Origin of the sequence: Burkholderia sp. AU16741 (assembly GCF_002223345.1) — a bacterium.
Classification (GTDB): Bacteria; Pseudomonadota; Gammaproteobacteria; order Burkholderiales; family Burkholderiaceae; genus Burkholderia; species Burkholderia sola.
The window spans coordinates 398912-455333 of record NZ_NKEZ01000011.1 but is presented as its reverse complement, the minus strand read 5'-3'; the positions used below and the strand labels follow the sequence as shown (position 1 = coordinate 455333).

Below are 56422 nucleotides of genomic sequence, written 5' to 3'. Positions count from 1 at the left end.
CGCGTATGAGGAAGGCATGCCGCTGCTGCTCGGCAGCCTGCCGCCCGTGGTCGTCGTGAGCGGCGACTCCGAACCGGCGGCGGTGCTGCGCTGGTCGCTGCAGCAGCTCGCACGGGAATTCGGCGCGGCGTCGCCGGGCGGATCGCTGATGGTCCGGCATCTCGGCCACATGATGCTGGTGCAGATCCTGCGGCGCTATGTGGACGCCGGCGCGAACGGCGATGTCGGGTGGCTGGCCGGGTTCGCGGATGCGCGGGTCAGCGCGGCGCTGGCCGCGATTCACGCCGCGCCCGAGCGACGGTGGACCGTCGACGCGCTGGCGGCCTGCTGCCACGTGTCGCGCTCGACGTTCGCGCTGCATTTCAAGCGGCGGCTCGGGTTCGGGCCGCTCGAATACGTGCTGCGCTGGCGGATACAGTTGGCGATGCGCGAACTGCGTCGCTCGAACGCGTCGATCTCGGCGATCGCGCAGCGGCTCGGCTACGACTCGGATAGCGCGTTCGGCCATGCGTTCAAACGCATCGTGGGTTGCTCGCCGCGCGCCTATCGTCATGACGTGACGAAAGAACCGGGCAACTAGCGTCGTGACCGCCCTCGTCAGGCACGTGGTGGTGCGAATCCGTCAACGTCACGCATTCGCATGACGATCATCAGGATAAGAAAAGTATTCTTATCACAATACGTCGATTTCATTTCAAAACTCGGCCCTGCGGCAATGCGTTCGCGCATCACGCGCAGGCATGCCGCAATTCGCCGTCGATGTGCTGCGGCAGCCTCGGCAGGTCGAAGATCGGGCACACCGCTTCGACCGCCTGATGCAATGCACGGATGGCCTCTGGTGACACGATGTCCAGCGCATGGCGGAGGTTGTGCGGGCGCGCCCTCGTCGAACCGCTGCGTTGGGCTGATCGACCGTCGGTTCTCGCCGTCAGGTCCGCCGCGGTGCGATCACGCGAGGCGGTATCGCGCGGAATCGAACCGCCCTGCGCCCGTGCGGGAACCGCGCGTCATCGCCCGATCGGCAAACCGGTCGGTTCGATCCAGCCGAGTTTGTACGCGATCAGCAGCGACAGAAACAGCGTGACCGACAACCCGACGCGCGCGGCGAGCGACCACGCCATCCGCTTCGATTTGCCGCGATCGTGATTCATGAAGTACAGCGCGAAGATCAGGCTCGCGATGATCATCGCGAATGCCACAGAAACCAGCAGGGTTTTCATTGCCGTTGCCTTTGAAGATCCGAATCGGCCTGAATCAGTTCGGCCAGTTTTTGCCGCTCGTCGGCGACGCCGCCGACGCCCGATGCCGGCCAGTCCAGCGCGACGCCGTTGCCGAGCGAATCACGCACGAGTGCCTGGTAGCGCCGGTCGTTGATCGTGCCGTCCTCCATCGTGTCCGAGATCTCGCGCCGGAACGGCAGCGGGAAACTCGTGTACGCGCGCGACAGCGCCGCATATTGTCTCGCATCGATCTCTTTCGACGAGGGTATGACGGTCCAGATCACCACGGCGACGATGGCCGTGAACGGGATCGCCGTGTAGCGAAGGATGAACTTGATCGGGGTCATGAAGCGGTGAGCAGAAGGGAATCGCGAGCGAGCGCCGCGGCGAAACAGCCAGCCGGCGGCACGTCGCATTATTGTACTGAAAGCACCATCCCGCCAACAGAGTATGATAATGATATTATCATGTCCATCACATGATTCGACAGCTCCGGAATCCGGCGCAAGCAGCGTGCCCGTCACGCCGTTCGCACCGGTTTTCGGCCTGTACCCGCGAATCCGCGACGATCGAGCGAAGCCCTTATGCCAGCGCAGTACTTTCGAAACCTGACGGGAAAACACCGCAGCGCGACCGCGAACCGCCAGCTCGGGTTTTCGCTCGCGTTCGTGGCCGGCGCAACCAATGCCGGCGGCTTTTTGGCGGTCAAGCAATACACGTCGCACATGAGCGGCATCGTGTCGGCGATCGCCGACCAGACGGCGCTCGGCGACGTGCAGCTCGCGCTCGCCGGCATCAGTTCGCTGGGGTCGTTCCTGATCGGCGCCGGTTGCTCGGCGATCCTCGTCAACTGGGGGCGTCGCCGCGGGCTGCACAGCCAGTTCATGCTGCCGCTGCTGGTCGAAGCCGCGTTGCTGTTGCTGTTCGGGCTGCTCGGCAGCCACCTCGCGCTGTGGGAAACGTTCTTCGTGCCGGTGACCGTGACACTGCTGTGCTTCATCATGGGGCTGCAGAACGCGACGATCACGAAGTTGTCCGGCGCGGAAATCCGCACGACGCACGTCACGGGCATCGTGACCGATCTCGGCATCGAACTCGGCAAGCTGTTCTACTGGAACCGGTCGGCCATCGACGTCGACGCGCACGCGGTGATCGCCAACCGTTCGAAACTGAGGATCCACGCGACGATGCTCGCGTCGTTCTTCGTCGGCGGCCTGGCCGGCGCCATCGGGTTCAAGCACGTGGGCTACGTGTCGACCGTGCCGCTCGCCGCGGTGCTCGTCACGCTCGCCATCGTGCCGGTGCTCGACGACCTGTTCGCGCTACTGCGCAGCAAGCGCTGATCATGCGCCACGGGCGGCGCTTGCGGCGCTTCCGGTGATCGGGCCGAAAGCGCATCGATTATAATTTGATTAACATACCGACCACTCTCGCCCCGTCATGGAAACGAAAACCGCCCGCCTGACCGTCCTGATCGATCCCGCGAAGAAGGAAGCCTTCGAGTTGCTCTGCGCGGAGCAGGATCTTACGCCGTCGCAAGTCGTGCGGCAGTTGATCCGCGAATATCTCGACCGGCACGGCGTCACCTACAAGACCCGCAGCGCGATCGGCAAGCGCGCGAAGTAAGCGCGACCGCCAAGGCGCGCGGCGCCTCCCGGCCACAGTTACGCGCCGATCTCCCAGCGTTCGTGCGACTGCGCACGCCACACCAAGCGCCGCGGATCGATACCCTCGCCGTGCTTCATGCGCCTCGCGGTGGCGGCCAGCTTCAGTTCGCCGGCCTGCGGGCACGCAAGCGCCCGCTCCAGCAGGATACGCAACGACGGCAGCCGGCTGCCGTCCTTCCATGCGAATGCAATGAAGTTGTTGTCGTCGCCGCACGGCACCAGCGCATACGACGAACCGAATATCGATCGCAACTGTTCGAGGTGCCGCGGCAATGCCGGATCGTCGTCCATGAAGTTGATCGCGAGCACGCCGGCTTCGCTCAGGCGCGCGTGGCACGCATCGAGAAATGGGCCGCCCGTGCAGCGGCCGCGCATACCGTCGGCGACGAATGCATCGTGCAGGATCACGTCCGTGCGCACGTCCGCTCGCTCCAGATGATCGGCGCCATCGGCGCATACCACCCGAAAGCGCGCGTCGTCGGCAGGAATCCTGAACACGTCGCGCAGCGCGATCACGTCCGGATTGATCTCGATCGCGTCGATCGACGTGCCGGGCAGGTGGCGGTAGCAGTACTTCGCGAGCGACCCGCCGCCCAGCCCGAGCATGCAGATGTGTGCGGGCTCGGCCTGCAACAGCAGAAAGCCCATCATCACGCGCGTATAGCCGAGCGCGAGCCGCACCGGATCGCGCAGCGACATGAAGCTCTGGGTGCCGAGATGATCGAAGTGCAGCGAGACCGCGTGCTGCGTCTCCAGCACGAACGGCCGGCCGTCGTTCAGCGGCGTCGCCAGGAACCTGACGAACGCGTCGTAGGAAGTTCGATCCTCGGCCATGTGCGGATAGTCGGCTGAAACGGCAGCGGATGAAAACGCGGATGCAACGGTCGCCTGAACCGTGCGCTCAAACCTTCTTCAGGTAGCACGCCTTCAGCATGAAACCACCCATGTCGGTCTTGCAGTCGACTTCGTGATCGCCGCCGACGAGCCGGATGCTCTTCACCTTGGTGCCCATCTTCAGCGTGATCGACGAACCCTTCACCCGCAAGTCCTTGATCAACACGACCGAATCGCCGTCCGACAGCACGTTGCCGTTCGCGTCCTTGACGACGTCGCCTGCCGGTTCGTCGCCAGCCTCGGCGCCCGCGTCGGCCGACCATTCATGGCCGCAGTCCGCGCACACGGTCAGCGCTCCGTCGGGGTAAGTGTTTTCCATCGCGCATTGCGGGCAGGCAGGGGCGTTCATTGCAGCTTCCATTCGGGAGGGGTTCGGGTCGATCGACGATGCCGGGCGAGCATATTGTGCGCCCGGAGGCGCGGCGGCTCGCCTCGCCGGCAGTGCCGCAGGCCGGCGTCGGCGCACACGGCATTATAATGCAATTCACATCTTCTGACCGATGCATTATAATCGTCCACTTCCGACAATCCGTGAATTTGCATGCGCCTTCGCAGCGGATGTCGGCACGTTCGCGCCGAATGGCGCGCGTGATCCGCCCGGCCGGCGCCCCGCGATCCTGCGGGAAATCGTGATAGGCCGGCCGCCCGATGTCCGCAACGCGTGCGCAACCGCGCACGTGCATGTCGCGCACCGCCCCGCCCCGCCCACTTGTCCGGAGGCTTTCCAGCATCGTGGCAACCGTTGTGTACGTTGAAATCGGCCCCGCATGGAACCGCAATCGCGGCCGCGCCGCGCGCGACGCGGCGGTCGACGCGGCACGCCGTTTCGACAGCGACATCCAGCTGATCGCGAACGGGCACCGCAGCAACGCAAAAGACAGCGGCGCGATCGCGTCGCTGCAGGTTCACGGCGGCACGTCGGCGCAGGTGCTCGCCACCGGCCCCGACGAGGAAGCGGCGCTGCACGCGCTGCTGCCGTTGCTGCAAGCAAGCTGACGCTCGCGCCGCCGATCCCGCGGCCACGCGCCGTCCATCCCGAAACGCCATTTCCCGAGGAAGCGATGAACGACACTCTCATGCCCAACACCCCCAACCTGTCGGCTTCCGCGATCTGGGCGCTCGAACGCCTCGCCGATGTTCGCTACGGCCGCGACGCGCCGGCGCTCGGCTGGTCGGTCGAGCAGGAACTCGTCGGCGCGGGCTTCGTCAGCCAGGCGGCGAACGGACGCTCCGGTGCGTCGATCACCGCGCACGGTCGCAATTTCCTGAAGAGCCGCAAGTAACCTCTGCCGGCACGGGCCGATCCCGCGTGATACGTCACGCGCGGGTGCGCCGATGGCCGCCGTCGGAGAGAGGGCCGACTGCTCGCCGCAGCCGGTGTTCGCGAAGGCGTTCACTACAGGCGTTCGCCACACGGCGCCGAACGGCCCGCATTCGTCGAGCGCCTCGCGTGACGCGGCCGACCGCGACGTCGTCACGCGAGCCGGTCCGTGAGGGCACCGCCGGCCGCCGGGCCAACCGTGCGACGCGGTCGCGGGCCCATGCGGACGCCTATCCCGATGCGAAAGGGGAATTGCGTCCGCATCGCCGTTTACGCGGTATCGTACGGAACCCCAAGCGCGGCGCCCTGCGTCGCGATCCCTTCCTCATGGAACGCCCGATGACAGTCAGCGCCGTGCCACCCGTCTCGTCCCCGCCCGTTCTCGACACGCCACGCCTGATCCTCGAAGGCCATCCGCTCGGCGACTTCGACGCACTCGCCGCGATGTGGGCGGAACCCGGCGTCGTCGCGCACATCTTCAACGGCACGCCCTCCACGCCGCGCGACTCGTGGATGCGCATGCTCGCGTATCGCGGGCTGTGGCCGCTGCTCGGCTATGGGTACTGGGCGATTCGGGAAAAGGCGTCGGGCCGGTATGTCGGCGATCTCGGCTTCGCGGATTTCCACCGGAACATCGAGCCGCCGATTCGCGGCGTGCCGGAAGCCGGCTGGGCGCTGGCGACGTGGGCGCAAGGCAACGGCTATGCGACCGAGGCGCTCGCGGCCGCGCTCGCATGGCTCGACGCGCAACAGCGGTTCGAGCGCAGCGTGTGCCTGATCGCGCCGACCAACGTCGCGTCGATCCGGGTCGCGGAGAAAGCCGGTTACGGCGAGCCGCGGCGCATCCGCTTCAACGACGCGGAGTCGCTGATGTTTTCGCGCAAGCGCCGATAGGCGTGGCGAACCGTCCGGCGAGTCAGTCGGCGACCGGTTCGTAGCAATGCATGAAGAGGCCGTCGTCCATCGGCCAGCAGTTGCCGCATTCGTCGCGCAGAATCCAGTCGCCCGGTTTCACCGGACGCCAGCCTTCCGGCGTCGCGACCGCCCACCCGCCGTGACGGTGCTCTACCCGTTCATGGTCGCCGTCGGCGAACCACCGTGTTGCATCGACGAGACCGGCGCGTTTCTTGAATTTCATGCCATCACCGAAGGAAACGAATCTTAGTGTCGCGTGGCCGCGGCGCCCGCATCGGGCAACCGCTGCTGCGCCCTCAGGGCGTTCGTTGCCATGCGGGTTTCGTGCAATGCTTGCCAGCCCTGCGCGACGAGCGCCTCCAGCGTGTCGCGCGCGACCGTGGAGATCCTCACGTCGAACTCCTGCACTTTCATCAGCGCCGCCGCGACCGCGGCCGGTTGATCGGGTGCAAGCGCAACGATGAACGCCGAACGCGTCTCGGCGGCCCGGACAGCTTCGTTCCAGTCGGCACGCGCCACCGCGGCTTCGATGGCGTGCGTGAGTGCTTCGAGACGCTGGACGACTTGCAACGGCGTCATGTCGCTTCTCCGTGAATGATTCGTACTGTCCGCTTGCAGGCCCGTCGGGAGCCGGCGCGGTGTCGATTGGACCCACGCACATCCGGTTTCGCACGCGAGCAGCATGACGCGACGTGCCGTCGAAACCGGCCGTCGACGCGATCGGGAAACGGAGGCGATCGCACTATACGAGGCGCGTGAATCAGGTTCGGGAATTGTACGGAGCAGGATGCCGGAACGTCGGTAATATTTTGTAGTGATATGTCGACTAACCTTGCCTGGCCTGGGTTCGGCCGGGGGCGAGCGACGCGCGCGACAGCGCATCGGCGCAAACGTTTTCGTCCGAAGGATGCCCCGGTCGCGCATCGTCGCAAGCCGCCCCGACCTCGTGCTGCTCGACGTCAACCTGCCGGGCAAGGACGGCTTCGAGATCTGCCGCGAGGCGCGCATGCGCTACGACGGCATCGTGATCATGGTGACGGGCCGCGACGAACCGTTCGACGAATTGCTCGGCCTGGAACTCGGCGCGGACGACTTTCTCCGCAAGCCGGTCGAACCGCGCCTGCTGCTCGCGCGGATCAAGGCGCAGTTGCGGCGCACGCGCGTGCCGACGGGCGACCCCGTGCCGGATTCGCCGCAGCGATACGTATTCGGCAAGTTCTCGATCGACCGGACCGACCGCCGTGTGCATCTTCCGGACGGCAGCATGCCGCGCCTGACGTCGACCGAATTCGACCTGCTGTGGGCCCTTGCGTGTCGCGCCGGCGAGGTGGTGAGCCGCGAGGACCTGACGTTGCTGTTGCGCGGCATCGCGTTCGACGGCCTCGATCGTTCGATCGACGGCCGCATTTCGAAGCTGCGCCGCAAGCTGCGCGACGACGCGAACGAACCGAAACGGATCAAGACCATCCGCTCGAAGGGCTATCAGTTCAGCAAGCACGCATAGGATTGAGGCCGCGCGCGGGCCGGCGAATGCGGCCCGCGACTCCCGGGCCACGTTTGCGACTATCGCACGCGTGCCGCATCCGGACTCATACCCGCGTCCGTGTTCGTGTTCGTGTTGGTGCCCGCCTGCCATCCGCCACCAAGTGCCTTGTACAGCGCGACGAGATCGGTAGTCGTCTGCAATGCGCCCTGCTCGGCCTGCTGCCGGCCCTCGGACCATTGCCGCTCGGCGTCCAGTACGTCGAGGAACGGCGACAACCCCTTCCGGTAGCGATCGCGCGCGAGGTCCAGCGCGCCCTGTTCGGCCCGCACCGCATCGTCGAGCGCGGCCGCGCGCGCCTGGTCGGTGCGGTACACGGCCAGCGCATTGTCGACGTCGCGCAGCGCGACGAGCACGGTTTGCCGATAGGCCAGCGCCGCTTCGGCCTGGCGCGCCTGCGACAGCCGCAAGTTCGACACGAGCGCGCCACCGGAAAAAATCGGCAGCGACACGGCAGGCCCGAACGCATAGAACAGGTGCGACCAGTGCGCGAGCTCGCGCACGTGCGACGCGCGCAGGCCGACCTGCCCCGTCAGGGAGATGTCCGGATAGAACTGCGCGACCGCGACGCCGACGTCGGCGGTGGCCGCATGCAGTTCGGCCTCCGCGCGGCGGATGTCCGGGCGCCGGCGCGCGAGCGTCGACGGCAGGCCGACCGGCACGGTCGGCGGCACGTCCGGCAACGCGCGCGGGGCGGCAAGCCAGTCGTCGAGCGCGCCCGGCGCGCCGCCGACCAGATACGCGAGACCGTTGCGCAGCAGCACGATCTGCTGGTCGAACTGCGGCAGTTGCGCGCGGATCTGCGCGAGCCGCGCGTCGGCGCTGCGCACGTCGAGATCGCTCGCGAGACCGTGCGCGGCCTGCTCGCGCGTCAGGTCGCGCAGTTCGCGCTGCGCGTGTTGCAGATCGTCGGCCAGCGCGCGCTGCGCTTGCGCGCCACGCAGTTGCAGATAGGTCTGCGCGACTTCGGCCTCGAGCGACAGCAGCGCATCGTCGCGGCTCGCGACCGCCGCGCGCGTCTGCGCACCGGCCGCTTCGACCGAGCGGCGCACGCGGCCGAACAGATCCAACTCCCACGATGCGTCGAACCCGGCCTGCCACAGGTTGACCGGCGATTCGAGCGCATCGAGCGCGCCGCGCGCGCCTTGCTGCACGCTCGCGCCGGTGCCCGGCCCGAACCGGTCGAGCGGCGAGCCCGGCGCGCCGAGACGATCGACGCGCTGGTCGATGCCCTGCTCCTCGACGATGCCTTTCAGGCCGAGCTGCTCGCGCTGGTAGCTCGCATTCGCGCGCACGTCCGGCAAACCCTGTGCGGCAGCGGCCCGAACCTGCGCGCGCGCCTGCGCGATGCGCAGCACGGCGGCCTGCACGTCGAGGTTGTCGTGCGCCGCGCGCTCGACGAGCTGATCGAGCAGCGGATCGCCGAACGCGCGCCACCAGCGCGGATCGGGATCTGCATCGACCGTCGGCGACGATCGTGCGGCCGCGCCGGACGCGGGGGCCGCCGCTTGCCCGTCCGCCCGCATCGCATGCCAGGTGTCCGGAACGTCCGCTTGCGGCGGCTTGTAGTCGGGGCCGACGGTGCAGCCCGCGACAATGGCGCATCCCGCGAATAGCGTCACCGCGCGGCACACGATGGAGTGGTTCAGGCGACGGCTACGGTTGTTTCGATACAGGCGCATGTCAGTGCCCTCCCGCGCCGCCCGCGGCCTTCGCCGGCGAGAACAGGAACGTCAGCGGAATGCTGAATGCGCAGAACACCGCGAGGATCGCGAACACGTCGATATACGCGAGGATCGTCGCCTGCGCGATGAATGTCTCGTACAGCCGCCCGGTGGCCGTCTGCAGCGCGGACGAAGGCGGCGCCCCCGTCAGCGCGCTCACCGCGCGCGCGTTCTCCTGCAGCGTATCCCGGAAGTTCTGCGACAGCGTCGACATGTGCGTGGACAGATGCGCCATGCGCGCCTGCGTGCGCTCGCGGATCAACGCGGTCGACACCGAGATGCCGATCGAGCCCGCGACGTTGCGGAACATCGTGAACAGCGCGGACGCGTCGTCGTTGAGCCGCTGCGGCACGGTCAGGTACGCGAGCGTCGTGATCGGCACGAACATGAAGCCGATCGCGAGCGACTGCGCGCACCGGATCATCATCAGGTGCGTGTAGTCGATGTCCGGCACCAGCGTGCGCGAATAGATCAGCGAACCGCACAGCAGCACGAAGCCGAACCCGACCAGATAGCGCGTCTGCACGTGCGGCATCAGCCGGCTCACGATCGGAATCTCGAGCGTGATCAGCAGCGCGCCGGGCGACAGCACGAGGCCCGCGAGCGTCGCCGTGTAGCCGAGACGCTGCTGCGCGAGCTGCGGCACGATCACCGCGCTGCCGTACAGCACGGCCGCGAACGTCGCGATCGTCACGCAGCCGAGCGCGAAATTGCGGTCGCGCAGGCACGACAGGTCGACCACCGGCTTCTTCGTGCGCAGCAGCCACAGCGTCGCGCCGACCAGCCCGAGCACGGACAGCACGGCGAAGACGCGGATGAAGTTCGAGCCGAACCAGTCCTCGTCCTCGCCGCGATCGAGCATCACCTGCAGGCAGCCGAGCCCGATCGCGATCAGCCCGATGCCGATGTAGTCGATGGAAATTCCGCGTTCGGCGCCGCGCCGCCACGGCGGATCCTCGACGAGCTGCATCACCGCGAGCACGGTCAGCGCGCCGATCGGCACGTTGAGCAGGAACACCCAGCGCCACGAGAAATGGTCGGTGATCCAGCCGCCGAGCGTCGGGCCGAGCACCGGCGCGACGACGATCGCGATCGCCGAGATCGAGAACGCGCGGTTGCGCTGGGCGGGCGGGAACGTATCGAGGATGATCGACTGCTGGTTCGGCTGCAGCCCGCCGCCGAACAGCCCCTGCAGCACGCGGAACACGATCAGTTCGCCGAGGTTGGTCGCGACGCCGCACAGGAACGAGCACACTGTGAACGCGGCGATGCACAGCAGGAAGTAGCGCTTGCGGCCGAGCAGGCGCCCGAGGAACCCCGAGATCGGCAGCACGATGCCGTTCGCGACCAGATACGACGTGAGCGTCCAGGTCGCCTCGTCGTAGCTCGCCGACATCGTGCCGGCGATGTGCGGCAGCGCGACGTTGACGATCGTCGTGTCGAGCACTTCCATGAACGCGGCGAGCGTGACGACGATCGCGATGAGCCACGGGTTCGCGGCCGGGCGCCATGCGCCGTCGGATGCGCCGCTGCGGTCGGGCGGCCGGTTCATCGGCGGGCCTCGACAAGTGGAAACGGCATGCGGGTATCGGGCATCGGATCGCTCCGGTCGACACCGGCCGCGGCACGGCGACCGGTCATTTCAGGTGGACGGTCGGCACGGCCGACAGGCCGAGACCGAGCGGCGGACGGTTCGGCAGCGGGCCGTCGAGCACGATCTTCACCGGCACGCGCTGCACGATCTTCACGAAATTGCCGGTCGCGTTCTCGGTCGGGAACGCGGAGAAGCGCGAGCCGCTGCCAAGCTGGATGCTGTCGACGTGGCCGTGCAGATCGAGATCGGGATATGCGTCGACCGACACGTCGACGCGGTCGCCGACGCGCATCCGCTCGAGCTGCGACTCCTTGAAATTCGCGGTGATCCACACGCGCGGCGTGACGAGCGAGAAGATCGACGTGCCCGCTTGCAGGAACGAGCCCAGTTGCACGTTGCGCCGCGTGACCCAGCCGTCGGACGGCGCGCGCATCTCGCAGTACGACAGGTTCAGGTTGGCCGTTTCGAGCTGCGCGCGCGCCTGCAGCACCTGTTGGCGGCGTTCCTCGACGGCCGTCTCGGCTTGCCGGATCTGCTGCGGCACGAGGCTCGCGGTGCGCGCCTGGGCCTGGGCCATCGCGACGTTCGCATCGGCGGTCGCGCGCTGCGCGTCGGCCGCGTCGATCGCCTGCTGGGAGGTTGCGCGCGCATCGACCGTGCGCTGCCGCTCCTGCGCGGCGAGCGCCTGCCGGTATGCGGCTTCCGCGGATTCGATCTGCGCGCGCGCCTGCCGGTACTGGGCCGGATACTGCACGCGCGCGATATCGAGCTGCACGCGCGCCGCGTCGAGCTGCGCCTGCGCGAGACCGAGTTGCGCTTGCGCGGCGTCGACCTGCGCGCGGTAGTCGCGCGGATCGATCTTGACGAGCACGTCGCCGCGCCGCACGAACGTGTTGTCGTCGACCGCCAGCCGCGTCACGTAGCCGGACACGTGCGGCGCGACCGCGACCGCGTTGCCGTCGGTGTACGCATCGTCGGTGCTTTCCTGGTTGCGCGTGGCGAACCACCAAATGAGCCCGCCGACGAGCAGCACCAACACCACCGCGCCGAGGATGATCAACGGCTTCTTGCCGGGCCGTTTGCGTTCGCCTTCGCCGTTGTTGCCGTTGCCGTCGCCGTCGCCGCCGGTGCGGCCGCCGCGATCGTCGTGCGGATGGTGATCGCCGCCCCCGCCGCCCGGCGCGTCGGTCGGCCGCTCGCCGTTGCCGCCCGGCGCGGCGCCCGAGCCGCCGCCGGACTGACCGTCACCCGCCCGCGCGACGGCGGCAGGCCGGCGCTCGAACGCCGGCCACGGCACGCGCAGCGGCGTCGACGGTACGACGCCGGCCATTGCCGACGCAAGCGCGTCCGGCTGGCCGGCGCCGTACCGTCCCGGCGTCATCGCGCGCCGGAGCACGACGCCGGATCGCTTACGAACGGATAACGGGAACAAGATCGCATCGGGCATGAAACGGGGCTCCTGGCGGCGGGCGCGAGCGTCATTGCCCGCGCCGACCTCAAGCGCGCGATCAAGCAAGCAGCGGGCCCGCCGACGTGCTTCGTTCGACCGCGGCACGTCCGATGCGCGATCCGTACGCTTCAACGGCTCCGACAGGACTCGCGAACCATGACACGCTCGACCTCACTCGACACCGACACACGCGATGAAGATCGCGGCGACAGCACGCCCGGCCCCGAGGGCAAGCGCCGCGGCACGAGCACGCCACCGCCGCGCAGTGCGCGCGACCCCGCCGAAGGCAAACCGGACGGAACGGAAAACGGGACGCCGCCCCATCGTCCGCCATCCGGCGAACACGGCGAACAGGGCGACGCGTGATCGCCGCGCGTCGCCCCCCGTCCACGCTCCCGAATCGGCTGCAAGAAACGGCGGCAGAAATGACAAGCCGTTGAAAAATCGCGGGCGACGATCGACAGGTTCGGCCGAAACGTTCACACGCGGCTCCGCGCGAGCGCGACGCAGGCACGCACCTTGCGGCACAAGCGCATGGATCTTTCAATCACCGGCCGCCTGCCCTGCATGACGCTACCCGACCCGTCCGATTTCCCTGTTCGCGCGGTGCCGCTCGCGCCGCTGGCGAAGGAACGCGCCACTATCGTCTGCCTTCGCAACCGGCGCGTGCTGCTGGTCGCGCGCGGGCGGTCGTCGCGGTGGACGCTGCCGGGCGGCGTGATCCGGCGCGGCGAATCGGCGCTCGACGCCGCGCATCGCGAACTTCGGGAGGAAACGGGGCTTGCCGATCTCGAACTCGCGTATTTCTTCTACGTGGACGGCAGCGTGAAACGCCATCACGTCTTCGTCGCGAGCCTGCCGCGCGGCGCGCACGCGTGCCCGGGACGTGAAATAGCGCTGTGCCGCTGGGTCGGCATCGACGCGGTGGCGCACTGGCCGGCAAGCGCGCCGACACAGCGCATCATCCGTCAGTTCGCGGGCCTGTGTGTCGCCAGCGGCCCGCAACCGGACCCGGACGCGCTCACGCGTCTTTCGTCGTCTCGTTGAGACCGGCGGCCGGCGGCTGCGGATCGCGCGTGAGCCCTTGCGCGAACACCTTCAACCCTTCGAGCAGCGGCGTCAGCGCATCCCACAGCGCCTCGTCGTGCAGCAGCCGATAAATGCCGCGCACGCCGGGCGCGACATGCGCGTGCTGTCCCGGCTGCCACGCGCCGACGTGATGCAGCGCGTCGGCCGCCGCGAACGCGGCGCGACCGAACTGTTCCGGCGGAATACGCGACAGCGCCGTCACCAGCATCGCCAGATTTTGCATGCCACTCTGCATGCCGGGCTTGTCGAGCGCGTCGACGAACGTGTCGGCGAGCCGCGCGTTCGCGCTGACGACCTCGTTCGCGAAGCGCAGGAAGCCGTGCCGATGCAGGCTGCCGAGCAGGTGTTCGAGCGCGTCGTGCGCGCCGGGCTCGGGCGGCGGGGATGTCGTATCGGAGGGCTGGCGGTCGATCATGGGCTTGCTCCGGTTGAGGCGCCAGGCTGCCGTCGTACCGGCGGCCGTGCGTGCGCCGAATGCGTGTCGTACTCGTTCGCCGGCCCCCGCCGAGGCGGGCAGCCGCGGCCGCGTCAGTGCGAATGACCGTCGGGCGGCACCTTGTATTCGCTGCGCGCGCCCATCGCGTCCTCGACGTGATGCACGCCCTGCAGCGCGGCGACGCCGTCGATCAGCGCCTGCCGTTCGGCCTCCTCGACCTGTCCGGTCAGGCACACGTTGCCGTGCTCGACACTCACGTCGATGTCGCGCGGGCGACCGACGAGCCGGCCGAACGCCGCACGCACGCGCTCGGCGACCTGCACGTCGTTCGCATCGCCCGCGAGCCAGTCGGCCCGCAGGCCGGCGATCGCACCGCGCGCATGGTCGGCCGCCCGCTTCACCTGCGCATTCGTGTAGTCGGCCACGCCGTGCCGGCCGGCCACCGCCTTGTCGCGCAGATACGCACGGCGACGCCGGCCGGACGACGGATCGAGGAAGTACATCGCGGCCGCCCCGCAGGCGACGGCCACCGCCAGATTCAACAGCGGATTCGAAGGAGTTCTGGAGTTCATGGAAGCACCGTAGGCAATACCCGGAACGACCGGGCTTCGTTTCGGTATGCAGCACATGTCGTTCCCCGCTGCGCGCATCGCGTGCACGCGCTCGCGCCGCGAGGCGGCGCCAGAAACGACAAGCGTTTGAAAAATCATCGGGCCGCGCATCGCTCGATCGGAAAATCAGACGATCCGACGATCACGATTCGGGCGGCGCGTCGGCCGTTTCCGCACGCTTCTCGCCCGGCTCGTCCTCGCCGCGCTCGGCCGCGCGCTGCGCCATTTCGACGTAGGTCTGCGCCAACGCGCGCAATTCTTCCTCGGACGCATCCTCGATCCCGATCAGCCGGTCGCTCGCCGCGCGCGTGACCGCGAGCAGTTCGTCGAGCTTCAGGTGCAACGCCACGCTGTCGCGATTCTGGTTGCGCTGCAGCAGGAACACCATCAGGAACGTGATGATCGTGGTGCCGGTATTGATGACGAGCTGCCACGCGTCGGAGTAGTGAAACACCGGCCCGCTCGCGAGCCACAGCACGGTGATGGCGACCGCGCTCCCGAACGCCACCGGTGAGCCCGCCCACGTAGTCACGCCCGACGCAAAACGTTCGAACGCGCGGGTGACGGTGTTCCCGGCCGGCCGGGAACGGGCTCCGGGCCCGCACGCCGTGTCGCGACGGTCGCTCGGTGGTTCGTTGGGTTCGCGCATGAAAGCCTCCGGATTCGATGATTTGTTGGAATGTGCGCAGGAGCCGCCGCATCGCCCGCCGCGAACCGATCGCAAGCTGGAGACTTGGGGGTCGGTCCGTGTGTACGCGCCGTCGAGCCCAGCATTACGCGTGCCCGCCCCCCACGCCGGTGCACGCTTTACCGCGGCGCATGCGTGTCCTCGTCGCCCGGGAAATAGCGCGTGTCGGTCAGTTGCGCGATGCCGTCGAGATCCGGAAAGATCGTCGCGATACTCACGCCGACACCCGCAAGCTCCTGCCGGATCGTCGCGAACCGGGCGCCCGGCACGACGATCCGCATGAGGCGGCCGGCGAGATCCGCGTCCTCGTCGAGCGGCACGAAGCGCTCGTCACGCGCGTCATAACGGTGAATCGTGAACCAGCCATCCTGCGCGGTGATCCTCGGCATCACGTGGCGAGGCCGAAACACCTTGGTGCGCGTGACCTCCAGCGGCGCACGCCGTTCGGCGGCCGTCGCGATGTCGTCGGCATCGTGCGACAGGCACCATACCACGCCGTCTCCACCCGATTCGCTCGCGCGCCTCACCGCGAACCACAGCGCGGCCAGCGCGTTGCCGGACCAGTCGAGCAGGCGCGTGCGCATCCCGTGCTGCTGCGCGAGCGCAAGCCAGTCGCACGCATCGAGGTTCTGTCCGGGTTCGAGATGCGGCAGCGCGCGCCGCATGAATTCGTCGAGCATCAGCGCTTCGACGTCGGGCGACGCGCGCTGCCGCGCGATACCCGGCACGAGCGGCCAGCCGGCGTTGCACTGGCCACGAAACAGGCGCAGCGCCATCGTCTGCCGCTGCGCGCCGATCACGGTCATGTAGTCGGCCACGCTGTCGATCGAGCGATCTTCTGCCACACGCTTGTCGTCCATGCATCATGCCTCCTGCCGCGACTACCGTGCTGGCGGCCATTGCGTCGGCGCGGGGCCGGTTTCGCCGCTTGCCGAATGCTGAACCGCCGGTACAGCCGGCCGCGTATCGACGTCTCGCATCGCGGTTCACGGCGTCTTGCCGTGCTCCTTCTGCCAGCGCTCCATCAACGCGATCTCGTCGCGCTGCGCGGCGACGATCCGGCTCGCGAGCTGCCTCAGCGTCGGGTCCTTGCCGTATTTGAGCTCGACCTGCGCCATGTCGATCGCGCCCTGGTGATGCGGCGCCATGTGCGCGACGAAATCGCGGTCGGCGTCGCCCGTGTATGGCGCGCCCTCCATCGCTTCCATCATCTTTCGGTCGGCGCGCTTGAACGCCTGCGTGGACGTGTCGGGCACGCTGGCGGGATCGGGCGGGCGCAACTGGGCCGCCGCCGGCAGCGCCGATGCGCACGCCGCCAGCAGCGCGCAGGCTGCACCGCGGCGTATGAATGAACGGTTGAATGCAGGCATGAGACGAATCCTCGACAAGAAAGTGAATGGAGCGGGTGCGGCATCGTGGCTCGCACGCGCACGTCGTATCGGCCGCCAGCGGAGCTGCGCCGCGCAATTCATCGCCATCGCGCACGCGCATGGGCCTCGCCGCGCGCGACCAGCGCTCGGATGCGGTCGGCGGTACGGCACGCGATCGCCTGGATCGTCAGCGACGGATTCACGCCGCCGACCGTCGGAAACACCGAGCCGTCGCACACCCACAGGTTCGGGATGTCCCAGCTACGGCAGTCGGCATCGACGACGCTCGTCGCCGGGTCGCCGCCCATCCGCACGGTGCCGGCGAGATGGCACGTGTCGTCCTCCTCGTGCCAGATGCCCCGTGCGCCGGCCGCTTCCAGCGAACGCCCCATCTGCGCGAGCGCATGGCGGATCATCCGGCGGTCGTTGTCGTCGTACGAATAGGTGACGCGCGCGACCGGCAGCCCGAACGCGTCGCGCTCGTCGGCGAGCGTCACGCGGTTGTCCGCGCGCGGCAGCGTCTCGCCGACGATCTTCAGGCCGGCCTGGAAGTTGTAGCGCGCCATCTCGCGCTTGAGCGCATCGCCCCACAGCCCGCGCGCGGCGACCTTGCGCGCCCATTCGATCGGCAGCGGCCCCTGGCTCATCCAGCAATAGCCGCCGAAGAAATCCTTGCCTTCGTCCGCGTAGTTCCAGTGCTCGGTGATCGACAGCGACGGCGGCCCCTTGTACCAGCGCACTTCGTCGTCCATCGTCCCCCACGACGCCTGGTTGAGCTGCGCCATCAGGTAGCGGCCGACGAGGCCCGAGCTGTTCGCGAGCCCCTGCGGATGGCGCCCGTTCGCGGACAGCAGCAACAGGCGCGGCGTCTCGATCGCATAACCGGCGACGACGACGTTGCGCGCGCGCTGGAACCGCGTACGTCCGTCGCGCCGGTAGTGCACCCCGGTCACGCGATCGCCTTCGGCGTCGATCCGCAGCGCCATCGCGAGATCGCGCACTTCGGCGCCGGCCGCGACCGCGCGCGGTATCCACGTGACGAGCGCGCTCTGTTTCGCGTTGGTCGCGCAGCCGGCGATGCAGAAGCCGCGATACACGCACGGATGCGCGCGGCCGCGCGGCGCGGAGAGCGTCGCGAGCGGCGTCGGCGTCCAGTCGATGCCCATCGCCTCGGCGCCGCGCGCGAGCACGAGCGCGGCCGCGTTCAGTTCGTGTGCGCGATACGGATAGCGCGGCCGCGGCGGCCCCCACGGGTAGTTCACCGGCCCGCTGATTTTCAGCGCCTGTTCGACCTCGCGGTAGTAGCGCCACATTTCGCGCCAGTCGAGCGGCCAGTCGACGCCGTAGCCGAGCGCGCTACGCGAGCGAAACCACTCGGGCCGGAACCGCAGCGACACCATCGCGAAATGCACGGTGCTGCCGCCGACCGCCCGGCCGCTGTTGTTGGTGCCGAGCGTCAGCGGATCGGCGCCGTCGCAGATCCGCTCGTCGGTCCAGAACAGCTTGTGCTGATGCGTTTCATCCGACGCGAATTCCTCGAGCGGCCGCCACCACGCGCCCGCGTCGAGCGCGACGACCGAGAAACCGTATTCGGCGAGCTTGCACGCGAGCGTGCCGCCGCCGGCGCCGGTGCCGACGATCACGAAGTCGACCGCGTCGTCGTCGCGGAACATCCGCATCGGCGACCAGCCGCCCACGCGCAGCGGATCGGGCGCACGACCGTCGCGGCCGCGCGGCGTCGGGGCGGACAGCGGTTCATCGGCGGCCATCGCGATCGCCCTCCTCCGTGCGCATTTCCGCTTCCCATGGGTCGCGTCGGTTGAAATCCATTCGCACGTAGCCGCGCGGGCTCGCAGGGCCGCCGAAGCCGATCTCGTTCCACGCGAACGGATGGCCGTAATACGCGCCGCAAATATCCATCAGCACGCGCTTCATGAAGAAGGTGTGCGGGTCCATGCCGGCCCAGGCCGGCGCGACCTGCGGATCGATGCGGCCGTTCTGCACCGCGTGCAGCAACGCATCGGCATCGCGTGCGCCGAGCGCCGCGAACGCGCAGCCATGCGCGTGCCGCGCCATCGCGTCGAGTGCGGCGAGGCCCGTCCGCCATGCGATGCGCAGCGGCGGGAGGCGTGCATCGCGATAGCCGTCGCCGTCGTCGGCGGCGAGCCGCGCGTCGACCAATGCGGCGGTCGGGATCGCGCCAGCGCCGCCCGCCTGCTGCGGCACGATGCGCGCACACAACGCCGCGAGCGACGCAAATCGTTCGGCATCGAGATGGCGTGGTGCATTGGCCGCGATGCGCAGACGTGCATCGATCGCACGCCGCGTCGCATCGTTCCACGACGGCGAGTCGCGCTTCGCGAGCACGTCGTAACCCGGATAGCGCGGCAACCCGACGGGCTTGCGGCTTGCGTCGCTCATGACGCCTCCCGTTCGGCGAGCGCGGTCGCGGCAAGCCCTGCGATCGCGAGCGCGGTGAAGCTCGGTGGCGCCGGCAGCGGCGGACCCGACAGCAGGTTCTGCGACCAGTTGCGCCAGCCGCCCATCTGCCGCGCGACGCCGCGCGCATGGAACGCGACGCCGACGAACCCGAGCACGGCCGTCGCGCGCAGCCACCCGCGGCAGAAGCGCCGCTCGGCGCGCGGACGCGACAGCGCGAGTTGAGCAGTCGCCAGCGCGGCCACCGGCGGCACGACGAGCGGCGCGAACATCGCGCGATGCTGGAACGCGCCGCGAAAATGCAGCAGCCCGACTTCGCCGAGCGTGCCGACGAGCCCCGCCGTGACGAGCCCGGCCAGCGCGCGCCCGGCCGGCAGTCCGGCGAGCCGCGGCGCATCGGCCGGGCTCTCGCGCAGCCGCTCGCCCGCCGCGCCCAGCGCGCCGGACAGCAAAAGCGCGAACGGTGCGCCGAGCGGTGCGCCGTAGAACAGGTTGTGCCAACTGAATCCGCCCGGCCGCTTCGTCACGTTGTACAGATGGAACGCGGAGCCGGCGACGCCCACCGCGGCCGACGCGACGTGCACCGCGTCGCGCAACCGATGACGCTCGGGCGTGTCGTCCGCGTGACCGTGCACGCTCGCGATTACCGACAGCGTCGACATCGCGAGCGGCGCGAGCATCGCGCGATTGTGGAAGGCGCCGCGATAGTGCTCGACGCCGCTGTCGGCGAGCACCGAGCCGGCCAGCAGCAGCGCGCTGCGATTGAGCAACCGTGCGGCGTCGGCCAGCAACCTGTCACGCTCGGCGGCGCGACGTCGGGGGTGTCGCATCGTTCCTCCTCGTCCGTATTCAGCGCGCGAAATCCAGCAGATCGGCGGCGCGCAATTCGAGGCCGAGCCCCGTGCGCGTCGCGTCGATTTCCAAAGCGCCGTCGACGAGCGTCGGCGCGCCGTCGAACAGCATCCGCTCGAGGCGGACATGATCGTGAAACCATTCGACGTGACGCAGGCGCGGCGCCGCGCAGCCGACGTGCCGGTGCAGCGCGGGCGCGCAGTGCGCGGACAGGTCGGCGTGATACGCATCGGCCAGCGCCGCGGCCGCGAGAAAGCCGCTGACGCCGCCGCAGCGCGTGGCGTCGGCCTGCAGCACGTCCACCGCGTGGCATTCCAGCAAGCGCCGGAAATCGTCGGGCGTATACGCGTATTCGCCGGCCGCGACGTCAACCCGCGGGCCGACGTGCTCCCGCACGAACCGCAGCCCGGCGACGTCGTCGCTGCTGACCGGCTCCTCGAACCAGCGAATGTCGCAATCGGCGGCGGCCTGCGCGAACGCGAGCGCGGTGCGCGGCGCATACGCGCCGTTCGCATCGACGAACAGGTCGACACCGGGCCCGAGCGCGTCGCGCGCCGCGCGCACGCGCGACAGGTCGCGCACATCTTCCACACCGATCTTGATCTTGCACGCGCGTACGTGTTCGGCACGCCAGCCGTCGAGCTGCGCGACGAGCGTCGGTGCATCGTAAGTCGTGAAACCGCCGCTGCCATATACCGGCACGCGTTCGCGCACGCGGCCCAGCAGCATCGCGAGCGGCACGTCGGCGAGTTTCGCCTTCGCGTCCCACAGCGCGACGTCGAGCGCCGAAATCGCGGTCGCCGCGATCCCGCCGCGGCCGATGTTGCGCACCGCCCGCCACAACGCATCGACCGCGGCCGGGATGTCCACCACCGGCCGCTTGCGCAACACGCCGGCCAGCAGCGACGTCACGAGCGGTACGGCACTGGCGTCCGTATACGTATAGCCGAGCCCCGTCACGGGCCCCGCGTCGATCTCGACGACGACGACCGTCGTCGCGGTCCATGCGTAGGTGCCGTCGGCTTCGGGCCGGTCGGTCGGCACGCGGTACGCGCGGGCGCGCACGTCGTCGATCGCCGGCGCGGCGGAAAGTGCCATCGTTGCGCTCCGGTCAGCTTGCTATTGGCTTGCGGACATCGCGTGCAACCGATGTGCCCGACGCCACGCGGGGCGGCACGTGCCTTGCGCGAGCGCCTCCCATCGGCTCATCCCAACCAAGGAGAAACGGCATGGCGACAGTGGCGGATTTCATCGTCGAACGGCTGTACGACTGGGGCGTGCGCCGCATCTACGGCTACCCGGGCGACGGCATCAACGGCTTTTTCGGCGCGCTGAACCGCGCGGACGGCAAGATCGAATTCATCCAGGCGCGCCACGAGGAGATGGCGGCCTTCATGGCGTCCGCGCATGCAAAATTTACAGGCGAACTCGGCGTGTGCGTCGCGACGTCGGGCCCAGGCGCCGCGCACCTCGTGACGGGCCTCTACGACGCGCGGCTCGACCACATGCCGGTGCTCGCGATCGTCGGCCAGCAGGCGCGCGCGGCGCTCGGCGGCCACTATCAGCAGGAGGTGGATCTTCCCGCGCTTTTCAAGGACGTTGCGGGCGCATTCGTTCAGCTTGCGACGGTGCCGGGCCAGGTGCGCCATCTGGTGGACCGCGCGGTGCGCACCGCGCTCGGTGCGCGCGCGGTCACCGCGCTCGTGCTGCCGAACGATCTGCAGGAACTCGACTACGCGCCGCCCAAGCGCGCGCACGGCACCGTGCATTCGGGGGTCGGCTATACCGCGCCGAAAGTCGTGCCGTATGCGGACGACCTGCGACGCGCGGCCGACGTGCTCAACGCGGGGTCGAAAGTCGCGATGCTGGTCGGCGCCGGCGCGCTGAAGGCAACCGACGAGGTGATCGCGGTGGCCGACCGGCTGGGCGCGGGCGCCGCGAAAGCGCTGCTCGGCAAGGCCGCGCTGCCGGACGACCTGCCGTGGGTCACCGGCTCGATCGGGCTGCTCGGCACCAAGCCGAGCTACGAGCTGATGACCGAATGCGACACGCTGCTGGTCGTCGGCTCCGGCTTTCCGTATTCGGAATTCCTGCCGAAGGAAGGCCAGGCGCGCGGCGTGCAGATCGACCTGAAGGCCGACATGCTGAGCCTGCGCTACCCGATGGAAGTCAACCTGGTCGGCGACAGCGCCGAGACGCTGCGCGCGCTGCTGCCGCTTCTGAACGAGCGCCGCGACACCGCGTGGCGCGACCGGATCGCGAAATGGAACGATGACTGGCACGAGACGCTCGCGGCGCGCGCGGCCGCGAAGGCGAGCGCCGGACGCGGCGTGAACCCGCAGCGCGCGTTTACCGAGCTGTCGCCACGCCTGCCCGACGACGTGATCCTGACGAGCGATTCGGGCTCCTGCGCGAACTGGTACGCGCGCGACCTGATGATGCGGCGCGGGATGATGGGGTCGCTTTCGGGCGGTCTCGCGTCGATGGGCGCCGCGGTGCCGTACGCGATCGCCGCGAAGTTCGCGTATCCGGTGCGCCCGGTGATCACGATGGTCGGCGACGGCGCGATGCAGATGAACAACATGGCCGAGCTGATCACCGTCGCGAAATACTGGCGCCAGTGGCCCGACCCGCGCTGGATCTGCATGGTGCTGAACAACGAGGACCTGAACCAGGTCACGTGGGAGCAGCGCGTGATGGAAGGCGACCCGAAGTTCGACGCATCGCAGCAGATTCCGAACGTGCCGTACTACCGCTTCGCGACGCTGCTCGGCCTCAAGGGCATCTACGTCGACGATCCGGAACAGCTCGGCGCCGCGTGGGACGAAGCGCTCGCGTCGGACCGGCCGGTCGTGCTCGAGGTGAAAAGCGACCCCGAGGTGCCGCCGCTGCCGCCGCACGTGACGTTGCAGCAGGCGAAGCATTTCGCCGAAACGCTGCTGAGAGGCGATCCGCGCGAGGGCAACGTGATCGTCGAGACCGCGCGGCAGGTGTTGTCGGCCGTGCTGCCGGGCAATGGCGAACACGGCGACAAACACGGCGACAAGCGAGGCAAGGGAGGGAAAAGCGAATCGTAAGCAAGACGCGCGTGCGGGACGGCGCGGCACCCTAGCCGATGTCGACGTCGTCCCGCCCGTCGCCCTGCAGCGCGAGCGCCGCGTTCACGAGCCCGACGTGCGCGAGCGTGAACGGAAAATTTCCGCACATGCGCCGCGCTTTCACATCGTATTCCTCGGACAGCAGCCCGACGTCGTTGCGCAGGCCGAGCAGCCGCTCGAACAGCGCGTGCGCGTCGTCGTCGCGCCCCTGCATCCGGTACACCTGCACGAGCCAGAAGCCGGCCGCGAGAAACGCGCCTTCGTCGCCTTCGCAGCCGTCCGCGAAACGCGGCGGCCGATAGCGGAACGGCAAGCCGTCGTCCATCAGCTCGCGCTCGATGGCGGCGACCGTCGCCACGACGCGCGGGTCGGACGCGTCGAGCATCCCCGTCAACGGAATCAGCAACAGGCTGACGTCGATGCCGTCGCCGTCGAAGCGATCGACGAAGCGGCCGAGTGTCGCGTGATAGCCGCGCTCCAGCACTTCCGCGCGCACCGCGTCGGCCCAGCGCCGCCACACGTCGAGCGGTGCGCGGTGACCGAATGCGCGCGCGGAGCGGTACGCGCTTTCGACCGCGGCCCACACCATCACCTTCGACGACGTGAAAGGATACCGGCCGCTGCGCACTTCCCAGATGCCTTCGTCCGGCTCGCGCCAGATCGTCGCGAGATGTTCGAGCAGGCGCCGCTCGAGCGTCCATGCGTCGTCGTCGGGCGGCAGCCCGTGTCGGCGCGCCTGATATAGCGCACCGAGCACTTCGCCGTACACGTCGAGCTGCAACTGGTCGGCCGCCGCGTTGCCGAAGCGCACCGGCCGCGCGCCTTCGTAGCCGGCCAGATGCGCGGCTTCCCACTCGGCCGCGCGCCGGCCGCCGTCGGCCGCATACAGCACCTGCAGTTGCGACGGATGATCGGCGATCGCGCGCACGAGCCAGTCGCGCCAGCGCGCGCCTTCGTCGCGATAACCGCAGCGCACGAGCGCGTGCAGCGTGAAGCTCGCATCGCGCAGCCAGCAGAACCGGTAGTCCCAGTTGCGCTTGCCGCCGAAGCGCTCGGGCAGCGAACTGGTCGGCGCCGCGACGATGCCGCCGGTGCGCAGGCTCGACAGCAATTTCACCGTGATCAGCGCGCGCTCGATCGCATCGCGATACGGGCCCTCGGCGGCGTTGCAATCCGACCAGCCGCGCCAGAACGCCTGCGTGTCGTGCAACGACGCGTCTGCATCGGGCACGGCCGGCGCCGGGTCGAACGAGCGCGCGTAACTGATGCAGAAATCGACCCGCTCGCCCACCGCGATCCGTCGCGTGCCGACCAGCCGGTCGCTCTGTACGTCGAGCCGCGCATCGGTGTCGACCCACATCGCATCGCCGCCCGTCATCATCCGCCAGCGGCGGCCGAAAGGCCGGCACCACGGCAGCGCGTTGCCGTAATCGAAGCGCACGCCGAGATCGACGTCGACGTCGACCGTCCCGCGCTCGCCGCGCACACTGCGGATCAGGCACGGATCGCGCGCGTTCCAGCTCATCCAGTCGGTGATCGAGATACGGCCCGACGACGTTTCGAACGTCGTTTCGAGGATCGCGGTGCGCGGGAGATAGCGGCGTGTCGTGCGGGCATCCTGCTCGCGCGGCGCAATCCGGAACCGGCCGTTGTCCGGCGTACCGACGAGCGCGGCGAAACACGGCGGCGAATCGAAGTCCGGCCAGCACAGCCAGTCGATGCTGCCGTCGCGCGCGACGAGCGCGGCGCTGCGACCGTCGCCGACAAGCGCGTAATCCTCGATCCGCATCGCGCTCACCGGCGCCATTTACGTGCGGCGGCACACGCAGCCGCGAGCACCGCGACGGCCGCGCCGAATGCCAGTGCGCGCGACGCGCCGAGCCCTGCCTCGGCGCCCGTGCGGTGTGCTTCGTCGGTGAACGTGCCACGCGTCGCATGCCGGCCCGGCACCGGCGCCCACAGGTTCGATACGCGCGGGCCGGCCGGCGCCGCGCGCTGCTGGCCGCGTACGGCGGTGCGCGCGAGATAGCGATCGAAGCAGCCGGGCGCGACGCCGTTCGCGACGATCGCCGCGAGCGACGACCAGCCGACCCAGCGCTCGCGGCACGGATGCCGGGCGGCGTGCACGATCGCATCGGCCGCCACTTCCGGCGCATAGACCGGCGCGACCGGACGCGGCGCGTGCGGCAGCACCGATTCGGCCCAGTCGAACTGCGGCGTGTCGATCGCCGGCAACTGCACCATCGTCACGCGCACGCGGCTGCGCGCATGCAGCAACTCGCAGCGCAGCGCGTCGGTGAAGCCGCGGATCGCGTGTTTCGCGCCGCAATACGGCGCCTGTAGCGGAATCGACCGGTACGCGAGTGCCGAGCCGACTTGCACGATCGTGCCGCGGTTGCGCGGGGCCATCCGCGCGAGCGCGGCCCGCGTGCCGTATACGCAACCGAGGTAGGTGACGGCCGTCACGCGTGCATAGTCTTCCGGCGAGATTTCGTCGAACGGCGCGAACACGGTGACCATCGCGTTGTTGACCCACACGTCGAGCGGCCCGAGTTCGTTTTCGATCCGCTCGGCCGCCGCGTCGAGCGCGGCCGCATCGCTGACGTCCACGGCAATCGGCAGCGCCTGGACGCCATACGCGCGTACCTCGCTCGCGGTGTCGTCGAGCGCGTGCGGGTCGCGGGCGAGCAGCGCGACGTTCGCGCCCAGCCGTGCAAATGCGTGGGCGGTCGCGCGGCCGACGCCGGCGCTCGCGCCGGTGATCGCGACGGTCTTCACGGTCGGTTCCTCCCGTTCTGCGATGAGGGCCGGCATGCGGCATGCGTGCCGGAACGGGATCGACGTAGCAAACGGTATGCCGTCCGTCCACGCGAGCCGTATCTCCCGGGCACTTGCCGCGAACGCCCACCCAATTTACAAGCCGGCTGTAACGCAGTCGCCGTGGCGCGCCCCATTCCGCCCCCCCAAGGCTGCATACGCACGAGCGTCATGCGCACGAAACTTGCTCTGCCGCGAACGGCTATCGTCACGCCGCCGAATGCGGCAAGGAGTCGTGTTGCTCGTCGCGCTGTCCAGGAAAACGCGTCGTATCGCCTGCATCGCGCCGTTCGCGTGGGCGGTCGCGCCGATCGTCGCGCACGCGGCCGCCGAGCCTGCCGAGCCCGGCAACCCGGCCACGACGCTGCCGCTCGCGTACGTCGTGCACGCGGCCGGCCCTGCCGCGCAGCCGGTCTTCGTGCTCGGCTGGGCGCTGCTCGCGCTGTGCATGTTCGTCTGCGTCGCGATCGCGGTGCTGCTGCTGATCGCGCTGTTTCGCCGTCGCGCGCAGGGCGGCGGCTACGGCAGCGGCCTCGCGATCGTGACCGTCGGCACCGCGATCTCGATCCTGCTGCTGTTCGGCGCGCTCGTATACATGCTGCGCGTGCTGGGCGCGATCGCGGCGCCGCCGCGTCCGCCCGCGCTGACGATCGACGTGACCGCGCAAGACTGGTGGTGGGCCGTTCGTTATCCGGACGATGCGGGCGGCCCGGGCTTCGTCACGGCGAACGAGATTCATATTCCGGTGGGCGAGCCCGTTGCGATCGAACTGAAAAGCGCCGACGTGATTCACGCGTTCTGGGTGCCGCAACTTGCCGGCAAGACGCAGACGATTCCCGGCCAGACCAACCGCCAATGGCTGCAGGCCGACCGGCCGGGCATCTACCGCGGGCAGTGCTCGCAATACTGCGGCGCGCAGCACGCGCACATGGCGTTCGAAGTCGTGGCCGAGCCGCCGGATGCGTTTCGTGCATGGCTCGCCGCGCAGCGGCAACCGGCCCAAGCCCCCGCGGCGAGCGCCGGCGCCGAACGCCGCGGCCAGCGCGTGTTCGCCGCGCGCTGCGCGGGCTGCCACGCGGTGCGCGGCACCGACGCGACGGGCGATGCCGGCCCCGATCTCACGCACGTCGGCACGCGCCGGCTGCTCGCGGCCGGCACGCTCGACAACACGCCCGACAACCTGCGCCGCTGGATCGCGCATGCGCAGCAGATCAAACCGCAATCGCTGATGCCGTCGATCGCGCTCGCGCCGCGCGACGCCGACGATCTCGCCGCGTATCTCGCGACACTGCACTGAACCGAGGATGCCGATGGCCATTGCCCGCGACACGCCCGCCCCGCTCAGCCGCGTACCCGATCTCGGCGAAGCGCCGCCCGGCTCCGCGCACGAGCGCGCGCTGGCCGAGCTGTGGGAATCGCAACCCGGCTGGCGCGGCTGGCTCGGCACCGTCGATCACAAGCGCATCGGGCTGCGCTATATCGTCACCGCGTTCGTGTTCCTGCTGCTCGGCGGCGTCGAGGCGCTCGTGATGCGCATCCAGCTCGCACGGCCGAACGCGACGCTGCTCACGCCCGCGCAATACGATTCGCTGTTCACGATGCACGGCGTCACGATGATCTTCCTGTACGCGCTGCCGGTGCTGTCCGGCTTCGCGAACTATCTGTGGCCGCTGATGCTCGGCTCGCGCGACATGGCGTTCCCGCGGCTGAACGCGTTCTCGTACTGGGCGTTCCTGTTCGCCGGACTGTTCCTGTACGCGAGCTTTCCGCTCGGCGCGGTGCCGGACGGCGGCTGGTTCAACTACGTACCGCTCACGTCGCTCGACTACAGCGCCGGCGCGAACATCGACATCTACGCGCTCGGGATGATCCTGCTCGGCATCTCGACGACCGGCGGCGCGGCGAACTTCGTCGTCACGTTGCTGCGGATGCGTGCGCACGGCATGTCGATCGACCGGGTGCCGATCATCGTATGGGGCACGCTGACCGCGTCGGTCGCGAACCTGGTCGCGGTGCCGTCGGTGAGCCTCGCGTTCCTGCTGCTGTGGCTCGACCGCAATGCCGGCACGCATTTCTTCGACGTCGCGCACGGCGGCCGTCCGCTGTTGTGGCAGCACCTGTTCTGGATGTTCGCGCACCCGTGGGTCTACGTGGTCGTGCTGCCGGCGATGGGGATCGTGTCGGACGCGCTGCCGACCTTCTGCCGGCGGCCGCTCGTCGCGTACGAGGCCGTCGCGGTGTCGACGGTCGCGACGATGCTGATCGGCTTCGAGGTGTGGGTCCACCACATGTTCGCGACGGGCATCGCGCCGCTCGCGCTCGCGTTCTTCGGCGCCGCGAGCATGCTGATCTCGATTCCGAGCGCGGTCGCGGTGTTCGCGTGGATCGCGACGATCTGGACCGGCCGCCCCGTGTTCCGCACGCCGTTCCTGTATTTCGCGGGTTTCGTGCTGATGTTCGTGATCGGCGGCGTGTCCGGCGTGATGACCGCGGCCGTGCCGCTCGACTGGCAGCTCACCGATACGTACTTCGTCGTCGCGCACCTGCACTACGTGCTGCTCGGCATCAACGTGTTTCCGGTACTCGGCGGCGTCGCGTACTGGTTCCCGAAATTCACCGGGCGGATGATGAACGAGCGGTTCGGCCGCTGGACCTTCTGGGTCGTGCTGGTCGGCTTCAACCTCGGCTTCTTCCCGATGCACATTTCCGGGCTGCTCGGGATGCCGCGGCGCATCTATACCTATCCGTCCGGGATGGGCTGGGACACGTCGAACCTGCTGACGACGATCGGATCGTTCGTGTTCGGGATCGGCATCGTGATGTTCGTCGTCAACGCGCTGGTGAGCGCGAAGCGCGGCGTGCGCGCCAGCGAGAATCCGTGGGGCGCGGCCGGCCTCGAATGGTCGGTCGCGTCGCCGACGCCCGTGTACAACTTCGCGGTGCTGCCGCTCGTCGCGTCGCGGCATCCGCTGTGGGAAACGCGCGACGATCCGGCGCGCACCAGCCTGCGGGTCGGCTACCGGCTCGCGGACGGGCGCGAGGCGCTCGCGGTCACGCCGCTCGCCGCCGCGCCGAGCGCGATCCTGAAGATGCCCGAAGACAGTTGCATGCCGTTCGTGCTCGCGCTGCTCGCGACCGCCGTGTTCGCGGCGATGCTCGCGCGCTCGCCGACGCTCGTCTGCGCGGCGGCCGCCGGTTGCGCGATCGCCACCGCCGCATGGCTGTGGCCGCGCCGCGAACTCGGGCAGCGCGCGCGCCCGCCGGCCCGCGCCGACACGCAGGCGCTCGCCGCGGCCGTCGGGCGTCATCCGGACGAACCGCCGTCGGCGACGGTGCCGGCCGGCGCGCCGGCCGTGTGCATCGAGCCGCTGCCGATCGGTAGTTGCGGCGAACGCGCGAGCGGCTGGTGGGGCGTGCTCACGCTGATCGTGACCGAGGCCGGGCTGTTCGGCTACCTGCTGTTCTGCTACTTCTACCTGCAGTCGCAGTGGTCCGCGCCGTGGCCGCCCGAAGGGATGCCGAAGATCGGGCTCGCGGCCGCCAACACGGTCGTGCTGCTGTCGAGCAGCGTGTTCGTGTGGCTCGCCGAGCGCGCGGTGCGGGCCGACCGGCAGGCGCGCGCGGTCGCGCTGCTCGTCGTCGCGCTGGCGCTCGGCACCGCGTTCGCGCTGGTCCAGTTGCACGAATGGCGCGACCACCCGTACGGCCCGACCGCGCATCTGTACGGCAGCCTCTACTTCACGATCACGGGGTTCCACCTCGCACACGTCGTGGTCGGTCTTGTGATCCTCGCGTTGCTCGCCGCGTGGACGGCCGCCGGCTTCTTCGGCCGCGAAAGACGTGTCGCGCTGACGGTCGGCGGGCTCTACTGGCACTTCGTCGACATCGTGTGGCTGTTCATCTTCACCGCGCTGTACGTATCGCCCTTCTGGCTGAGGAGCACCGGATGAACGACGCCCGACGCGCGTGGACACCGCTGCTCGCGATCGCGGCCGGCCTCGTCGGCGCACCCGCGCTGTGGTTCGCGCAGATGCTGGTGTCGGAGACGCTCGCGTCCACCGCGTGCTATCCGCTCGGTGTCGCGCAAACCGCGCCGCGCTGGGCGCACGTCGGCGTATGGCTCGCGCTGATCGCCGCGGGTGCGTTCGCGGCGGCCGCGGCCTGCGCGACCTGGCTCGCGTACGCGTGGCGGCGCCGGCACGATGCCGATGCGCGTGCCGTGACGCGCGACGGCAGCACGCGCTTTCTCGCGCGCTGCGGCATGCTCGCGGCGGTTGGTTTCGTGATCGGTCTGGTGTTCACGGGAATCGTCACCGCTTTCGTGGGGCCTTGCAGTCCATGGCGCTGATCCCGTTCGCTTCGTTCCCGTTCCAGGTGCCGGGCCGCCGCGCGGGGGTCGCGCTCGCGGTATGCGTCGCGCTCTGCGGATGCGATATGCAGCAGGACGACAATACCGCCGCTCCCGCCGATGCGGCAGACGCCGCGTCGGCCGCGGAAGCGCCCGGGCCCGCGTCGGGCTGGCGGTTCGTGCGGATTCACGCGGCGGCGGCCGATGCCGGCGCGTCGATGTCCGCTCGCGTGAAGGAAGATCGTCGACTGTCACGCGACCGGGATGCGTCAGTGGCGGATGCGCCATTTTCCGCGGCATCCCCCCCACCGCCCGACGCCGCTTCCGCTTCAACCGCCCGCCGCCCGGTCATCGCGGCGGCTGCCGCGAGCGCCGACGCCGCGACGATCGCGCGCGGCCGCTATCTCGCGCTCGCCGGCGATTGCGCCGCGTGCCACGATGCGGCCGACCATACGCCGTACGCGGGCGGGCAGCCGGTGAATTCGCCGTTCGGGCCGATCTATGCGCCGAACATCACGCCGGACCCGACGCACGGGATCGGCCACTACACGCTGCGCCAGTTCGACGATGCGTTGCGGCGCGGCGTGCGCGCGGACGGCAGCCGGCTGTATCCGGCGATGCCGTACCCGTCGCTCGCGCACCTCACCGACGACGACGTGCGCGCGCTGTATGCGTATTTCATGCGCGGCGTCGCGCCATCCCCGAACGCGGCAAAGCTCACGCAATTGCCGTTTCCGTTCAACCAGCGCTGGGCGCTCGCGCTGTGGAGCCTCGCGTTCGCGAACCGCGACCGGTTCACGCCGAGGCCGTCGCAATCGGCGCAATGGAATCGCGGCGCGTATCTCGTGCAGGGGCTCGGCCATTGCGGCGCATGCCATACGCCGCGCGGGCCGGCCTACAACGAACGCGGCTACGACGAGCGCAGCCCCGCGTTCCTGACCGGCGGCATCAACGACCACTGGTTCGCGCCGAACCTGACCGGCGCGGACCCGGACGGCCTCGGCCGCTGGTCGGCCGACGACATCGCCGCGTTCCTGCGCAGCGGCCATGCGGCGCGCGGCGCGGTGTTCGGCGCGATGGCGCCGGTCGTCGGCGAAAGCACCGCGCTGCTGACGGATGCCGATCGCCACGCGATCGCCGTGTACCTGAAATCGTTGCCCGCGCAACCGACTGCCGCGACGAATCCGCTCGGTGTCGGTGTCCCTCGGCTGACGGTTGCGGGCCCGCGTCCGGGAGGCGGCCAGCAGGCGCCGGGGGCCGGGGTGTATGCGGGGTTCTGTGCACGCTGTCATGGCGCCGAAGGTAAAGGCGTACCTGATCACGGGCCGGCGCTCGCGGGCAGTTCGATCGTGCTCGCGGCCGATCCGACCAGCACGATCCGGATCGTGGTCGAAGGCGCGCAGCCGGCGCCGGGCAAGCCGGGGCCGGTGCAACGGATGCCGGCGATGCGCGGCGCGCTGACGAGCGGCGAGATCGCGGCGGTGGTCAGCTACGTGCGCGGTGCGTGGGGGAATCGGGCGGCACCGGTGTCGGAGCAGGATGTGCGGCGGTTGCGGGGGGCGATCAAGCGGTAGGCCGCCGTGCCTGGGCCGGCGCCGTGGCCTTGCCGTTCGGCCGTGCCTGTGCGGCCGTCCTTGTCGCCCCGGTGGCGGGCGTCACACGGCCTTCAGGCCGGGCAACGCCCGGTCGTTCCTCATTTCCGACACGACCAGTCAGTCTGGCACGGCGTCCACGCGTTACTCAAATATTTGAAAAGCTTTGACTGGCCTTTGACGACGGTGATGGCCCCCGAGCCATATGCCACCGTCACGCGATAAGTAGAACGCACGCTGACCCTGATCGTTGCGCCCTCAACGGCATTGGAGGGGAAATTGATCTGACCGACCCAGTGTCCATCGCCGGTAACGATATGCACGTAGTCGCTATGTTGGAGCAAAGTACGAAGATAGTTGCCCGCACCGTCCAGTTTGTTCAAGTCTGGCTGCGAACTCACGGTCACATTAGGAAGACGATCGCTCCACTCGCCGTACGAGTAGAGGAAATTCTTTGTCGAACCTTTATCGAGTTTTATATTTTCACCATTGACAACGACGTTGACAGGCCATGTCGAACGTATGGCGGCCTGCACGACCGCTCCGTCCACTGTCGTGGCCGGAAGATTGATAGCGCTGACCCAGCTGCCGTCGGCAGTGGTAATTTGCATCGATTTCACAGGGCTGTTAGCTAACACGCCGTGAATAAAAGCACCGCTGGCATCAAGCTTGTCGAGATTTTCCTGGCGGACCATTTGATCCGAAAGCGCCATCATCGGATTAACGTTATAACTGGGCTCTTTATTACCCAGATACGACCAGAAATAATTATCGGAACCATTTTTCGGAAAATACCAATAACGCCCGTCGGGCCCCAGGGCTTTCAACATGAAATAGTCTGCCCCGCCGGTGGTCGAATTCGGTTTCGCGAAAATTGCGCCGATCCGTCCTCGTCGATCGAAGTCCCCCCAATTTTGCGGGCCATTGCCGAGTCCGATTTGATGAACGAGCGTCGAACCGACCTTGTCGGACCGTGTACCGAAGTTGACCCCGTCCTTTGCTCCCGCCAATTGCTGCAGTGTGCACGGCGCGCCGAACGTTCCGTAGGCGCGCGCGGTCACTTGCGTCGTCCTGCCCACACCGTTGTCGGAACTTGGCGGACCGAATGCAGCCCGCGCATAGGGAATACTCTCGCAGCGGCGACTGTTGACGAATACTTCGGTAAACGTCGTTACATTCTTCCGCAGCTTCCCCCATGCGGGTGCCCCCTCGATCTTGCCCAAACGCCACCGAGCAGAGGTAGTCAGATCGGTGACCGATACCTCCCACCAGGCACCTCCCGAATTTTCGAGTCTGAATTGGTAATCGTGCCCGGGCTGCCAATCAAATGGTGCGATGACGTGTTGCCCGGTTCCTTCACCACCAAACCGCTCCGCGACAGCGCCCTCCATCAACGCAACCGACGAGGCGGCATTCCAGATGGAGAAGATGATCTTCTTGGTATCCCCCACCCGCTGCAGGCCGAGATAGCCAATAGGTCCGGTCTCGAACCCAAACTGTTGAGCCCAAAAAACATAGTTCTTGCTGCCCGGATCGCTTTGAATATTGAACGAGAAGTCAATACTCGAATTATTCCCCTTGCTCAACACAAAACTGCCGGACGGAGTCGTGGTCAATCCCCACGAAGCAGAGGTTGCAAACAGGCTCGCACAGGCGAGTGCGCGCAAGAGGGTGCCGGCTGATTTTTTCATGCTTTATATTCTTGATAAGTTGGCGACGTGCCGCTCGAACAGCACATAGGACGCGTACGAAACCGATCGATCTCAATTTGGCAGTCGAGACCGTCAATTCAATCGCACCCGAAATAATTTATCACGCGAGAAAATATCGTTATCTCAAATACAAAGCGGCGAATAGCGACGTGAATGGCGAGCCGATGCCCATGCAAAAGGAATCAATACCCGGATCGGCACGAGTTGGAGATCGCGCGTGACGCCGTAGATGAACGAGTAGCCAGACCACCGCGGAAGTCAGCTACGCGTGGGGGAATCAGGCGGCGCCGGTATCGGAGCACCACGTGAGGCGGTTGCGAGGCGTGATACATGGTGTCGGCACGTGACGCGCAGGGCTTTCCACGTGATGCCGACTGAATCACCTGTGCGACGTTTGCAATCCGCCCCTGATGACATTCACCGGTGGGCCGCCGCACGCGTGCGCGACGTCGGTTCAGGCACAGGTGCCGCTTCGGCGGTCTGCGTGGTCGGCGCAAACGGTCAGATGCAATCCCGACGCGGCGATGACCGTCGTGATCACCGCGGCTTCGACGCTCCCGCTACCGGCTCGCAACAGCCTGCGCTTCCGGCGCCTGCCATCCACCGCCGAGCGCCTTGAATGCGGCGACCGCCGCGCGCGCCGATTCGGTTCGCGCCTGCACGCGCTCGTCCGATGCGCGCAGCAGGCTTTCGTCGGCCTGCAACACTTCGATCAGGCTGACCACCCCTCTCTGGTAAGCCGCAAACGACGCGGCCCGCGCGCGGCCGAGCGAATTCACGCCGTCGCCGAGAATGGCCGCCTGCTCGTCACGCTTGACGAGCGCGGAGAACGCATTCTCGACGTCCTCGGTCGCATGCAGCGCCGCGAGCCGATACGCGGCCAGCATTTCGGCATCCTGCCCTTTTGCCTGCGCGATCTGCGCACTGATCCGGCCGAAGTCGAACAGGCGCCAGCGCAAGCCGAGCACGCCGGCAGCCTGGTTCGCGCCGCCGGCAAACAGGTTGCCCGCGCCCATCGTCGTCGCGCTGCCGATCAGCCCGCTCAGCGAGAACTTCGGGTAGTACTCGGCGATGGCCGCGCCGATGCGCGCGTTCGACGCCGCCACGCGCCGCTCGGCGACGATCAGGTCGGGCCGGCGCCGCAGCAGTTCGCCGGGCGTGCCCATCGCCGCGATCCGCGGTGCGACCGGTACGTCGCCGCCGGCAAGCAATTCCGCGCGATGCGTGCCGGGCTGCGCGCCGAGCATCACGTCGAGCGCATTCATCGCCGCGTCCAGCGCCGCTTCGAGCACCGGCACCGTGGCGCGAACCTGCGCGAGCGCGCCTTCGGCCTGCCTCACCTGAAGCTCCGCCGCGAGGCCCTTTCCATAGAGCAGGTTGAGCGTCGACAGCAGATCCTGCTCGGTCCGCACCTGGCGCCGCGCGACGTCGAGGCGGCCCTGCAACCCGCGAATCGTGATGTAGGTATCCGCGGTTTGCGCGGCGACGGCCAGCCGCGTCGCGACCGACGCCGCTTCGGACGCCTGATAGTCGGCGAGCGCCGCTTCGCGGCCGCGACGCAATCCGCCGAATACGTCCAGCTCCCAGCTCGCGTTGAGATCGGCCTCGTAGTCGGTGCCATGACGGTCGAAACCGGGCGTCGCATTCAACACTTGCCCCAACGGTGTTTCGACCGACTGGTAGACGCGCGCCGCCTGGCCGCTCACGTTGCCCGACGGCAGCAGCGCCGCATTCGCCGCACCGAGCCCCGCGCGCGCCTGCGTGACGCGCGCCGCGGCCTGCGCAAGGTCGAGGTTCTGGGCGAGCGCCAGCGTGATGTACCGCGTCAGTTGCGGGTCGCCGAAGCCCGTCCACCACGTCGCGAGATCGGCATCGGCCGCCGCGTGGCGCTGCTCCACGGCGCGCTGCCCCTGGAACTGCTCCGGCATCGCCACGTCCGGGCGCACATAGTCGGGACCGACGGCGCACCCGGCCGACAAGAGGGCGGCCAGCGCCGCGGCAACGATGGGTTTGGGTAGCATGAGGGGTTTTAGCAAGAATCCGGTAGTGACTATAATACCAAATAGTCACTCGTTGTCCATTCCTGTCCGTTGCAGCTCATGAAAAAAATCGACCCTTCCCCGGCGCCCGCGCGCGGCCCGGCCGACCACGACGTCCGCGACCAGATCGTGGCCGCCGCCACCGAGCACTTCAGCCGGTACGGCTATGAAAAGACGACCGTGTCGGACCTCGCGAAGGCGATCGGCTTCTCGAAGGCCTATATCTACAAGTTCTTCGAGTCGAAGCAGGCGATCGGCGAGATGATCTGCGCGAACTGCCTGCGCGAGATTGAGACGGACGTGCGCGCGGCCGTGGCCGCGGCGGACCTGCCCACCGAAAAGCTGCGACGGATGTTCAAGGTCTTTACCGAGGCGAGCCTGCGGCTGTTTTTCCGCGACCGCAAGCTGTACGACATCGCGGCCTCGGCCGCGACCGAAAACTGGCAGTCGGTGCAGGCCTACGAGGCGCGCGTGCAGACGCTGTTGCAGGACGTCCTCCAGGAAGGCCGGCAGAGCGGCGAGTTCGAGCGCAAGACGCCGCTGGACGAAACCGCGACGGCGATCTACCTCGTGATGCGGCCGTACCTGAACCCGCTGCTGCTGCAGTACAACCTTGACACGACCGACGCCGCGCCCGCCCAACTGTCCAGCCTCGTCCTTCGAAGCCTCGCGCCGTGATACGTCACCGATTGTGACTATTGACTATATTGGTCACTAGATACACAATGAAAGCCCCGCTCACTTCGTCATTGGGTCTTTCATGGTTCGGCGTCGCCTCGCTTTCTTCGCAGTCGCTTCCGCACTGCCCCTCGCGCTAGCCGCCTGCAGCGGAAAAGCGCCGTCCGACCCGCGCACGGAGGCGCCGCTCGTGCGCACCGCCGTCGTGCAGGCGGCCGCTCCCGCGTCCCGCTCGTTCACCGGAACCGTCGCCGCGCGCGTGCAGAGCGATCTCGGCTTCCGGGTAGCCGGCAAGGTGCTGGAGCGGCTCGTCGATACCGGGCAAACCGTACGGCGTGGCCAGCCGCTGATGCGGCTCGACCCGATCGACCTGAAGCTGGCGGCGCGTGCCCGCGACGAGGCCGTCGCTGCCGCACGGGCCCGCGCGCGGCAAACCGCCGAGGATGAAGCCCGTTACCGCGACCTGCGGGGCACCGGCGCGATATCGGCATCCGCGTACGACCAGGCCAAGGCCGCGGCCGATGCCGCAAAGGCGCAACTGAGCGCCGCCGAGGCCGACGCCGACGTCGCGCGCAATGCGACCGGCTATGCACAACTCGTCGCGGATGGCGATGGGGTGGTGATGGAAACGCTCGCGGAACCCGGCCAGGTCGTCAGCGCGGGACAGCCGGTGGTGCGGCTCGCGCACGCCGGCAGCCGCGAGGCCGTGATCCAGCTGCCGGAAACCCTGCGTCCGGCGATCGGGTCGATCGCGCAGGCCGCGCTGTTCGGCAAGCCGGACGCCGGCGTCCTCGCGACGCTGCGCCAGCTTTCCGATACCGCGGATCCGAGAACGCGGACATTCGAAGCGCGCTACGTGTTGCAGGGCGCGCTGGCCAATGCCCCGCTCGGCGCGACCGTCACGATCCGCATCGCGGACGACGCGCGCACGGCTTCGCAACGCGGCATGCAGGTGCCGATCGGCGCGCTGCTGGACTCGGGCAACGGGCCCGGCGTGTGGGTCGTCGCCGGCGAACCGGCCAAGGTGACGTGGCGGGCGGTCAAGGTCGCGCATCTCGACGACGACAGCGCGCGCGTATCCGGCGACGGCGCACTCAAGCAAGGCGAGCGCGTCGTCGCGCTCGGCGCGCAGTTGCTGCACGAAGGCGAAGCGGTGCGCGTGGCCGCGCCGGCCGCCACCATCGCGAGCGAAGGAGCACGGCCGTGAGCGAACGCCGCTTCAACCTCTCCGCGCTCGCCGTGCGCGAGCGCGCGATCACCCTCTTCCTGATCTGCCTGATTTCGCTGGCCGGCCTCGTGTCGTTCTTCAAGCTGGGCCGCGCGGAAGATCCGGCGTTCACGATCAAGGTGATGACGATCGTCACCGCATGGCCGGGCGCGACCGCGCAGGAAATGCACGACCAGGTCGCCGAAAAGATCGAAAAGCGCATGCAGGAGTTGCGCTGGTACGACCGCACCGAAACCTATACGCGCCCCGGTCTCGCGATCACGACGCTGACGCTGCTCGACAGCACGCCGCCGTCGGAGGTGCAGGAGCAGTTCTACCAGGCGCGGAAAAAGATCGGCGACGAGGCGACCAACCTGCCGGCCGGCGTGATCGGCCCGATGGTCAACGACGAATACGCGGACGTCACGTTCGCACTGTTCGCGTTGAAGGCCAAGGGCGAACCGCAGCGCCTGCTGGTGCGCGACGCCGAAGCGTTGCGTCAGCGGCTGCTGCACGTGGCGGGCGTGAAAAAAGTCGACATCATCGGCGAGCAGGCCGAGCGCATCTACGTGCAGTTGTCGCACGACCGGCTCGCGACGCTCGGCGTGAGCCCGCAAGACGTATTTGCCGCGCTCAACGGCCAGAACGTGCTGACGGCGGCCGGCTCCGTCGAGACGCGTGGGCCGGAGATCTTCATTCGCGTGGACGGCGCGTTCGACAAGCTGCAGAAGATCCGCGACACGCCGATCGTCTCGCAGGGCCGCACGCTGAAGCTGTCGGACATCGCGACCGTCGAACGCGGCTACGAAGACCCGTCGACGTTCATGATCCGCAACAACGGCGAGCCCGCGCTGCTGCTCGGCATCGTGATGCGCGACGGCTGGAACGGGCTCGACCTCGGCCGCGCGCTGGACCGCGAAGTCGGCGCGATCAATGCGGGGCTGCCGCTCGGCATGAGCCTGACCAAGGTCACCGATCAATCCGTGAACATCCGCTCGGCCGTCGACGAGTTCATGGTCAAGTTCTTCGCCGCGCTGCTCGTCGTCATGCTGGTGAGCTTCGTCAGCATGGGCTGGCGCGTGGGGCTCGTGGTCGCCGCGGCCGTGCCGCTGACGCTGGCCATCGTGTTCGTCGTGATGGCCGCCACCGGCAAGAACTTCGACCGCATCACGCTCGGCTCGCTGATTCTCGCGCTCGGGCTGCTCGTCGACGACGCGATCATCGCGATCGAAATGATGGTCGTGAAGATGGAGCAAGGCTACGGGCGGGTGGCCGCGTCGGCCTACGCGTGGAGCCATACGGCCGCGCCGATGCTGGCCGGCACGCTCGTGACCGCGGTCGGCTTCATGCCGAACGGCTTCGCGCGCTCCACGGCCGGCGAATACACGAGCAACATGTTCTGGATCGTCGGGATCGCGCTGATCGCGTCGTGGGTCGTGGCGGTGGTGTTCACGCCGTACCTCGGCGTGAAGATGCTGCCCGAGTTCAGGAAGATCGAAGGCGGCCACGACGCGATCTACGACACGCCCCGCTACAACCGCTTCCGCCAGCTGCTGACGCGCGTGATCGCGCGTAAATGGCTGGTCGCGGGGTCCGTCGTCGGCCTGTTCGTCCTCGCCATTCTCGGCATGGCGGTCGTCAAGAAACAGTTCTTCCCGATCTCCGATCGCCCCGAGGTGCTCGTCGAGGTGCAGATGCCGTACGGCACGTCGATCTCGCAGACGAGCGCCGCCGCGTCGAAGGTCGAAGCGTGGCTCGCGAAGCAGAAGGAAGCGCGGATCGTCACCGCGTACGTCGGCCAGGGCGCGCCGCGCTTCTATCTGGCGATGGGGCCGGAGCTGCCCGATCCGTCGTTCGCGAAGATCGTGGTGCGCACCGACAGCCAGGACGAACGCGACGCGTTGAAGGCACGGCTGCGCCGCGCCGTCGCCGACGGCCTCGCGCCGGAAGCACGCGTGCGCGTCACGCAACTCGTGTTCGGCCCGTATTCGCCGTTCCCGGTCGCGTACCGGATCACCGGCCCCGATCCGGACACGCTGCGCGGCATCGCGTCCGAGGTCGGGCACGTGATGAACGACAGCCCGATGATGCGCACGGTCAATGCCGACTGGGGCACGCGCGCGCCGACGCTGCATTTCACGTTGCAGCAGGATCGCCTGCAGGCGGTCGGGCTGACGTCCAGCGCGGTCGCGCAGCAGTTGCAGTTCCTGCTGACCGGCGTGCCGGTCACCGCGGTGCGCGAGGATATCCGGACCGTGCAGGTCGTCGCGCGTTCGGGCGGCGATGCGCGGCTCGACCCGGCGCGGCTCGACGACTTCACGCTCGCCGGCGCGAACGGGCAGCGCATTCCGCTGTCGCAGGTCGGCAAAGTCGACGTGCGGATGGAGGAGCCGATCATGCGCTGGCGCGATCGCGTGCCGACGATCACGGTGCGCGGCGACATCGCCGACGGTTTGCAGCCGCCGGACGTATCGGCCGCGATCACGAAGCAGCTACAGCCGATCGTCGCGCGGCTGCCGAGCGGCTACAGGATCGAAGAAGCCGGCTCCATCGAGGAATCGGGCAAGGCGACGACGGCGATGCTGCCGCTGTTTCCGATCATGCTCGCGATCACGCTCGTCATCATCATCTTCCAGGTGCGCTCGATCTCGGCGATGGTGATGGTGTTCATGACGAGCCCGCTCGGGCTGATCGGGGTGGTGCCGACGCTGATCCTGTTTGGGCAGCCGTTCGGCATCAATGCGCTGGTCGGACTCATTGCGCTGTCGGGGATCCTGATGCGCAACACGCTGATCCTGATCGGGCAGATTCATCAGAACGAACAGGCCGGACTGGACCCGTTCCATGCGGTCGTCGAGGCGACCGTGCAGCGCGCGCGGCCGGTGATCCTCACCGCGATGGCGGCCGTGCTCGCGTTCATTCCGCTCACGCATTCGGTGTTCTGGGGCACGCTCGCGTACACGCTGATCGGCGGCACGTTCGCCGGGACGATCCTCACGCTGGTGTTCCTGCCGGCGATGTACGCGATCTGGTTCAGGATCGGGCCGGGCCGTGCCGCCGGCTCGGATCGCGGCGCGCATGAACCGGCAGCGCCGGGCGAGCCTGCGCTTCAGTCCGCGGTCGACGCGCGCGATTGATCCGTCCGCCATTCGTCGTGCCGGCCGGCCCGATCGATTCGGGCCTGCGCAGGCAATTCCGGCTCGCGCGACGGGTCGATCGACGAAACCGCCCTATCGACGGCAAGCGCGGCACCGGGGAACGATGCCCATCGATCACCGCCGTGGCACCGCCACCGCCTTGATCTCGACGATATAGCCGGGTGTGCCGCCGAGCATGTGCGCACCGACGGCCGTCCACGCCGGCCGCGGATGCGCGTGGAAATAGCGGTCGCGCACCTGCATGAACAGCGGCAGGTCGCGCATGTCGGTATGGAAAGTCGTGAGGTCGACCACGTCGGCGAACGACGCACCGGCCGCGTCCAGCACGCGCCTCAGGTTCTCGAACGCCTGCACGATCTGCGCTTCGCGATCCTCGACAAGTTGCATCGCCGTGTCGCGGCCGATCTGGCCGGACACGTAAACCGTATCGCCGACCTTGATCGCCGGCGCATAGCCGATTTTTTCGTATACGGCTTCCATGCCGGCGGGAATAATCGCTTCGCGTGTGCTCATGAGGTTCTCCATGGCCGGGCTCGCCGCGCCGGCCGGTGATGTGACGGTCATCGTGCGCCCGGCCGCGGCGCGCTCACGGTGAAGCAAGCAAGTCGGCAACGCGCCCTTCAACCCGTATCGCCACCCGCGACCGGCAGCACCGTGCCGGTGATGTAGCTCGCCTCGTCCGACGCGAGAAACAGGATCGGCGCGATCTGCTCGTCGAGGCTGCCGTAGCGCTTGAAGTACGTCGAGTCGGTCACCTGCCGCACGGCCTCGGCCATCCACGCCTGTTCCTGCCCGGTGTCGCCGGCCGCATTGCGCGGTACGCGGCGCGGCGGCGCGCTGGTGCCGCCCGGCGCGGTGGCGACGACGCGGATATTGTGTTCCGCATACTCCATCGCGAGCGCCGACGTCAGCGCGTTCACGCCGCCTTTCGCCGCCGAGTACGGCACCCGACGGATGCCGCGCGTCGCATTCGACGAGATGTTGACGATCGTGCCGCCGCCGCGCGCGACCAGGTGCGGCAGCGCGGCGTGACACGCATAGAGCGTCGGCATCAGTGAGCGGCGGATTTCCGCGTCGATCTGCGCCGGCTCGAACTCGGCGAACGGCCGCATCCGAATCGCGCCGCCGACGCCGTTGATCAGGATGTCGATGCCGCCGAACCGCCGCACTGCATATGCGACCGCAGCATGCGCGCCCTCATGGGTTTCGAGGTCTGCAACGAAGCCCGCCGTCTCGCCGCCGGTCGCCTCGGCCGCCACCTCGGCGACGAAATCGGCGCGATCGACGAACAGCACCCTGCCGCCCTCGGCCGCCGCGCGCAGCGCGACACCGCGGCCGATGCCCTGCGCCGCGCCGGTGACGACGAGGATCTTGCCGGAGAATCGTTGCATGATCATGCCGCCTTTACCGTGACGTTGGGGGTGAACTTCTCGTAGTGGAAGCTGTTCGGCTTCACGCCCGCGTCGTCGAAATACTGGCGCACCGCATCGACCATCGGCGGCGGGCCGCACAGATACACGTCGACGTCGCCGTCGTTCAGCGCGTCGGCCGGAATGTGCTGCGTGACCCAGCCCTTGCGTGCGTGGTTCGATGCCGCATCCGCAACGACCGTCGCGAAGCTGAAGTTCGGCAGTTTCGCCGCCAGCGCTTCTATCGCGTCGACCAGCACGAGATCGAGATCGCGCGTGACGCCGTAGATCAGGTGCACCTTCTGCTGCGACCCGCTGCGCGCGAGCACGTCGAGCATCGACAGGAACGGCGCGAGGCCCGTGCCGCCCGCGAGGAACAGCAGCGGCCGCTGCACGTCGCGCAGGTAGAAGCTGCCGAGCGGCCCGTGCAGTTCGAGCGTATCGCCGGGTTTCGCCGATTCGAGCCACGTGCTCATCACGCCGCCGGGAATCTTCTTGATCAGGAAACCGGCCTTCGCGTCGCCCGGCGCGGACGAGAACGAATACGAGCGATGCTGGCCGCTGCCCGGCACGCCGATGTTCACGTACTGCCCGGGCAGGAACGCTGGCGCGCTCGCGCCGACGTCGAGTTCGAGCACGACGGCCGCATCGTTGTGCTGCTCGACCTTCGTGACCGTGGCGGCAAAGCTGCTCTGCCCCGTCTTGCACGCGACCGACGACGTCGGCACCGCGATCACGCAATCGCTGTGCGGCACCATCTGGCACGTCAGCACGAGGCCGCCGTCTTTTTCGTCCTCGGTGAGCGCATCGTCGATGTAATCGTCGCCGAGGTCGTAGCGGCCGCTTTCCGCGCGGCACTTGCAGGTGCCGCACACGCCGTCGGAGCAATCCATCGGCAGGTTGATCTTCGCGCGAAAGGCCGCGTCGAGCACCTTCTCGCCGGCCTTGCAGTCGATGAAGCGGGTCACCCCGTCCTCGAAATTCAATGCAATCTTGTAGCTGGACATCGCGTCACCTCCACTTCCTTTCATGGCAAACCAACGGCGTCAGACGTGATACACGTCCAGCACCTGCCGGATGTAGTCGTTCTTCAGCACGATCTTCTTGTGTGAAATAAGCAGCGCATCGCCCGCCCGGCGCAACGTGACGAACATCGTGCCGAAAAAGTGATCGGTCACGCGGTAACGATGGTTCAGCGTGTGGAAGTTGTAGCGCACGTCGACCTCGCCGTCGCGTTCGGCCAGCACCTCGACGTTCGTCACGTTGTGGCTGGTGCGCGGCTCGGGCGTCGATGCACCGCTGCGCTCGGTCTTGATCCGGAACACGCGATCCTCGAGGCCGCCGCGGTCCGCGTAATACATCAGCGAAATCTGGCGCTGCGGATCGTCGGTCGGCCGATCGTCGTCGTCCCACGCGGGCATCCAGTACGTGACGTCCTCCGTGTAGCAGGTCAGCCACGCGTCCCACTCGCGATCGTCGAGCAGGCGCGCTTCGCGATACAGCGCCGCGCAAATCGTCCGGTAATCGAAGCTCATGCCGCCACCTCCCGGCGTTCCTTTTTCAGCGCATCGCGCATCACGCGCACCCAGTGTTCGTGCTGGCACACGAACAGCCCTTCGTCCTCGCTGCGCTCGCCGGAAATGCGCGGGTTCAGCCCCATCTTTTGCGCGTTCTCGTCCGGCCCGTCGATCCACAGCGGCGCGCCGCGCGACAGGTCGTTCCACATCGCCGTGATGCCCGCATAGCCGGCCTGGCACGCACGAAACTCCTCGAGATCGTCGGCCGTGCCCATGCCGGTCACGTTGAAGAAATCCTCGTACTGGCGAATCCGGGTCGTGCGATCGGCCTCGCTCTCGCCCTTCGGCGCGAAGCAGAAGATCGTGACCTCGGTTTTGTCGACGCCGAGCGGCCGCACCACGCGGATCTGCGTGCTGAACTGGTCCATCAGGAACACGTTCGGGTACACGCACAGGTTGCGCGTCTGGTTCACGATGAAATCGGCCTGCACGTCGCCGACGCGCGCACGGATTTCGTCGCGGTGCTGGTACACGGGCCGCACTTCCGGGTTCATCGTCTTGGTCCAGAGCAGGATGTGGCCGTTGTCGAAGCCGTACACGCCCGCGACCGACTTGCTCCAGCCGTTCGCATCGACCGCCTTGGTGCCGTCTTCCTTGCGGCGGCTCATCGTCGCCGCATAGTTCCAGTGCACGGTGCTGACGTGGTAACCGTCGCAGCCGTTTTCCATCTGCATCTTCCAGTTGCCTTCGTAGATGTAGGACGAGTTGCCGCGCAGCACTTCGAGCCCGTTCGGCGCCTGGTCGACGATCTGGTCGATGATCACGCGCGCTTCGCCGAGATAATCCTCGAGCGGCAGCACGTCGGCGTTGAGGCTGCCGAACAGAAAGCCGCGATAGTTCGCGAAGCGCGCGACCTTCTTCAGGTCGTGCGAGCCGTGCGTGTTGAACTGCACCGGATACTCGGTCGTCTTCTCGTCCTTCACCTTCAGCAGCTTGCCGGTGTTCGAAAAGGTCCAGCCGTGGAACGGGCACGTGAAGCTGCCCTTGTTGCCGTGCTTGCGGCGGCACAGCATCGCGCCCTTGTGCGCACACGCATTGATCACCGCATGCAGCTCGCCGGTCTTGTCGCGCGTGATGACGATCGGCTGGCGGCCGATCCACGTCGTGTAGTAATCGTTGTTGTCGGGAATCTGGCTTTCGTGCGCGAGGTACACCCAGTTGCCCTCGAAGATGTGCTTCATCTCGAGTTCGTACAGCTCCGCGTTCGTGAAGATGTCGCGGCGGCAGCGGAAGATGCCGGCCGCCTTGTCATCCTGCACGGCGGTCTCCAGCAGGTGATCCAGTTCGTTCGTAGCGTCGATCGTGACGGCCATGATGGCTCCTTCCATGCGCGTGCCGCGTCCTGCAAGCACGCTCGCATCGGTATCGGTTGAATCTCGGGGGACCGGCCGGCAGCAGCGGCGCACGCGCGCCGCCGTGCCGTCGGCGGTTATGCGGCGGCGGACGCGCGCAGGCGTTCGACGATCTGGTTGTCCTTGCCCTGCACGCGCGGCGTCAGCACGAAGTTGAACTCGATGTCCTGGTACGCGTCGGCCTTCATGCCGAGCGCCGTGCCGCCGGTCTTTTCGGTCACGGGCGGAATCAGTTCCTCGCGCGTCGCATACGCGAAGTCATCCCAGATCAGCGGATCGCCGTCGATGTTGAACTGCGTCGTCAGCTTGCGGTGATCGGGGCTGTCGACGAAGAAGTGCACGTGCGCGGGGCGGTTGCCGTGGCGGCCGAGACGGTTCAGCAGGTGCTGCGTCGCGCCCTGCGGTGGGCAGCCGTAGCCGACCGGCATCAGCGTGCGGAATTCGTATTGGCCGTCGGCGCCCGTCCTCACCGCGCCGCGCAGGTTGAAATCGCTCTGCTTGCCGGTCGGGTCGAAGTGCGAATAGAAGCCGTGCGAATTCGCATGCCAGCACTCGACCAGCGCGCCGGCCACCGGCTTGCCGTCGAGATCCTTCACCGTGCCGTGGATCACGAGCGGGCCCGCGCCGTCGTCCGCGTCGAGGTCGATCTTCGCGACGCCGTCGCGCACCGGCGCGCCCGCCACGTACAGCGGCCCCTCGATCGTGCGCGGCGTGCCGCCGTCGAGGCCGATCGCCTCGTCCTCGGCATCCATCCGGATGTCGAGATACTTCTCGAGACCGAGGCCGGCCGCAAGCAGCGCCGCTTCGCCATCCTGACCAAGCTTGTTCAGATAGTTCACGCCGGCCCACACTTCGTCGGGCGTGATGTCGAGATCGTCGATCGCCTTGAACAGATCGCCGAGCAGGCGCAGCACGATCTGCTGCGTGCGTGCGTCGCCTTTCGTGCCGTTTTCGCCGCTCCCGCCCGCGTTCGATGCGGCCTTCAGCAGGTCCTGCACTTCCCGGGTATCGAAAACTTTGACGCTCATGATGCTGTCTCCATGTGTATTGGGGGGGATGACGGTCTTTGCCTGACTCGATTGCCGCGTGACGTTCGTCAGCCTCTTCCGGGCGAAGCGCCCGACCTCGTTCCCGTCGAGCGCGATGCCGGGCTTTCCGGGCAGTGGGCTATACCCGCGATCGTCGTGCCTTCGCCGATACCGGTCACGCCGTCGCTACCGAACACCTTCGTCAGCATCAAGGTCTGACCGTGCATCGTCGCCGCCGACAGCTTGTGCGGGCGGATCGCCGGCAGATCGACGAGGCGGGTTTCGATGCGTTCGATGGTGGCGGAGGACATGGAGCGCGCTGCGTGGGGGCTGTTCATGGAATGGATTTATACGCGGCGGGGAAATGACGCGTCCAATACTTTTAGGCGGGATTTTTTATACCTTATGGGTATCAAAATCCGACTTTAGATCCGGAATATTGCGTTGCACCATACCTGTTTTAGCTAGATATGCGGGCCTAAAGGCTTGATGGAGCGGGGTCGCGCGGGTACGCCATATCGCTTGGGCGGGGAAGCGGCACGAGTGGTTTCGGCACGGGAAAAGCCGGCTGAAACCGGCGGCCTGCCGAGTCGATCAGGGTTTTCCTGACGGGAAAAACCGTGGGCCGGCCATCCGGCCTTCGGTTTCGGCATCGGTTTTCGCGAATGACCGGCTGGAAGCGCGTGGGCGGATATCGGCGTTCGTCACCGATATGCGTCGGCCGTCAGAAGCTGACGGCCACTATCGGGCCAGAGCCCGACGATGCCCCATGACGCTCGACGCGCCGCGCTTCAAACTATTCCGAGCAGGAAGGACAGCTATCACCCGGTGCCGTCTTCTGCGGATTCGTGCCTGAGTAGACGGAAGGTCGCCACGGGAGGGATTGTTTCGAAACGGCCCGACGCGTTTCGGTCGATCAGCTTTGGGGTGGGACCACCGCGCGCCGCCATTCGTTCAGGCTGCGTTAGCGGGTCCGGGCCGCGATTTCCGTACATGCTCAGATGCCGTAGGCCAGCTCCCGCTCTTCCACTTTCTCGTTGAGCGATCCCGTTTCCATGGTCGGCGCCTCCTCACAAGCACCGAAGTGGTACCCGGCATAGTGCGCGAGCATTCGAATGTCCTTTCCTCCGATACGACGCTTTTGCAACGCGTATGCTCGAGCGGATTCGGAAAGGAAAAATCGATGTTCGCCGTTGCCCGGCTCGACGCTCACGAGCGACTTCTCGGTCAGTTCGGCGATGTCGCTGGCAACGTCGGACAGCGTATACCTCGCATCACATACCAGCGCGCGCAATGCCTCGAACGTAAAAGCAGTCTGGAATGCCGCCACGTGACCCAATAGCTTCTGACTCGACGGGCTCAGCGACGCAAAGCTCCAATCGAAGCTGGCCTGTAACGTCTGGTGGTGCGCAAGCGCCGTCCTGTATCCCCGCGTCAGCAACTGGAAGCGATCGTCGAGAAATCCGTGAACACCTCGAACGCCCAAGGCACCGATACGCCCGACCGCCATTTCGATCGCGAGTGGATTACCGTCGAGGCGACGACAGATGTCCCCGACGAGACGAGCGCTTTTTCTTAAAGTATCGAGGTCGCAACCTGACTGTTTCGCGCGCTGCAAGAACATTTGCACTGCCTCGCAATCCAGCAGTTCCGCGATGGATGACTCCGGGCGTGGCACCTGGAGCGGGCGCACGTGGAAGACCGTCTCACCGGACACCCTCAACCGCTCGCGGCTCGTGACGAGTACCCGCACGTTGCCCAGCCGCATGCAAACTGAATCGACCAGTCGAGCGACTGCATCGACGACGTGCTCGGCGTTGTCCAGCACCAGCAGCGTGCGGTCTCGCGGCAAAGCTGCGACCAGCGCGTCGACGGCCGGCCTGTCGCACCGTATCGACAGGCCGAATGCCGTCGCGATTTTCTGCAGAACCGCTTCCGGGGACGCCGCATCGGAAAGCGCGACGAAACGTGTGATATCAAAACGGCCGCTGGCCGCCGCATGAGCCACTTCAATTGCCGCGCTCGTTTTCCCGACGCCACCGGCGCCCACCAGTGTCAATATATGCGTCGTGTCCAGTGTTGCCGCGATATTGGAGACCAGGCTATCGCGCCCAATGAGCTGTCCGTGCCGTCGCGGGATATCGCTGTCGCCCTGCCTGACCGGTGTAGCCGGCGTCGAATTCGCGCTCGGGGCGGATCTCTGCGTCAGTTGGTAACCGCGACCGGGTACGGTCACAATCAGGTCGCGTTGCGATCCGAACAATTTGCGCAACGCGGAAATGTGCACCTGCAGATTGTTTTCTTCAACTACCGTGCCGAGCCAGACCGCGGCCATCAACTCGTCTTTCGTTACGAGACGTCCCTCCGCCGACAACAGTACCGCGAGCACGTCGAAGGCACGCGAACCGACATGGATAGCCTTCCCGTCACGTCGTAACGAGCGCGTCGACAAATCGACTTCGAGTGTGCCTGCCAACATGGCTCAGGCCCCGTCCATCAGACAAACCGGGCCACTGAGCCAGCACCCTCTGCTTTCATCGGCCGGATCGCGAAAGTTCACCGTGATCGCGGATGGACGGCCCATCGCCACGCCCTGACGCACGACGATGCCGCGCCCTCCTCGGGTGACGAGCCCATGGCGATGCGCGCCGTACAGGAGCGCTGCCGCGGCGATGCCGGTGGCCGCGTCTTCCGGATAGCCGGACGCGCGCGGGAACTGCCGTGCGTCGAACACGTGCGGGGCATTGGCATCGAGCGAAAACGGATACAGGCCGGTCGACGACAGCGCGTCGCATAAGGCTTCGATCTGATCGAGTTTCGGCGTGATCGCATTCAGCCGTGAGGTCGTGCGGATCGGCACCAGCGTTTTCGGGCGGCTCGTCGTTGCGTTGACGATGCCGAGCGGCAGCAGATCGTCCGCATCGAGGTTCAACACGTCGCGTGTCCTGGCAATGAGCGCCGCGTCGACAACCGGCTCGACGCGTCCCGCGGGCTGGCTGACTTCGATCCGTGCGTCGGACGCGTCGTACCGCGCTTCGACGCTGCCGCTCAGCGTTTCAATCAGCGCCGTGTTCGTGTGCCATACGCCTGTGTGACGCAGCAGCCACAATGCGCCCAGCGTCGCGTGTCCGCACATCTCCATCTCGTGGTTGGGCACGAAAAAGCGGAAGCGGAAATCATGGCGCGGATCGACGGCGCGCATCACAAACCCGCTTTCGAGACCATACGCGCGGGCCACCTCTTTCATCTGCGCGTCGGACCAGCCGTTCGCGTCGAGCACAATCGGGGCCGGATTGCCGCCGTCGTCGGTGGTGGAAAATACCCGTACAAACCGCACACGTTGTACGATGCTCATTCGCTTGCTCCCTGATTAACCCCGCCTATCGGTGTGCGGCCTTTTGTGAAGCTGGCGCGAAGGCCAGTCCGTCGTCCCTCGCAGCATGCACGATCCGCGTTGTTTCTTCGCTTCCATTTGGGCCGGAACATGCTCACTATCGGGCCATGGCGGTGGGCGTCAGCGCGTTGCCCATTCCTTATGAAGCCCCCAGTCGCAGGTAATCGCCATGTTTTATCAGACGTCTAAATCGCACATTCCCGCCGACCGCGTGGCTGCGACCCGTCGCATCACGATGGCCGATTACGTGACGTCGTGGCACGAGCACGAAGAGTTCATGTTCCTGCTGCCGAGTCAAGGCACGCTGACGCTGACTTCCGAGCGTTCCAAGCATGCGCAGCGCATCAGCGCCGGCGTGCTTGCGATGGTTCCTGCCGGGATTTTTCACGACACGGCGAGCAATCCCGGCGAGCACTGTCATACGGCGGTCTACGCGGAGCGCGACTTCGTTTCGTTTTGTGCGCGCAAATCCAACGTCCGGATCGCCGGGGGCGATGCCCCGCGCTACTGCGTGCCGCCGCCTGCGCTGCTCGGGGCGCTGCGTTTGCAAACACAGTTCGACGCGGACGACAAAACGGGGGAAGCGCACGATATGTCGCGGTATCAAAACGATCTGGTCGATCGGCTGATTGCGTCGGCGTGCGTGGCGGCGATGCTCGGCGCCGCACCGAGCGATGCGAATCCGAAGGCTTCGCGCGAGCAACGGGTCAATGAAATCAAGGCGTATCTCGACGTCAGGCTGGCGGAGCGGATCGATATCGAGACAATCGCTTCGGAATTCGCGATATCGCGACGTCATCTCACCCGGATCTTCCGCGAGGAGACCGGCGAAAGCCTCACCGATTATCAGCTCCGGCAACGTGTCATGCGCGCGCGTTCGCTCTTGAATGTTCCCGGCACGACCGTGCTGTCGGCAGCCCTGAGCGTCGGGATCGAATCACCGTCCTATCTGGCAAGGCTCTTCAACAAGTTCGGTCTGCCTTCGCCCCGCGAGCTGAAGGCATCCCGTACTCGATGCAACTGACGTCTCGTCACTTCTGACTTCTGTCGGCCCCATCGGATTCGAACCACTCATCCGGTAAATCCTGCCGCACCTGACCGCTCGCGACAAGCTTGCTGCCGGCGGTTTACCGGCGACAGCGCCAGACTGTGACGGTGAACGGCCAATGCCGCACCGACGATATCTGCAGTGTCGTCACACCGCGTGCGGCACACGTCCACCCAGCGACTGTTCAATTTCCGCACACCGAATCGCCTTCCCCCGCCAGTCCATGCGGGCGCGACGGATGGGAAAAAACCCGGATACCCCCCTTTCACCGCTCTCGCCTACCTTCGCGCGCATGCCGGTCGACGCCCAAGCAACGATCCGGCCGATCCGAATTTCCCAGGAGCGCACATGGATAGCATCCACCCCGTACTGTTCGACACCGACATCTGGCGCGGCAAGATCTTCACCGGCCGCTGGCACGCGAGCCCGCACTTGGCCGACGTGATCGAACCGGCGACCGGCCACACGCTCGGCCGCATCGGTCTTGCCGACGGCGCCGCCATCGCCGAAGCCTCGGCCACCGCACACCGCACCCAGCCCGCCTGGTTTGCCCTGCCCTACGACGCGCGCGCGGCGGTCCTGCGCCGCGCGGCGGCCGTCGCCGAAACGCACTTCGATTCGATCGTCGACTGGCTTGTGCGCGAAAGCGGCTCGACGCGCGCGAAGGCCGCGTTCGAAACGTCGGTCACGATCAAGGCGCTGCACGAAGCGGCCGGCCTGCCGTCGCGCGCGGCCGGCGAAGTGCTGCCGTCGGCGGCCGGCCGGTTGTCGCTCGCGCGCCGCCGCCCGCGCGGCGTGGTCGGCGTGATCTCGCCGTTCAATTTCCCGCTGTACCTCGCGATACGCGCGGTCGCGCCGGCGCTCGCGCTCGGCAACGCGGTCGTGCTGAAACCCGATCCGCGCACCGCCGTGTGCGGCGGCGTCGCGATCGCCCGGGTGTTCGAGCTCGCCGGCTTGCCCGAAGGCGTGTTGCACGTGCTGCCGGGCGACGGCGCGGCCGGCGCGGCGCTGGTCGCCGATCCGCACGTCGCGATGATCCAGTTCACCGGCTCCACCGCGGCCGGGCGCAAGGTCGGCGAAGCGGCCGGCCGCCACCTGAAGAAGATATCGCTCGAACTCGGCGGCAAGAATTCGCTGATCGTGCTCGACGATGCCGACCTCGACCGCGCGGTCGCGAACACCGCATGGGGCGCGTATCTGCACCAAGGCCAGATCTGCATGGCGACCGGCCGCGTGCTCGTGCAACGCACGATTCACGACCGCTTCGTCGCGAAGCTCGTCGAGAAGGCCCAGAGCCTGCGCGTCGGCGACCCGGCCACCGGCGACGTCGGCCTCGGCCCGCTGATCAACGCCGCGCAACGCGACCATGCGGCGAGCGTGGTCGACGCGGCCCGCCGCGCGGGCGCCCGCGTCGAGACGGGCGGCAATCATCGCGGCCTGTTCTTCGAGCCGACCGTGCTGAGCGGCGTCGCGCCGGGCAATCCGGCGTTCGACGAGGAGATTTTCGGGCCGGTCGCGATCGTCGTGCCGTTCGATACCGACGAAGACGCGATCGCGCTCGCGAACCGCACCGAATACGGGCTGTCGATGGCGATCCTGTCGGCGGACGTCGGCCGCGCGCTGAGGATCGGCGAGCGGCTGAACACGGGGCTGCTGCACATCAACGACCAGACGGTCAACGACGAAGTGATCAACCCGTTCGGCGGCGTCGGCGCATCGGGCAACGGCACGAGCATCGGCGGTGCGGCAAACTGGGAGGAATTCACGCAGTGGCAGTGGCTGACGATCAAGGGCGAAGCGCCGCTGTATCCGATTTGACGAGGAGACCGACCATGTACACCGAAAACGATGCACGCGCCGTCACCGCGGCCGTCGCGCGCGCCGCCGGCGCGCCCTTCTCGATTGAACCGGCCCGCATCCGCGCGCCGCGCGGCGACGAGGTGCTCGTGCGCGTCGTCGCGACCGGCCTGTGCCATACCGACCTGATCGTGCGCGACCAGTACTATCCTGTGCCGCTGCCGGCCGTGCTCGGTCACGAAGGCGCCGGCGTGGTGGAGGCGGTCGGCCCGAACGTGAAGACGCTCGCCGCCGGCGATCACGTCGTGCTGACCTATGGCGCGTGCGGCCATTGCGCGTCGTGCGTCGGCGGCCACGGCGCGTATTGCCGGCAGTTCTTCGCGCTGAATTTCGGCGGCGCCGACGCCGACGGGCAGACGGCCATCCGCGACGAAGCCGATCAACCGCTGCACGATCACTTCTTCACGCAGTCGTCGTTCGCGAGCTACGCGCTCGCACGCGAGAACAACGCGATCAAGGTGCCGAAGGAAGCGCCGCTCGAGCTGCTCGGCCCGCTCGGCTGCGGAATCCAGACCGGCGCGGGCGCGGTGATCAACTCGCTCGCGGTGCGCCCGGGCAGCAGCTTCGCGAGCTTCGGTGCGGGCGCGGTCGGGATGAGTGCCGTGATGGCCGCGCGCATCGCCGGCGCGACGACGATCATCGCGGTCGACATCGTGCCGTCGCGGCTCGCGCTGGCGCTCGAACTCGGCGCGACGCACGCGATCAACAGCAAGGAAATCGACGTGGTCGACGCGATCCGCGAAATCACCGGCGGCGGCGTCGACTACGCGCTCGAATCGACCGGGCTGCCGGCGGTGCTGTCGCAAGGGATCGACGTGCTCGGCTCGCGAGGCACGATGGGCGTGGTCGGCGCGCCGAAGCTCGGCACGAAAGCCGAATTCGACGTGAACAGCCTGCTGCTCGGCGGCCATACGATCCGCGGCATCGTCGAAGGCGACAGCGTGCCGCAGACGTTCATTCCGCAGCTCGTGCAGTTGTATCTGCAAGGGCGGTTTCCGTTCGACCGGCTGGTGAAGTTCTATCCGCTCGACCAGATCAACCAGGCGGCGGAAGACAGCAGCAAGGGGATCACGCTGAAGCCCATCCTGCGGCTGCCGCATTGAGCGCGCGCGGGCCCCGTGCGTGCCGCCGCCCCTCGCGGCAGCACGCGACGACGCCCGGTCGGGAAGAAAAATGCCGCATTCCGGGCACCGGGCTATATTACGCATTCGCTCGACACGCCGGCGCGGCACGCGCGTCCGGACCTTCGACCCACATGGAGCGCAGCGTGAACATGGCCCCCGAATCCCCTGCACGGCCGGTCGACCTGAACCGGCTCCGCGCCCGCTTCGCCGCCGGCGAACCGCTGCCGGAAACGGCATTGCCCGCCAGCGTCGCGCGCTCGTGGCTGCGCTCGCGCGACGCCGGGCTCCGGCCGTGGCAAACCGCCCGCTATGAAATGCAGCGCGAGCACGACGAATCGCGCGCGGACCGCCGGCTCCATCGCTGCGTCGCGCAGGAAATCGAGCCGCTGTGGGCCGCATTCGGCGGCAGCGAATGGACGATCATGTGCGTCAATCCGCAAGGCACGGTCGTCCATGCGCGGCGCAGCCCGCAATGCGACGACGCGCTGCTGACGCCGATCGTCGCCGGGCGCCGGATCGTCGAACCGAACATCGGCACGACCGCGCCGAGCTGTGTGATTCACGACGGCGCCGAGGCCATCGTCGCGGGCGCGCAGCACTATCTCGACGCGTTCTCGCGGGTGTTCTGTCTCGCGGTGCCGCTGGTCGGCTTCGACGGCGAAGTGATCGGCGCGCTCGATATCACCGGCATCGGCCGGCGCAACGTCGCGCAACTGCGCGAGCCGCTCCGGCATGCGTCGCTATCCGCCGAGCAGCGGCTCTATGCGATGCTGCGCGACTGCCATCTGTTGCAGGTGCAATTCGATCCGCGCTGGCTCGGCACGCCGCTCGCCGGCGTCATTGCGCTCGACGAAGCGGGCCGCGTGCGCGCGGTGAGCCGCCTGGCACGCCAGATGCTTGACCTCGCGCCTGCCGGGCCGGTGGCGCCGCACGATCTCCGGCAGCTGTTGCCCGGCGCCACGCCCGCGCAGCAGCGCCGTTTGCTGACACCGGCACGCACGCCGCAACGGATCGCTCGCGACGATGGTAGCCACGTATGGGTTCGCACCGTGCGTGCACCGCTCGATCGCGCGAGCGCAACGCGCCACGCCGACGTGCTCGTCGACGCGGAGGACGTGTGCACCGCGGCGCCGGCCGTCCGCCCGCACGCCAACGCCAGCCTGCACGAACAGTCGCTCGATGCGATCCGGCGCGCGCTCGACGAGCACGACGGCAACGTGTCGGCGGCCGCGCGGCAACTGGGCATTTCACGCACGACGCTGTACGCGAAACTTCGGCAGCGCGATGCGGCGGGGATCCGACACGACGGGTCGCATTGACGATGCGGGGTGAAGCAGGCTGCGTGGCCATGGCGCTTGGGGCTTGTTCACGCTGATAACAGGTTTGCGCCGCCCCCCACAGGCCAATACATGTTTGGGTCTCGTCCTCTTGGTCTCGTATAGTCGCAGCCAGTCATTCGCAGGGGCGCGCGCCGTTTCACCGTCGAGCACCGCGCCGGACTCGAGCCGGCCGGCGCGCGGCGTGCGAATTCACGCTTGCACGCGACTCGCGAGATACTCCACGAGCAATGCGACCGGCCGGCCGGTCGCGCCTTTCGTCGCGCCGCTTCGCCACGCGGTGCCTGCGATGTCGAGATGCGCCCACGGATATGCCTGCGCGAAGCGTGACAGAAAACAGGCTGCCGTAATACTGCCCGCCGCGCGGCCGCCGATATTCGCCAGATCGGCGAAATTCGATTTCAGTTGCTCGCCGTACGCGTCGTCGACGGGCAGACGCCATATCGCGTCCGACGCGGCTTCAGACGCATGCAGCAACGCGTCGGCAAGTGCATCGTCATTGGCGAACAGGCCGCTGCGATGATGGCCGAGCGCGACGACGCACGCTCCCGTGAGCGTGGCCACGTCGATCACGGCGGCGGGCCGGAAGCGCTCCGCATACGTGAGGGCATCGCACAGAATGAGTCGCCCCTCCGCGTCGGTGTTGAGCACCTCGATCGTGAGGCCCTTCATGCTCGTGACGATGTCGCCCGGCTTGTTCGCATCGCCGCCGGGCATGTTCTCGCAAGCCGGAATGATCGCGACGACATTCAGCCGCAGCCCCATCTCGGCGACGGCCTGCATCGCACCCAGCACCGCGGCCGCCCCGCACATGTCGTATTTCATCTCGTCCATGGCTTCGGCAGGCTTGAGCGAAATCCCGCCCGAATCGAACGTGATGCCTTTGCCGACCAGCACGACGGGCGCCGTGCGCGGGCCGGCGCCGCGATACTGGAGGACGATCAGTTGCGCCGGTTGTGCCGAGCCGCGCGCGACGCTCAGGAATGCGCCCATTTTCAACGCGGTGATACGTTGCGGTCCGAACACGTCCACCTTCATGTCCCAGTCGCGGGCGATCTTCCTTGCCGTATTCCCAAGCCATGCGGGCGTGCAAACGTTGCCGGGCATATTGCCGAGATCGCGCGCGAGATCGATGCCGTTTGCCAGTGCCACGGCGCGCCGGATGACTCGCTTCGCGGCTTTCATCGCATCGGCTTCGACTGCGAACACCGCTGCGGTCAATGAGCAAGGAACATCGTCTTTCTCGCTTTTCATGTCGACGAAGCGATAACGCTCCTCGCGCAATTCAAGCACGGCAGCGCGCACGCGGGCGGCTGCGTCGAGGTCGATCACCGGCGCGAGTGTCAGCGCGATATTCGCCTTCGTGAGCCGGGTGGCGAGTACGGCGCGCCAGGCAGCACGCAGTGCCTGCCCATAGCGTCGACGGTCGAGCGCCTCCGACGTGCCGAGCCCGACCAGCAAGATGCGCGACGCGCCCATGTGTTGCACTTCGTGCAACCAGCATGTCGAACCGACCTTTCCATCGATATCGCCTGCCTTCCACAAACGGTCGATGCGTGCCGCGACCGCGCGATCGGGCATCGCCCACGTCGCAGACGGTTTCTGGTTTTCGAACAAACCGATCACGAGGCAATCGGCATCGGAGGCGTAGCCTTCGGCAGGCGTGCAGAGCAGAAAATTCATGGATCGAGCACAACGCGGGAGTAAGGGGGAAACGTCACGGCAGGCGGTTCCCGGCCCTGCCGCGACACTGCCGAAATCGTACGCGTCACGACGTAAACGACTTTTGCAAATTAAATCGCCGGTCGGCCGAAATGAGGGACGTTTTTCCGCG

The 56422-nt window shown here is 67.7% G+C and carries 50 protein-coding genes and 4 pseudogenes (1 of these 54 only partly in view); 21 read left to right on the top strand and 33 right to left on the bottom strand.

What is annotated here, in order from left to right; genetic code table 11:
• On the top strand, positions 1-580 hold the 3' portion of the coding sequence (locus tag CFB89_RS31070) for an AraC family transcriptional regulator (protein WP_089471705.1). It extends 341 nt beyond the left edge of the window; 580 of the gene's 921 nt are visible here — the last part of the coding sequence; its start codon lies beyond the left edge, outside the window; the stop codon is at positions 578-580.
• 148 nt (positions 581-728) lie between these two features.
• Here CFB89_RS31070 and CFB89_RS35710 read toward each other — a convergent pair.
• From CFB89_RS35710 to CFB89_RS31055, 3 genes and pseudogenes are all read right to left on the bottom strand, one after another.
• Positions 729-875 (bottom strand): annotated as a pseudogene (locus CFB89_RS35710) (OsmC family peroxiredoxin); the annotation flags it as partial.
• A gap of 132 nt (positions 876-1007) precedes the next feature.
• A complete protein-coding gene (locus tag CFB89_RS31060; protein ID WP_006489184.1) occupies positions 1008-1220 on the bottom strand; it encodes a twin transmembrane helix small protein in 213 nt (70 codons plus the stop codon).
• The gene (locus CFB89_RS31055; RefSeq protein WP_089471294.1) at positions 1217-1567 is read right to left on the bottom strand and encodes a hypothetical protein; all 351 of its coding nucleotides are present in this window, start codon (positions 1565-1567) and stop codon (positions 1217-1219) included. The genes CFB89_RS31060 and CFB89_RS31055 overlap by 4 nt, the downstream gene beginning before the upstream one ends.
• 237 nt (positions 1568-1804) lie before the next feature.
• On the opposite strand from CFB89_RS31055, the gene CFB89_RS31050 reads away from it, so the two are divergent.
• Together CFB89_RS31050 and CFB89_RS31045 are read left to right on the top strand one after the other, a co-directional pair.
• The gene (locus tag CFB89_RS31050; protein WP_089471293.1) at positions 1805-2563 is read left to right on the top strand and encodes a YoaK family protein; all 759 of its coding nucleotides are present in this window, start codon (positions 1805-1807) and stop codon (positions 2561-2563) included.
• 97 nt (positions 2564-2660) lie between these two features.
• Positions 2661-2846 carry a ribbon-helix-helix protein, CopG family gene (locus CFB89_RS31045; RefSeq protein WP_089471292.1) on the top strand — a complete coding sequence of 62 codons (186 nt, stop codon included), beginning with the start codon at positions 2661-2663 and terminating at the stop codon, positions 2844-2846.
• A 38-nt stretch (positions 2847-2884) separates the two neighbouring features.
• On the opposite strand, the gene CFB89_RS31040 is transcribed toward CFB89_RS31045, so the two are convergent.
• Together CFB89_RS31040 and CFB89_RS31035 are read right to left on the bottom strand one after the other, a co-directional pair.
• Positions 2885-3721 (bottom strand): spermidine synthase, encoded by an 837-nt coding sequence (locus tag CFB89_RS31040; protein ID WP_089471291.1) that lies wholly within the window; start codon positions 3719-3721, stop codon positions 2885-2887.
• A gap of 67 nt (positions 3722-3788) precedes the next feature.
• A complete protein-coding gene (locus tag CFB89_RS31035) occupies positions 3789-4142 on the bottom strand; it encodes a zinc ribbon domain-containing protein YjdM (protein ID WP_006498247.1) in 354 nt (117 codons plus the stop codon).
• A 371-nt stretch (positions 4143-4513) separates the two neighbouring features.
• On the opposite strand from CFB89_RS31035, the gene CFB89_RS31030 reads away from it, so the two are divergent.
• From CFB89_RS31030 to CFB89_RS31020, 3 genes are all read left to right on the top strand, one after another.
• Complete coding sequence (locus CFB89_RS31030) at positions 4514-4777, top strand: HPr family phosphocarrier protein (RefSeq protein ID WP_069616931.1); 264 nt, start codon at positions 4514-4516, stop codon at positions 4775-4777.
• Between the two features lie 65 nt (positions 4778-4842).
• Positions 4843-5064 carry a hypothetical protein gene (locus CFB89_RS31025; RefSeq protein ID WP_089471290.1) on the top strand — a complete coding sequence of 74 codons (222 nt, stop codon included), beginning with the start codon at positions 4843-4845 and terminating at the stop codon, positions 5062-5064.
• Positions 5065-5429: 365 nt separating this feature from the next.
• Positions 5430-5996, top strand: coding sequence for a GNAT family N-acetyltransferase (locus CFB89_RS31020; protein WP_089471289.1), 567 nt, complete (start codon positions 5430-5432; stop codon positions 5994-5996).
• Positions 5997-6018: 22 nt separating this feature from the next.
• On the opposite strand, the gene CFB89_RS31015 is transcribed toward CFB89_RS31020, so the two are convergent.
• Both CFB89_RS31015 and CFB89_RS31010 read right to left on the bottom strand, forming a co-directional pair.
• Entirely contained in the window at positions 6019-6240 is a 222-nt protein-coding gene (locus CFB89_RS31015; protein WP_089471288.1) for a hypothetical protein, read from the bottom strand.
• 23 nt (positions 6241-6263) lie between these two features.
• Positions 6264-6596 carry a hypothetical protein gene (locus tag CFB89_RS31010; RefSeq protein WP_089471287.1) on the bottom strand — a complete coding sequence of 111 codons (333 nt, stop codon included), beginning with the start codon at positions 6594-6596 and terminating at the stop codon, positions 6264-6266.
• 343 nt (positions 6597-6939) lie between these two features.
• On the opposite strand from CFB89_RS31010, the pseudogene CFB89_RS31005 reads away from it, so the two are divergent.
• Positions 6940-7521 (top strand): annotated as a pseudogene (locus CFB89_RS31005) (winged helix-turn-helix domain-containing protein); the annotation flags it as partial.
• Between the two features lie 59 nt (positions 7522-7580).
• Here the strand turns inward: CFB89_RS31005 and CFB89_RS31000 are convergent.
• The 3 genes from CFB89_RS31000 to CFB89_RS30990 form a co-directional block, all read right to left on the bottom strand.
• Positions 7581-9242, bottom strand: coding sequence for an efflux transporter outer membrane subunit (locus tag CFB89_RS31000; RefSeq protein WP_089471286.1), 1662 nt, complete (start codon positions 9240-9242; stop codon positions 7581-7583).
• Between the two features lies 1 nt (position 9243).
• Positions 9244-10836, bottom strand: a complete 1593-nt coding sequence (locus tag CFB89_RS30995; protein ID WP_089471285.1) for a DHA2 family efflux MFS transporter permease subunit — start codon at positions 10834-10836, stop codon at positions 9244-9246.
• 85 nt (positions 10837-10921) lie between these two features.
• The gene (locus CFB89_RS30990) at positions 10922-12325 is read right to left on the bottom strand and encodes an HlyD family secretion protein (RefSeq protein ID WP_089471284.1); all 1404 of its coding nucleotides are present in this window, start codon (positions 12323-12325) and stop codon (positions 10922-10924) included.
• A 159-nt stretch (positions 12326-12484) separates the two neighbouring features.
• Here CFB89_RS30990 and CFB89_RS30985 point away from each other — a divergent pair, with 159 nt between their 5' ends.
• Positions 12485-12694: a hypothetical protein gene (locus CFB89_RS30985; RefSeq protein WP_089471283.1), complete on the top strand. Its 210-nt coding sequence runs from the start codon at positions 12485-12487 to the stop codon at positions 12692-12694.
• A 168-nt stretch (positions 12695-12862) separates the two neighbouring features.
• Positions 12863-13375, top strand: coding sequence for an NUDIX hydrolase (locus CFB89_RS30980; RefSeq protein WP_373559884.1), 513 nt, complete (start codon positions 12863-12865; stop codon positions 13373-13375).
• Here the strand turns inward: CFB89_RS30980 and CFB89_RS30975 are convergent.
• The 9 genes from CFB89_RS30975 to CFB89_RS30935 form a co-directional block, all read right to left on the bottom strand.
• On the bottom strand, positions 13350-13832 hold the full coding sequence (locus CFB89_RS30975; protein ID WP_089471281.1) for a hypothetical protein: 483 nt from the start codon (positions 13830-13832) through the stop codon (positions 13350-13352). The two genes, CFB89_RS30980 and CFB89_RS30975, sit on opposite strands and share 26 nt — an antisense overlap.
• 113 nt (positions 13833-13945) lie before the next feature.
• Positions 13946-14425 (bottom strand): BON domain-containing protein, encoded by a 480-nt coding sequence (locus CFB89_RS30970; protein WP_089471280.1) that lies wholly within the window; start codon positions 14423-14425, stop codon positions 13946-13948.
• Between the two features lie 181 nt (positions 14426-14606).
• Positions 14607-15113: a low affinity iron permease family protein gene (locus CFB89_RS30965; RefSeq protein WP_089471279.1), complete on the bottom strand. Its 507-nt coding sequence runs from the start codon at positions 15111-15113 to the stop codon at positions 14607-14609.
• A gap of 158 nt (positions 15114-15271) precedes the next feature.
• Positions 15272-16012: an FRG domain-containing protein gene (locus CFB89_RS30960; RefSeq protein ID WP_089471278.1), complete on the bottom strand. Its 741-nt coding sequence runs from the start codon at positions 16010-16012 to the stop codon at positions 15272-15274.
• A 126-nt stretch (positions 16013-16138) separates the two neighbouring features.
• The gene (locus CFB89_RS30955) at positions 16139-16522 is read right to left on the bottom strand and encodes a DUF305 domain-containing protein (protein WP_089471277.1); all 384 of its coding nucleotides are present in this window, start codon (positions 16520-16522) and stop codon (positions 16139-16141) included.
• Positions 16523-16620: 98 nt separating this feature from the next.
• A complete protein-coding gene (locus CFB89_RS30950; RefSeq protein WP_089471276.1) occupies positions 16621-18291 on the bottom strand; it encodes a GMC family oxidoreductase in 1671 nt (556 codons plus the stop codon).
• Positions 18278-18943: a gluconate 2-dehydrogenase subunit 3 family protein gene (locus CFB89_RS30945; RefSeq protein ID WP_089471275.1), complete on the bottom strand. Its 666-nt coding sequence runs from the start codon at positions 18941-18943 to the stop codon at positions 18278-18280. The genes CFB89_RS30950 and CFB89_RS30945 overlap by 14 nt, the downstream gene beginning before the upstream one ends.
• Positions 18940-19791, bottom strand: coding sequence for a hypothetical protein (locus tag CFB89_RS30940; protein ID WP_089471274.1), 852 nt, complete (start codon positions 19789-19791; stop codon positions 18940-18942). Before CFB89_RS30940 ends, CFB89_RS30945 begins: the two co-directional genes overlap by 4 nt.
• A 19-nt stretch (positions 19792-19810) precedes the next feature.
• A complete protein-coding gene (locus tag CFB89_RS30935; protein ID WP_089471273.1) occupies positions 19811-20911 on the bottom strand; it encodes an enolase C-terminal domain-like protein in 1101 nt (366 codons plus the stop codon).
• A gap of 131 nt (positions 20912-21042) precedes the next feature.
• On the opposite strand from CFB89_RS30935, the gene CFB89_RS30930 reads away from it, so the two are divergent.
• A complete protein-coding gene (locus tag CFB89_RS30930) occupies positions 21043-22890 on the top strand; it encodes a thiamine pyrophosphate-requiring protein (protein ID WP_089471272.1) in 1848 nt (615 codons plus the stop codon).
• Positions 22891-22921: 31 nt separating this feature from the next.
• Here the strand turns inward: CFB89_RS30930 and CFB89_RS30925 are convergent, their stop codons facing one another.
• Both CFB89_RS30925 and CFB89_RS30920 read right to left on the bottom strand, forming a co-directional pair.
• Positions 22922-24700: a glycoside hydrolase family 15 protein gene (locus CFB89_RS30925; RefSeq protein WP_089471704.1), complete on the bottom strand. Its 1779-nt coding sequence runs from the start codon at positions 24698-24700 to the stop codon at positions 22922-22924.
• A 5-nt stretch (positions 24701-24705) separates the two neighbouring features.
• Positions 24706-25689: an SDR family oxidoreductase gene (locus CFB89_RS30920; protein ID WP_089471702.1), complete on the bottom strand. Its 984-nt coding sequence runs from the start codon at positions 25687-25689 to the stop codon at positions 24706-24708.
• Between the two features lie 259 nt (positions 25690-25948).
• Here CFB89_RS30920 and coxB point away from each other — a divergent pair, with 259 nt between their 5' ends.
• The 4 genes from coxB to CFB89_RS30900 are packed head-to-tail and all read left to right on the top strand — an operon-like array spanning position 25949 to position 31650.
• The gene (gene coxB, locus CFB89_RS30915; protein WP_373559883.1) at positions 25949-27025 is read left to right on the top strand and encodes a cytochrome c oxidase subunit II; all 1077 of its coding nucleotides are present in this window, start codon (positions 25949-25951) and stop codon (positions 27023-27025) included.
• A gap of 13 nt (positions 27026-27038) precedes the next feature.
• Positions 27039-29678, top strand: coding sequence for a cytochrome c oxidase subunit I (ctaD, locus tag CFB89_RS30910; RefSeq protein ID WP_089471701.1), 2640 nt, complete (start codon positions 27039-27041; stop codon positions 29676-29678).
• Positions 29675-30076, top strand: a complete 402-nt coding sequence (locus CFB89_RS30905) for a cytochrome C oxidase subunit I (protein ID WP_089471271.1) — start codon at positions 29675-29677, stop codon at positions 30074-30076. Before ctaD ends, CFB89_RS30905 begins: the two co-directional genes overlap by 4 nt.
• Positions 30067-31650, top strand: a complete 1584-nt coding sequence (locus tag CFB89_RS30900; protein ID WP_089471270.1) for a cytochrome c — start codon at positions 30067-30069, stop codon at positions 31648-31650. The genes CFB89_RS30905 and CFB89_RS30900 overlap by 10 nt, the downstream gene beginning before the upstream one ends.
• A 119-nt stretch (positions 31651-31769) precedes the next feature.
• Here the strand turns inward: CFB89_RS30900 and CFB89_RS30895 are convergent, their stop codons facing one another.
• A complete protein-coding gene (locus CFB89_RS30895; protein ID WP_089471269.1) occupies positions 31770-33359 on the bottom strand; it encodes a DUF3472 domain-containing protein in 1590 nt (529 codons plus the stop codon).
• A 581-nt stretch (positions 33360-33940) separates the two neighbouring features.
• Positions 33941-35401: an efflux transporter outer membrane subunit gene (locus CFB89_RS30885; RefSeq protein WP_089471268.1), complete on the bottom strand. Its 1461-nt coding sequence runs from the start codon at positions 35399-35401 to the stop codon at positions 33941-33943.
• A gap of 78 nt (positions 35402-35479) precedes the next feature.
• On the opposite strand from CFB89_RS30885, the gene CFB89_RS30880 reads away from it, so the two are divergent.
• From CFB89_RS30880 to CFB89_RS30870, 3 genes are all read left to right on the top strand, one after another.
• Entirely contained in the window at positions 35480-36097 is a 618-nt protein-coding gene (locus CFB89_RS30880) for a TetR/AcrR family transcriptional regulator (protein WP_089471267.1), read from the top strand.
• A gap of 82 nt (positions 36098-36179) precedes the next feature.
• A complete protein-coding gene (locus CFB89_RS30875) occupies positions 36180-37304 on the top strand; it encodes an efflux RND transporter periplasmic adaptor subunit (protein WP_089471266.1) in 1125 nt (374 codons plus the stop codon).
• Positions 37301-40441: an efflux RND transporter permease subunit gene (locus CFB89_RS30870; protein ID WP_089471265.1), complete on the top strand. Its 3141-nt coding sequence runs from the start codon at positions 37301-37303 to the stop codon at positions 40439-40441. Before CFB89_RS30875 ends, CFB89_RS30870 begins: the two co-directional genes overlap by 4 nt.
• A 135-nt stretch (positions 40442-40576) precedes the next feature.
• Here the strand turns inward: CFB89_RS30870 and CFB89_RS30865 are convergent, their stop codons facing one another.
• The 9 genes and pseudogenes from CFB89_RS30865 to CFB89_RS30825 all read right to left on the bottom strand — a co-directional run bounded on the left by CFB89_RS30865 (position 40577) and on the right by CFB89_RS30825 (position 49183).
• Positions 40577-40975, bottom strand: a complete 399-nt coding sequence (locus CFB89_RS30865; protein ID WP_089471700.1) for a RidA family protein — start codon at positions 40973-40975, stop codon at positions 40577-40579.
• Between the two features lie 107 nt (positions 40976-41082).
• A complete protein-coding gene (gene benD, locus CFB89_RS30860; protein WP_089471264.1) occupies positions 41083-41859 on the bottom strand; it encodes a benzoate diol dehydrogenase BenD in 777 nt (258 codons plus the stop codon).
• Complete coding sequence (benC, locus tag CFB89_RS30855) at positions 41856-42878, bottom strand: benzoate 1,2-dioxygenase electron transfer component BenC (protein WP_089471263.1); 1023 nt, start codon at positions 42876-42878, stop codon at positions 41856-41858. The genes benD and benC overlap by 4 nt, the downstream gene beginning before the upstream one ends.
• A 39-nt stretch (positions 42879-42917) precedes the next feature.
• Entirely contained in the window at positions 42918-43406 is a 489-nt protein-coding gene (gene benB, locus CFB89_RS30850; RefSeq protein ID WP_089471262.1) for a benzoate 1,2-dioxygenase small subunit, read from the bottom strand.
• Positions 43403-44761: a Rieske 2Fe-2S domain-containing protein gene (locus CFB89_RS30845; RefSeq protein ID WP_089471699.1), complete on the bottom strand. Its 1359-nt coding sequence runs from the start codon at positions 44759-44761 to the stop codon at positions 43403-43405. Before CFB89_RS30845 ends, benB begins: the two co-directional genes overlap by 4 nt.
• Positions 44762-44877: 116 nt before the next feature.
• The gene (gene catA / locus CFB89_RS30840) at positions 44878-45828 is read right to left on the bottom strand and encodes a catechol 1,2-dioxygenase (protein WP_089471261.1); all 951 of its coding nucleotides are present in this window, start codon (positions 45826-45828) and stop codon (positions 44878-44880) included.
• A gap of 119 nt (positions 45829-45947) precedes the next feature.
• Positions 45948-46139, bottom strand: a pseudogene (locus CFB89_RS30835) (muconate cycloisomerase); the annotation flags it as partial.
• Positions 46140-46825: 686 nt separating this feature from the next.
• On the bottom strand, positions 46826-48307 hold the full coding sequence (locus CFB89_RS30830; RefSeq protein WP_089471260.1) for a winged helix-turn-helix domain-containing protein: 1482 nt from the start codon (positions 48305-48307) through the stop codon (positions 46826-46828).
• Positions 48308-48310: 3 nt separating this feature from the next.
• Positions 48311-49183 (bottom strand): PhzF family phenazine biosynthesis protein, encoded by an 873-nt coding sequence (locus CFB89_RS30825; RefSeq protein WP_089471259.1) that lies wholly within the window; start codon positions 49181-49183, stop codon positions 48311-48313.
• Positions 49184-49391: 208 nt separating this feature from the next.
• On the opposite strand from CFB89_RS30825, the gene CFB89_RS30820 reads away from it, so the two are divergent.
• The 4 genes from CFB89_RS30820 to CFB89_RS30805 all read left to right on the top strand — a co-directional run bounded on the left by CFB89_RS30820 (position 49392) and on the right by CFB89_RS30805 (position 54570).
• Positions 49392-50246: an AraC family transcriptional regulator gene (locus tag CFB89_RS30820; RefSeq protein ID WP_089471258.1), complete on the top strand. Its 855-nt coding sequence runs from the start codon at positions 49392-49394 to the stop codon at positions 50244-50246.
• Positions 50247-50618: 372 nt separating this feature from the next.
• Positions 50619-52088 (top strand): benzaldehyde dehydrogenase, encoded by a 1470-nt coding sequence (locus tag CFB89_RS30815; RefSeq protein ID WP_089471257.1) that lies wholly within the window; start codon positions 50619-50621, stop codon positions 52086-52088.
• A 14-nt stretch (positions 52089-52102) separates the two neighbouring features.
• The gene (locus CFB89_RS30810; RefSeq protein WP_089471256.1) at positions 52103-53230 is read left to right on the top strand and encodes an NAD(P)-dependent alcohol dehydrogenase; all 1128 of its coding nucleotides are present in this window, start codon (positions 52103-52105) and stop codon (positions 53228-53230) included.
• A 170-nt stretch (positions 53231-53400) separates the two neighbouring features.
• Complete coding sequence (locus tag CFB89_RS30805; protein WP_256979838.1) at positions 53401-54570, top strand: helix-turn-helix domain-containing protein; 1170 nt, start codon at positions 53401-53403, stop codon at positions 54568-54570.
• Between the two features lie 210 nt (positions 54571-54780).
• On the opposite strand, the pseudogene CFB89_RS30800 reads toward CFB89_RS30805, so the two are convergent.
• Positions 54781-56226, bottom strand: a pseudogene (locus CFB89_RS30800) (leucyl aminopeptidase); the annotation flags it as partial.
• Between the last annotated feature and the right edge of the window lie 196 nt (positions 56227-56422).

Coding starts and splice junctions, on each gene's coding strand:
- CFB89_RS31060 (WP_006489184.1), bottom strand. CDS start 1,220: ATGAAAACCCTGCTGGTTTCTGTGGCATTCGCGATGATCATCGCGAGC.
- CFB89_RS31055 (WP_089471294.1), bottom strand. CDS start 1,567: ATGACCCCGATCAAGTTCATCCTTCGCTACACGGCGATCCCGTTCACG.
- CFB89_RS31050 (WP_089471293.1), top strand. CDS start 1,805: ATGCCAGCGCAGTACTTTCGAAACCTGACGGGAAAACACCGCAGCGCG.
- CFB89_RS31045 (WP_089471292.1), top strand. CDS start 2,661: ATGGAAACGAAAACCGCCCGCCTGACCGTCCTGATCGATCCCGCGAAG.
- CFB89_RS31040 (WP_089471291.1), bottom strand. CDS start 3,721: ATGGCCGAGGATCGAACTTCCTACGACGCGTTCGTCAGGTTCCTGGCG.
- CFB89_RS31035 (WP_006498247.1), bottom strand. CDS start 4,142: ATGGAAGCTGCAATGAACGCCCCTGCCTGCCCGCAATGCGCGATGGAA.
- CFB89_RS31025 (WP_089471290.1), top strand. CDS start 4,843: ATGAACGACACTCTCATGCCCAACACCCCCAACCTGTCGGCTTCCGCG.
- CFB89_RS31020 (WP_089471289.1), top strand. CDS start 5,430: ATGGAACGCCCGATGACAGTCAGCGCCGTGCCACCCGTCTCGTCCCCG.
- CFB89_RS31015 (WP_089471288.1), bottom strand. CDS start 6,240: ATGAAATTCAAGAAACGCGCCGGTCTCGTCGATGCAACACGGTGGTTC.
- CFB89_RS31010 (WP_089471287.1), bottom strand. CDS start 6,596: ATGACGCCGTTGCAAGTCGTCCAGCGTCTCGAAGCACTCACGCACGCC.
- CFB89_RS31000 (WP_089471286.1), bottom strand. CDS start 9,242: ATGCGCCTGTATCGAAACAACCGTAGCCGTCGCCTGAACCACTCCATC.
- CFB89_RS30995 (WP_089471285.1), bottom strand. CDS start 10,836: ATGAACCGGCCGCCCGACCGCAGCGGCGCATCCGACGGCGCATGGCGC.
- CFB89_RS30990 (WP_089471284.1), bottom strand. CDS start 12,325: ATGCCCGATGCGATCTTGTTCCCGTTATCCGTTCGTAAGCGATCCGGC.
- CFB89_RS30985 (WP_089471283.1), top strand. CDS start 12,485: ATGACACGCTCGACCTCACTCGACACCGACACACGCGATGAAGATCGC.
- CFB89_RS30980 (WP_373559884.1), top strand. CDS start 12,863: ATGGATCTTTCAATCACCGGCCGCCTGCCCTGCATGACGCTACCCGAC.
- CFB89_RS30975 (WP_089471281.1), bottom strand. CDS start 13,832: ATGATCGACCGCCAGCCCTCCGATACGACATCCCCGCCGCCCGAGCCC.
- CFB89_RS30970 (WP_089471280.1), bottom strand. CDS start 14,425: ATGAACTCCAGAACTCCTTCGAATCCGCTGTTGAATCTGGCGGTGGCC.
- CFB89_RS30965 (WP_089471279.1), bottom strand. CDS start 15,113: ATGCGCGAACCCAACGAACCACCGAGCGACCGTCGCGACACGGCGTGC.
- CFB89_RS30960 (WP_089471278.1), bottom strand. CDS start 16,012: ATGGACGACAAGCGTGTGGCAGAAGATCGCTCGATCGACAGCGTGGCC.
- CFB89_RS30955 (WP_089471277.1), bottom strand. CDS start 16,522: ATGCCTGCATTCAACCGTTCATTCATACGCCGCGGTGCAGCCTGCGCG.
- CFB89_RS30950 (WP_089471276.1), bottom strand. CDS start 18,291: ATGGCCGCCGATGAACCGCTGTCCGCCCCGACGCCGCGCGGCCGCGAC.
- CFB89_RS30945 (WP_089471275.1), bottom strand. CDS start 18,943: ATGAGCGACGCAAGCCGCAAGCCCGTCGGGTTGCCGCGCTATCCGGGT.
- CFB89_RS30940 (WP_089471274.1), bottom strand. CDS start 19,791: ATGCGACACCCCCGACGTCGCGCCGCCGAGCGTGACAGGTTGCTGGCC.
- CFB89_RS30935 (WP_089471273.1), bottom strand. CDS start 20,911: ATGGCACTTTCCGCCGCGCCGGCGATCGACGACGTGCGCGCCCGCGCG.
- CFB89_RS30930 (WP_089471272.1), top strand. CDS start 21,043: ATGGCGACAGTGGCGGATTTCATCGTCGAACGGCTGTACGACTGGGGC.
- CFB89_RS30925 (WP_089471704.1), bottom strand. CDS start 24,700: ATGCGGATCGAGGATTACGCGCTTGTCGGCGACGGTCGCAGCGCCGCG.
- coxB (WP_373559883.1), top strand. CDS start 25,949: ATGCGGCAAGGAGTCGTGTTGCTCGTCGCGCTGTCCAGGAAAACGCGT.
- ctaD (WP_089471701.1), top strand. CDS start 27,039: ATGGCCATTGCCCGCGACACGCCCGCCCCGCTCAGCCGCGTACCCGAT.
- CFB89_RS30905 (WP_089471271.1), top strand. CDS start 29,675: ATGAACGACGCCCGACGCGCGTGGACACCGCTGCTCGCGATCGCGGCC.
- CFB89_RS30900 (WP_089471270.1), top strand. CDS start 30,067: ATGGCGCTGATCCCGTTCGCTTCGTTCCCGTTCCAGGTGCCGGGCCGC.
- CFB89_RS30895 (WP_089471269.1), bottom strand. CDS start 33,359: ATGAAAAAATCAGCCGGCACCCTCTTGCGCGCACTCGCCTGTGCGAGC.
- CFB89_RS30885 (WP_089471268.1), bottom strand. CDS start 35,401: ATGCTACCCAAACCCATCGTTGCCGCGGCGCTGGCCGCCCTCTTGTCG.
- CFB89_RS30880 (WP_089471267.1), top strand. CDS start 35,480: ATGAAAAAAATCGACCCTTCCCCGGCGCCCGCGCGCGGCCCGGCCGAC.
- CFB89_RS30875 (WP_089471266.1), top strand. CDS start 36,180: ATGGTTCGGCGTCGCCTCGCTTTCTTCGCAGTCGCTTCCGCACTGCCC.
- CFB89_RS30865 (WP_089471700.1), bottom strand. CDS start 40,975: ATGAGCACACGCGAAGCGATTATTCCCGCCGGCATGGAAGCCGTATAC.
- benD (WP_089471264.1), bottom strand. CDS start 41,859: ATGATCATGCAACGATTCTCCGGCAAGATCCTCGTCGTCACCGGCGCG.
- benC (WP_089471263.1), bottom strand. CDS start 42,878: ATGTCCAGCTACAAGATTGCATTGAATTTCGAGGACGGGGTGACCCGC.
- benB (WP_089471262.1), bottom strand. CDS start 43,406: ATGAGCTTCGATTACCGGACGATTTGCGCGGCGCTGTATCGCGAAGCG.
- CFB89_RS30845 (WP_089471699.1), bottom strand. CDS start 44,761: ATGGCCGTCACGATCGACGCTACGAACGAACTGGATCACCTGCTGGAG.
- catA (WP_089471261.1), bottom strand. CDS start 45,828: ATGAGCGTCAAAGTTTTCGATACCCGGGAAGTGCAGGACCTGCTGAAG.
- CFB89_RS30830 (WP_089471260.1), bottom strand. CDS start 48,307: ATGTTGGCAGGCACACTCGAAGTCGATTTGTCGACGCGCTCGTTACGA.
- CFB89_RS30825 (WP_089471259.1), bottom strand. CDS start 49,183: ATGAGCATCGTACAACGTGTGCGGTTTGTACGGGTATTTTCCACCACC.
- CFB89_RS30820 (WP_089471258.1), top strand. CDS start 49,392: ATGTTTTATCAGACGTCTAAATCGCACATTCCCGCCGACCGCGTGGCT.
- CFB89_RS30815 (WP_089471257.1), top strand. CDS start 50,619: ATGGATAGCATCCACCCCGTACTGTTCGACACCGACATCTGGCGCGGC.
- CFB89_RS30810 (WP_089471256.1), top strand. CDS start 52,103: ATGTACACCGAAAACGATGCACGCGCCGTCACCGCGGCCGTCGCGCGC.
- CFB89_RS30805 (WP_256979838.1), top strand. CDS start 53,401: ATGGCCCCCGAATCCCCTGCACGGCCGGTCGACCTGAACCGGCTCCGC.